Annotated in this window: 31 protein-coding genes, 1 tRNA gene, 1 pseudogene and 1 other annotated feature; of the genes and pseudogenes, 8 read left to right on the top strand and 25 right to left on the bottom strand. The window is 47.5% G+C overall.

Translation table 11 applies throughout. From position 1 onward, the window contains the following. Both QUB63_RS28330 and crtD read left to right on the top strand, forming a co-directional pair. Positions 1–462 (top strand): annotated as a pseudogene (locus QUB63_RS28330) (CopG family transcriptional regulator); the annotation flags it as partial. A 271-nt stretch (positions 463–733) separates the two neighbouring features. Continuing rightward, entirely contained in the window at positions 734–2,323 is a 1,590-nt protein-coding gene (gene crtD, locus QUB63_RS28325) for a C-3',4' desaturase CrtD (protein WP_332948703.1), read from the top strand. 292 nt (positions 2,324–2,615) lie between these two features. Here crtD and rplL read toward each other — a convergent pair whose 3' ends face one another. The 8 genes from rplL to rplS form a co-directional block, all read right to left on the bottom strand. After that, entirely contained in the window at positions 2,616–3,002 is a 387-nt protein-coding gene (gene rplL, locus QUB63_RS28320) for a 50S ribosomal protein L7/L12 (protein WP_332948702.1), read from the bottom strand. Between the two features lie 162 nt (positions 3,003–3,164). Continuing rightward, the gene (rplJ, locus tag QUB63_RS28315; RefSeq protein ID WP_332948701.1) at positions 3,165–3,734 is read right to left on the bottom strand and encodes a 50S ribosomal protein L10; all 570 of its coding nucleotides are present in this window, start codon (positions 3,732–3,734) and stop codon (positions 3,165–3,167) included. 29 nt (positions 3,735–3,763) lie between these two features. Continuing rightward, positions 3,764–3,935, bottom strand: a sequence feature (ribosomal protein L10 leader region). Positions 3,936–4,044: 109 nt separating this feature from the next. Beyond that, a complete protein-coding gene (gene rplA / locus QUB63_RS28310) occupies positions 4,045–4,758 on the bottom strand; it encodes a 50S ribosomal protein L1 (protein ID WP_332948700.1) in 714 nt (237 codons plus the stop codon). A gap of 378 nt (positions 4,759–5,136) precedes the next feature. Beyond that, the gene (gene rplK / locus QUB63_RS28305) at positions 5,137–5,565 is read right to left on the bottom strand and encodes a 50S ribosomal protein L11 (RefSeq protein WP_332948699.1); all 429 of its coding nucleotides are present in this window, start codon (positions 5,563–5,565) and stop codon (positions 5,137–5,139) included. Between the two features lie 3 nt (positions 5,566–5,568). After that, positions 5,569–6,207: a transcription termination/antitermination protein NusG gene (nusG, locus tag QUB63_RS28300; protein WP_332948698.1), complete on the bottom strand. Its 639-nt coding sequence runs from the start codon at positions 6,205–6,207 to the stop codon at positions 5,569–5,571. Then, positions 6,204–6,437, bottom strand: coding sequence for a preprotein translocase subunit SecE (gene secE / locus QUB63_RS28295; protein ID WP_293128199.1), 234 nt, complete (start codon positions 6,435–6,437; stop codon positions 6,204–6,206). Before secE ends, nusG begins: the two co-directional genes overlap by 4 nt. A 332-nt stretch (positions 6,438–6,769) precedes the next feature. Then, positions 6,770–6,842: transfer RNA gene (locus QUB63_RS28290), tRNA-Trp, on the bottom strand. 132 nt (positions 6,843–6,974) lie between these two features. Beyond that, positions 6,975–7,358 carry a 50S ribosomal protein L19 gene (rplS, locus tag QUB63_RS28285; RefSeq protein ID WP_332948697.1) on the bottom strand — a complete coding sequence of 128 codons (384 nt, stop codon included), beginning with the start codon at positions 7,356–7,358 and terminating at the stop codon, positions 6,975–6,977. 67 nt (positions 7,359–7,425) lie between these two features. Here rplS and QUB63_RS28280 point away from each other — a divergent pair, with 67 nt between their 5' ends. Further along, positions 7,426–8,820, top strand: a complete 1,395-nt coding sequence (locus QUB63_RS28280) for an inorganic phosphate transporter (RefSeq protein WP_332948696.1) — start codon at positions 7,426–7,428, stop codon at positions 8,818–8,820. Positions 8,821–8,890: 70 nt separating this feature from the next. On the opposite strand, the gene QUB63_RS28275 is transcribed toward QUB63_RS28280, so the two are convergent. The 3 genes from QUB63_RS28275 to QUB63_RS28265 all read right to left on the bottom strand — a co-directional run bounded on the left by QUB63_RS28275 (position 8,891) and on the right by QUB63_RS28265 (position 18,386). Next, on the bottom strand, positions 8,891–9,127 hold the full coding sequence (locus QUB63_RS28275; RefSeq protein WP_332948695.1) for a hypothetical protein: 237 nt from the start codon (positions 9,125–9,127) through the stop codon (positions 8,891–8,893). A gap of 149 nt (positions 9,128–9,276) precedes the next feature. Then, positions 9,277–13,371, bottom strand: coding sequence for a non-ribosomal peptide synthetase (locus QUB63_RS28270; RefSeq protein WP_332948694.1), 4,095 nt, complete (start codon positions 13,369–13,371; stop codon positions 9,277–9,279). A 5-nt stretch (positions 13,372–13,376) separates the two neighbouring features. Further along, complete coding sequence (locus QUB63_RS28265; RefSeq protein WP_332948693.1) at positions 13,377–18,386, bottom strand: amino acid adenylation domain-containing protein; 5,010 nt, start codon at positions 18,384–18,386, stop codon at positions 13,377–13,379. Positions 18,387–18,549: 163 nt separating this feature from the next. Here QUB63_RS28265 and QUB63_RS28260 point away from each other — a divergent pair, with 163 nt between their 5' ends. Then, positions 18,550–19,650: an alpha/beta fold hydrolase gene (locus tag QUB63_RS28260; protein ID WP_332948692.1), complete on the top strand. Its 1,101-nt coding sequence runs from the start codon at positions 18,550–18,552 to the stop codon at positions 19,648–19,650. Positions 19,651–19,799: 149 nt separating this feature from the next. Further along, positions 19,800–20,537: a 2-phosphosulfolactate phosphatase gene (locus tag QUB63_RS28255; RefSeq protein WP_332948691.1), complete on the top strand. Its 738-nt coding sequence runs from the start codon at positions 19,800–19,802 to the stop codon at positions 20,535–20,537. Here the strand turns inward: QUB63_RS28255 and QUB63_RS28250 are convergent. The 3 genes from QUB63_RS28250 to QUB63_RS28240 form a co-directional block, all read right to left on the bottom strand. Further along, complete coding sequence (locus tag QUB63_RS28250) at positions 20,521–20,607, bottom strand: IS1/IS1595 family N-terminal zinc-binding domain-containing protein (protein WP_332948743.1); 87 nt, start codon at positions 20,605–20,607, stop codon at positions 20,521–20,523. The two genes, QUB63_RS28255 and QUB63_RS28250, sit on opposite strands and share 17 nt — an antisense overlap. 380 nt (positions 20,608–20,987) lie before the next feature. After that, a complete protein-coding gene (locus QUB63_RS28245; protein WP_332948690.1) occupies positions 20,988–22,424 on the bottom strand; it encodes a PepSY-associated TM helix domain-containing protein in 1,437 nt (478 codons plus the stop codon). A 337-nt stretch (positions 22,425–22,761) separates the two neighbouring features. After that, positions 22,762–26,097, bottom strand: a complete 3,336-nt coding sequence (locus QUB63_RS28240) for a non-ribosomal peptide synthetase (protein WP_332948689.1) — start codon at positions 26,095–26,097, stop codon at positions 22,762–22,764. Between the two features lie 521 nt (positions 26,098–26,618). Between QUB63_RS28240 and QUB63_RS28235 the strand changes: the two genes are divergently transcribed. Continuing rightward, positions 26,619–28,394, top strand: coding sequence for an EamA family transporter (locus QUB63_RS28235; RefSeq protein ID WP_332948688.1), 1,776 nt, complete (start codon positions 26,619–26,621; stop codon positions 28,392–28,394). Between the two features lie 439 nt (positions 28,395–28,833). Here the strand turns inward: QUB63_RS28235 and QUB63_RS28230 are convergent, their stop codons facing one another. From QUB63_RS28230 to QUB63_RS28205, 6 genes are all read right to left on the bottom strand, one after another. Continuing rightward, positions 28,834–30,861 (bottom strand): bifunctional serine/threonine-protein kinase/formylglycine-generating enzyme family protein, encoded by a 2,028-nt coding sequence (locus tag QUB63_RS28230; RefSeq protein WP_332948687.1) that lies wholly within the window; start codon positions 30,859–30,861, stop codon positions 28,834–28,836. 241 nt (positions 30,862–31,102) lie between these two features. Beyond that, complete coding sequence (locus tag QUB63_RS28225) at positions 31,103–31,303, bottom strand: aldo/keto reductase (protein ID WP_332948686.1); 201 nt, start codon at positions 31,301–31,303, stop codon at positions 31,103–31,105. A 277-nt stretch (positions 31,304–31,580) separates the two neighbouring features. Further along, on the bottom strand, positions 31,581–33,167 hold the full coding sequence (locus tag QUB63_RS28220; protein ID WP_332948685.1) for an NAD(P)H-quinone oxidoreductase subunit 4: 1,587 nt from the start codon (positions 33,165–33,167) through the stop codon (positions 31,581–31,583). A 452-nt stretch (positions 33,168–33,619) separates the two neighbouring features. Then, positions 33,620–35,665 carry an NAD(P)H-quinone oxidoreductase subunit 5 gene (locus QUB63_RS28215; protein WP_332948742.1) on the bottom strand — a complete coding sequence of 682 codons (2,046 nt, stop codon included), beginning with the start codon at positions 35,663–35,665 and terminating at the stop codon, positions 33,620–33,622. A 446-nt stretch (positions 35,666–36,111) separates the two neighbouring features. Then, the gene (locus tag QUB63_RS28210; RefSeq protein WP_332948684.1) at positions 36,112–36,489 is read right to left on the bottom strand and encodes a thioredoxin family protein; all 378 of its coding nucleotides are present in this window, start codon (positions 36,487–36,489) and stop codon (positions 36,112–36,114) included. Between the two features lie 45 nt (positions 36,490–36,534). Beyond that, positions 36,535–37,248 carry an NnrU family protein gene (locus QUB63_RS28205; protein ID WP_332948683.1) on the bottom strand — a complete coding sequence of 238 codons (714 nt, stop codon included), beginning with the start codon at positions 37,246–37,248 and terminating at the stop codon, positions 36,535–36,537. A 277-nt stretch (positions 37,249–37,525) separates the two neighbouring features. Here QUB63_RS28205 and QUB63_RS28200 point away from each other — a divergent pair, with 277 nt between their 5' ends. Beyond that, positions 37,526–38,530, top strand: a complete 1,005-nt coding sequence (locus tag QUB63_RS28200; protein WP_332948682.1) for a LysR family transcriptional regulator — start codon at positions 37,526–37,528, stop codon at positions 38,528–38,530. A gap of 155 nt (positions 38,531–38,685) precedes the next feature. Beyond that, positions 38,686–40,143 carry a serine/threonine-protein kinase gene (locus tag QUB63_RS28195; protein WP_332948681.1) on the top strand — a complete coding sequence of 486 codons (1,458 nt, stop codon included), beginning with the start codon at positions 38,686–38,688 and terminating at the stop codon, positions 40,141–40,143. Positions 40,144–40,249: 106 nt separating this feature from the next. On the opposite strand, the gene QUB63_RS28190 is transcribed toward QUB63_RS28195, so the two are convergent. From QUB63_RS28190 to QUB63_RS28170, 5 genes are all read right to left on the bottom strand, one after another. Continuing rightward, positions 40,250–41,026, bottom strand: coding sequence for an ABC transporter permease (locus tag QUB63_RS28190; protein WP_332948680.1), 777 nt, complete (start codon positions 41,024–41,026; stop codon positions 40,250–40,252). Positions 41,027–41,238: 212 nt separating this feature from the next. Then, entirely contained in the window at positions 41,239–41,958 is a 720-nt protein-coding gene (locus QUB63_RS28185) for an HAD-IA family hydrolase (RefSeq protein WP_332948679.1), read from the bottom strand. 125 nt (positions 41,959–42,083) lie between these two features. After that, positions 42,084–44,000, bottom strand: a complete 1,917-nt coding sequence (locus QUB63_RS28180) for a S9 family peptidase (RefSeq protein WP_332948678.1) — start codon at positions 43,998–44,000, stop codon at positions 42,084–42,086. 192 nt (positions 44,001–44,192) lie between these two features. Next, entirely contained in the window at positions 44,193–45,386 is a 1,194-nt protein-coding gene (locus tag QUB63_RS28175) for an NAD(P)/FAD-dependent oxidoreductase (RefSeq protein ID WP_332948741.1), read from the bottom strand. A 139-nt stretch (positions 45,387–45,525) separates the two neighbouring features. Beyond that, complete coding sequence (locus tag QUB63_RS28170; RefSeq protein ID WP_332948740.1) at positions 45,526–46,635, bottom strand: group II intron reverse transcriptase; 1,110 nt, start codon at positions 46,633–46,635, stop codon at positions 45,526–45,528. Positions 46,636–46,740 lie beyond the last annotated feature (105 nt).

Below are 46,740 nucleotides of genomic sequence, written 5' to 3'. Positions count from 1 at the left end.
AGCGAGTTGGAATCTTTGCAGCATCAATTCGGCGAAAAAGAACATTGGGCCAACGAATTGCAGCAGCAACTAGCCTCTAAGTCGAGCGATTTGGAATCTTTGCAGCATCAATTCGGCGAAAAAGAAAGTTCGATCGCATCTTTACAGCAGCAATTAGCCGACAAGCAAAATCTCGAAAGCCAATTGCAGGAAACTGTATCGAAGTCGAGTTACGAAGCTTTGCAGCACCAGTTAGCAGAAACGTCAAGTACGATCGGCAACTTGCAAGTTCAACTGACCGAGTTCCACTCTCTAAAAGATCAATTGAGCCAGAGTGCTGCGAAACAGCGAAATTACGAGGCTTTGCAGCAACAGTCTCAAGAACAGCTAAGAACCATCAAAGCTTTACGGGAACAGCTAGCTCAAATGCAAGCTGTGGCTGGGATTGGCGAAGCTTATCTCAACAAGTGGCGCCGTCCCTGATTCTAATACCATTTCGTGAAAGTTTACCCGAAAGACCGCCAGGGACTTAAGTCCCTGGCTAATAGCAGAAGTCCTCTGAAGAGGACTCAGGAGTTCTTTAGTTGTATGCAAGAGTCGTCTTCCATACAACTAATCAGTTCTTCAGTCCTCTTCAGAGGACTTTCACTTTGAGGCAGGGACTTAAGTCCCTGCCGGAGTGTGGGTGTAACTGGAGAAGCTTTTTATTCCAAAATATGAGCATAATATTAAGAAATATTACAATAAATAAATTATGATGAGCGATCGCACTCCTCGGAGCAAATCCAGTCCAGCAGACACCAAGGGCCGCGTCACGGTAATTGGGGCCGGCATCGGCGGGCTGACAGCAGCAGCCCTGCTCGCCCGCAGAGGATACAAAGTGCTAGTCTTAGATCAGGCGATCGTCCCCGGAGGATGCGCTTCCACCTTCAAACGCAAAGGCTTTACCTTCGATGTCGGCGCCACGCAGGTTGCAGGATTGGAACCCGGAGGCATTCACCACCGAATTTTCTCAGAATTAGAAATAGAACTTCCCCCCGCCACACCCTGCGATCCCGCTTGTGCGGTATTTTTACCGGGAGAAACGACACCGATTAGCGTGTGGCGAGATCCGCAAAAGTGGCAGGAAGAAAGACAGCGGCAGTTTCCCGGAAGCGAACCTTTTTGGCAATTATTGTCTGCATTGTTCCAAGCTAGCTGGAAATTTCAAGGGCGCGATCCAGTTTTACCGCCGAGAAACTTCTGGGATTTCTGGCAATTAATTCAAGCAGTTCGCCCCGATACTTTAATTACTTTGCCTTTCACTTTTATGACGGTGGGAGATGCTTTGCGGCTGTGCGGGTTGGGCGACAATTTGCGCTTGAGAACTTTTCTGGATTTGCAGTTAAAATTGTATTCTCAAGTTGATACCGAAGAAACGGCGCTGCTTTACGCGGCGACGGCTTTAGGAGTTTCGCAAGAGCCGCAGGGATTGTATCATTTACAAGGAAGTATGCAGGTGTTGAGCGATCGACTCGTAAGCGCGATCGAGCTTTACGGCGGCAAAGTTTTGTTGCGGCATACCGTTGAAAGTATTGTCACCACAAACGGCCAAGCTACGGGTACAGTGATTCGCAATCAAAAAACAGGCGAAGTTTGGACAGAAACTGCCGATCGCATTGTTGCCAACGTGACAGCGCAAAATCTAGTAAAATTGATGTCAAGCGAGCCTGTTTTAGAAACTTTAACAGATAATTCCGAGACAACAAACCAACTGCCAAATCAAATGGCAGGCTACAAATATCGAGTTGATAAATTGCCGCCCGCATCCGGCGCATTTGTGATATATTTAGGAGTGCATGAAAGTGCAATTCCAGCAAATTGTCCGCCGCACCTTCAGTTTCTCTACGATTACGACGGCGAGATTGGGGAGAATAATTCATTATTTGTTTCTGTCAGCCATCGGGGCGACGGCCGAGCACCGCAGGGTATGGCGACAATAATCGCTTCGTCTTTTACTGATACTCGAATGTGGTGGAATTCCGCTGATTATGAAGGATTGAAGCAAAAATACGCTGAAGGGGCGATCGCCCGTTTGAGCGAATACTTCAATTTGACGCCCGAAAAAATTGTACACCAAGAATCAGCAACGCCTCGCACCTTTGCCCGCTACACAGCGCGCGATAGAGGCGTTGTAGGCGGCATCGGCCAGCGAATACCAACCTTCGGCCCCTTCGGATTTGCCAACCGCACGCCAATTAAAAACCTCTGGTTAGTCGGCGACTCCACCCATCCGGGAGAAGGAACTGCCGGTGTTTCCTATTCTGCTTTAACAGTCGTGCGGCAGATGGAGGCTGAGTTTTGATCGCAGATCCGACAGCGGTTGAAACCGCGTCTACACGAACGAAGATCCGACGGCGGTTGAAACCGCGTCTACACGAACAATGTCCGCCGGACGGCGACTGAAGAAAAAGACGGCGGTTTCAACCGCGCCCGTCTTGAACCCGCTCTTCTAGGGTTTCGTCTGTATCGACGCGGTTTCAACCGCGCCCGTCTTCTATATTTGTCGATCGCACCAACCCAAAAAAACCTCAGCCTGCACCAGCAAACTGAGGTCAGATAGCGACAGGTAGAAACCTGTCGGCTACAGTCTATGACTACTTGATAGCAATCTTTGCGCCCACAGCTTCAAGCTGCTTCTTCAGTTCTTCAGCAGCTTCCTTAGCAATAGCTTCCTTAACTGCCTTCGGTGCGGCTTCTACCAAGTCTTTCGCTTCCTTCAGACCCAAACCGGTAATCGCCCGGACTTCCTTCAGAATTGCGATTTTCTTGTCAGCAGGAACTTCTTCCAGAATCACGCTGAATTCAGTTTGTACTTCTTCTGGTTCAGCAGCAGCAGCCGGAGCGCCCATCATCATCATGCCGCCGCCTACAGCAGCAGCGCTGACGCCGAAAGCATCTTCAATTTGCTTGACCAATTCAGAAGCTTCGAGCAAAGTCAGAGTCTTCAGTTTTTCTAAGATTTCGTCAGTTGCAGTAGACATTTTTTGAACTCCTAGTTCGATTTTAGATTTTGGATTGTGGATTTGGGATTTGCGATCGTTAATTATTAGTCTGTTGTCTCCATTCGTCAGCGTGTCAATCAACACCAATGACTAAAGACTAATGACTAAAGACTAATGACTAATGACTAATGACTAAGCAGTTTATGCTTCTGCTTCTGCTGTTGCTTCTGCGGGTGCTTCTGCTGCATCGCCGTCTTTTTCAGCATAAGCTTTGAGACCGCGCGCGATCGAAGTTGGAACTTGATTGATACCCACAGCCAACTTGGTTGCGACACCGTTGATAGCGCCAGCAATTTGAGCCATGAGTTGTTCCTTCGACGGCAGATCCGCTAATGCTTTAACATCAGCTTCTTTCAGCACCCGTCCTTCCATCACGCCGCCGCGAAGTTCAGTCTTCTTAGAGACTTTTTGGAATTCTTGGTAAGCTTTAATCGCGCCGCCAATATCTTCTTGCACGAACATAAATGCCGACGTACCTGTCAGCAATTCCTGTATCGGCTGCCATGTTTCATTGCCTTCAACAGCAATCCGCATTAGCGTGTTTTTTGCCACTTGGCAACTGCTGCCTTTCGGACGCAAACGCCGCCGCAAATCTGTGATTTCAGCAACAGTTAAGCCTTTGTAGTCGATCGCGATTACCAGTTGAGATTCGCTCAAGGTTTGCTTGAGGTCTGCAATAATCTCATTTTTTACTGCTAAACTTTTGCCCATACTTATTTCACCTCCTTTTAGGATCTCAAACTGCCAATCAAAAACCCCAACCTTATAGCCGGGGCAGAGAATTAAAAATTAAGAATTAGGAATTAAAAGATAGAACTTTTTAATTTATTTTCTTGACTTTTTATTTCTTCAGCCTCGGCAGGAAATTAAGCACTCGGCACCTGCGGTCTTCAGCTTATTGATTTTTGATTAGGCTATCACCATCCGGCAGACATTAGCAAGGGTATGGAGCAAATCTCGCGAGAGATTTACACAGACAGCCGAAGCTGTCTTTTACCTTCTGCCGAATGCTCAATACTTTCTAAGCAGCATCAAGTTTGGTATCGCGCAGGGCACTGATATCGACTTCGATAGACGGGCCCATGGTTGCGGATACGTACAAACTGCGCCAGTAGCGACCTTTCGCGCCCGAAGGACGGTTGCGGTCAACAGTTTCTTGCAAAGCATGAAGGTTGACCAGCAAATCTTCCGCTGAGAAAGCTGCCTTGCCAAACATAACATGAACGATGCCTGTGCGATCGGCACGGAATTCTAGTTTACCACCTTTGAATTCGTTAATCGCCTGAGCAATGTCAGCCGTCACCGTGCCGCCTTTCGGAGAAGGCATCAAACCGCGCGGGCCCAACAACCGACCCAATTTTGCCACCAAAGGCATCACATCTGGGGTAGCAATCAGACAATCGAAGTCCATCATGCCCTTTTGAATTTCTTCGATCAACTCTTCAGAACCAGCAATATCCGCGCCGGCATTCAGAGCTTCTTTAACTTTTTCGCCCTTAGCAATCACCGCAATTCTGACTACTTGACCAGTGCCTTTTGGCAGCGATACAGTTGTCCGCAACTGTTGGTCAGTATATTTCGGGTCAATTCCCAAACGGATGTGAGCTTCAGCAGATTCGCCAAACTTGGCCGTTGCTGTTTCTTTCAAAAGTTGCAGAGCTTCCAGCGGTAGGTAAGGTCTCTCTTCAACTTTCTTTTGAAGTTCTTGCAGTCTTCTGGATACTTTCTTTGCCATTGTTATCTCTGGGGTCAGTCGATTTTAGATTTTAGATTTTAGATTTTAGATTGAACCGATCGGACAATCTTAAAATCTACAACTTTTCGATTCCTAGCGAAGTATTACTTCTCCCCCTGAACCGATTTTAGATTTTAGATTTTAGATTTTAGATTGAACCGTTGCGGTTTTTTCACAAATCTAAAACATTTGCGATTCCTAGCGAAGCTTTGCTTCTCCCCCTGAATCGACTTTCGATTTTGGATTTTCGATTTTGGATTTTAGATTGAACTTATCAGCCGATCGTTGCCAATCTAAAATTTTTCCGATTCTGACGATTGATTGCCGCCAACTGCCAACTGCTTTCGGAGTCAACTGTCAACTGTCAACTGTCAACTGTCAACTGTCCGCGATCGCCACGCCCATGTTTTTAGCTGTTCCCGCTACAATTTTCATAGCAGCTTCAACATCATTAGCGTTAAGGTCAGGCATCTTAGTTTCAGCGATTTCTCGCAACTGAGCCTGTGTGATTGTCCCTACTTGCTTGCGATTTGGTTCACCCGAACCCTTAGCAATGCCAGCAGCTTTTTGAATCAAAACCGAAGCCGGGGGGGTTTTGAGAATAAACGTAAAACTGCGGTCTTCAAAAACCGAAATTTCTACCGGAACCACGAGACCTGCTTGGTCTGCGGTTCTAGCATTGTACTCCTTGCAAAACATCATGATATTGACGCCGTGCTGACCCAGAGCCGGGCCGATCGGAGGAGCTGGGTTGGCTTTTCCCGCTGTAATCGCCAACTTAATTACTGCAACAACTTTCTTTGCCATTAGTTAGTTCTGTTTCTGAACCTGATTGAACTCTAATTCTACAGGCGTATCGCGCCCAAAAATCGAGAGTAAAACTTTGAGCTTGTTCCGTTCCGGGCTAACTTCAATCACATCACCTTCAAAATCCTTAAATGGCCCGGAAAGTACCACAACGTGGTCTCCAGCAGACATCGATACTTTGACAACCGGTTCTGATTCCTGAGCGTTTCTGAAGATCCGTTCTACTTCCGAATGACTCAGAGGTAGCGGTTTGACGTGACCCCTGCCGCGCCCGTAGCGGCGTTTCTGCTCGGCCCCGACAAAATTAATTACATTCGGGGTATTTTTGATCACCTGCCACGTATCCTCGTCCATAAACATACGGATGAGTACGTAGCCAGGGAAGATTTTCTCATCTGACTGCCGCCGGGAACCGTCTTTGCCGACTTTTATCGCCGGAGTTTGCGGAATTTCGACTTGAACGATGCGATCGGCAACATCCAAAGTTTGAATCCGCTGATCCAAGTTTGCCTTCACGCGCTTCTCGCAGCCTGAGGCCACCTGAACAGCATACCAGCGAGCATGAATCTCCGGCACATCTGGCGATGCTGCCTGTCCCGTCGCTTCTGTGGAATAATCAGATTCTTCTGATGCAAAAGTCATGGCCCAAACACCTTTCCTGCGCCCCAGTTAAAGAAGTTATCCACCAAATAGATCAGGCTGGCTGAGAGGATTACCATCAAAAGCACGGCCAAAGACTCGCTAATTAGCTGCTGGCGGCTCGGCCAGACCACTTTATCGAGTTCTTCTCTAGTTTCCTTAAAAAAACCCGCAGGATCGAACCCCGGCGCAGTCATTTCTTGAGTTTCTTGAGCTTCGTCTTTTTTCGCCACGATCGAATCCCCCTTGCGATTTCAGATTTTAGATTTTAGATTTTAGATTTTGTGAGTGGCGATCGGCTCTTTGATTTTTTGACACTAACCACTTACGCCCAAGTCCAAAATCTCAAATCGAAAGCCAGCACTTTTTTACAAGCTCAACCCATCTAACGGTGTATGTGCCGATCGCCCAAACAGACGATCGAGAAGCAACACCGAGCATTTGTTGATGGCCTTTGTTGCGAACCGCCCACAAAAATTAATTCTACCCGAAAGTCTGCGGTTTCGGCTGTTTCGGGCCAATTATCCGGGCGCTTTCGGGCAGAATTAAAATTTTGGTGATTCAGCGCGCCCTGGAGGACTTGAACCCCCGACATCAGGTTTTGGAGACCTGCGTTCTACCAACTGAACTAAGAGCGCACAGGTGAGGTTGCTGATTCGCTTAACCTCTAGATTTCTATTTTAACACAGTGCGCTCGGAAATGGGAAACTTTTTTTTAAATTTTTCAATTTCCCATTTTCTCTCTCACCAAGAGGAAGCTGGGTGCATTCCTACAGTCCGCGATCGAACCGCTGTTTGACGCGAGTAGCTTTGCCCACGCGATCGCGCAGGTAGTAAAGTTTAGCTCTGCGGACTTTACCGCGGCGCATGACTTGGACAGTTGCGATGCGGGGCGAGTGAATCAAAAACACCCGTTCCACGCCGACGCCCTGAAACACGCGGCGCACGGTGATTGTTTCATTAATGCCGCCGTTGCGCATAGCAATCACAGTCCCTTCGTAGGGCTGAACCCGTTCTTTGGAACCCTCTTTAATTCTCACGCCGACGCGCACGGTGTCGCCTACGTAAATTTCGGGGAGCTGTTTATTTAGTTCTACCTTGACTCTATTTATTTCTTCCGTCTCGATGGAACGGATTATTTCTGCGCCTTTCATGGGATTTTCCAAAACTCACAATCCCTTATCATATATCGAACTGCCAGATTTATGTCAAAAAACTTCTATGTTAAATACCTCCTTGGTCGTATTTCTGCAACTCGGGGCGATCGCAGCACTAGCCTTGTACGTCGCCGCCAACTTGGGGGCCAACGATGTCGCGAACTCCATGGGGACATCGGTAGGCTCGAAGGCGCTAACGCTGCGGCAAGCAATAATTGTTGCAGGGATACTGGAATTTTCCGGCGCAGTGCTGTTCGGGCAAGGAGTTTCCGAAACTCTAGCAACAGGAGTTGTGAATGCAGAAGTGTTCGCAGACAAACCGCAACTATTTTTAATCGGGATGGTGTCAGTGCTAGCAGCTTGCGGCTTGTGGCTGCAAATCGCTACCAGTCGAGGTTTGCCGGTTTCTTCATCTCATGCAGTGGTGGGCGCGATCGCAGGTTTTAGCTGGGTAGCCGCCGGAATTCATGCGGTTGATTGGCCGATTATCGGCAGGATTTCGTTAACTTGGGTGGCGACACCTTTTGCTAGCGGTGTTTTAGCTGCACTATTTTATAGTGGGGTGAAGCATTGGATTCTCGATCGCCCCGATCCTTTATTTCAACTGCGCGAGTGGATACCTTGGCTGAGTGCAGCGCTGCTGAGCGTATTTGGGATAATTGTACTGCCTTCTGTTGTGGATGTCGCTTTGGTGCAGACAGGGGCGATCGACTTCGCGCGCGATACATTTGGCTGGAATCTGCCAATTCACGATATTGTGATTGCTATCGGCAGTATTGGGGCGATCGGGCTTTCGCTCAATAGCTGGAAAAAATTAGAGAAGGAAGGTTCGGCAGCGGATTTTGTAACGGATGTAACGGATGTAACGGATAAACAAGAGGGAATATTTTCCCCCTCTCCCACTCCCCCCCTCTCCCCCTCTCCCACTCCCCCCCTCAGACATTCTTCGATCGAGCAACAAATGGCGAGATTTCAGGTGTTGAGTGCTTGTTTTGTGGCATTTGCGCACGGTTCAAACGATGTAGGGAATGCAGTTGCGCCTTTAGCTGCGATCGCCTACATCCAGCGCACAGGTTCCTTTCCCCTAGAGGATTTCAGTGTTCCTCTGTGGATTTTAGTCCTTGGAGGCGCAGGAATAGTCATCGGCTTAGCCATCTGGGGCAAAAAAGTCATCGCCACAGTCGGCGAAAACATCATCCAACTGCAACCCAGCGGCGGATTTTGCGCGGAATTAGCCACAGCTACCACAGTATTATTAGCATCCCGTTTGGGTTTGCCGGTTTCCACATCCCACGCTTTAGTCGGTGCAGTTGTTGGAGTCGGGCTGATTAAAGGTTGGAAAACAGTACGTTGGCAAACTTTGCAGTCAATTGCTTCGGCTTGGGTGGTGACAATCCCGATCGCCGCGGGTTTGGGTGCTAGCATTTTTAGCATCGCCCAATGGATTGCGCGATTTTAGATTGAAGCATTTCATAACAGTCAACAGTCAACAGTCAACAGTCAACTGACAACTGTCAACTGACAACATACTAATCTTTCTGATTGCCTCGATTGGGATAAACTCGCGAAGGCAGCAGTTTCCAAGCCGCAGCATCCGCACCCCAGTTGCGAAAAATCTTCACAGACGCGAAAATTTGAGCGAAACGCCAATTATAGCAACGCTTCCAGTCAGCGGGCCACTGGGCGGTTTCGTCGGCTGCTTGCAAAGCTCGGACTTCGGCTTCGAGTGCTTCAGCGTGACGCTGCAGTATGATTTCTAGTTGCACAAAGTGTTCTTCGGGCGATCGCAATTTTTTGACATCCTAACTACAAACGTGATAACGGTGATTTTACCGGACATCAGATTGCCCACTTCACTAATAGCAATGGAGAACATCAAACCCGGTTTCTGAGCACAAGCAAGCCCAACGGCCGCTCAATCACTTAATTTCTTCTCCAAACAATGCTTTAGCTGTCGAGCCAGCACCTCCACACAGGGCTTTCTCATCATAGTCAGGTGATTCCCCGGAACTCGAATCACCTCTACTTGTTCCGTCGTTAATTTGCTCCAGCCAAGAGTCGGATCTTGATGGCTCGTGCTCAGCTTTTCCCCCGATCTAAACAGAGTAATTCGGTGCGGATAAACTTTCGGTACATAGCTGAGAGTTGCTTGACTGTTAGCCTGAAATACAGTAAACATCGAGGGAATTGCCAGCTCGCGCCAGCTTTTTTCCTTTGACTCCTGAGATAAAATGCTAACCATAACCGCCTGTTTCCAATTCCAGCGCTGCCAAAAATTAGCTACCCAATTAAGCAGCTTATTTAATTTCGGAAACCGCGCCGCAATACCGCCAAATTGCACATTTTCCGCAGCAGCACCCAAGCGAAAATAATCGACTACAAAAGGCCAGATAGAGCGCGAAACAGTAGTCACAATAAACTTGCAACCGTCCCAAAAAGAAGGTTTGTTAGCAGCAACCGGCGCCAAAAGATCCAGCACAGCAAGCAAAGCCACTTCATCCCCCGCTGCGAGCAACTGTTGAGCCATCTCAAAAGCCACCAAACCGCCAAAAGACCAGCCTCCTAAAAAATAAGGCCCTTTTGGTTGAACTGTACGCAAGGCTGCGATGTAGTCAGCCGCCATGTCTTCAATGCGAGTTAGCGGAGAACTTTCGCCGTCAATCCCTTTAGGTTGCAGCCCGTAAAACGGTTGATTTTCTCCTAGCTGAAATGCTAGCTCGCAATAAGGAAATACGACGCCAAAAATGGGATGGACGCAGAAAAATGGCGGATTTTTTCCGCGCGGTTTAATTGCCACTAAAGGCGACCATTCCCGAGAATTTGTTCCTGAATCTAGCGAATCTGCTAAACCTTCAATTGTCGGATTTAGAAACAGAGACGACAGCGGCAACTCGCGCTCGAATTGCTGGTTAATCTCATTAATCAGGCGGATTGCTAGCAGGGAATCTCCACCCAAATCGAAGAAGTTGTCGCGAATACCAACGGGTTCGGTGTTGAGGATTTCTGACCAAATTTGGGCGAGGGTTGATTCGGTTGGCGTGCGAGGTGCAATGCAGCTTTTATCTGTTGAATTGCTAGTGAGATTTCCCAGTGTTCTTAGGCGCCGGCGATCGATTTTGCCGTTGGGAGTTAGGGGCAGAAATGCGATCGCCACAAACGCCTGAGGAATCATGTAAGCGGGCAGCTTTTTCCGGAGAAACAAGCGCAATTCCAAGGGATTGAGCGCCCGATCGCGATCGGGGACGACATAAGCAACTAAGCGCTTGTTTCCCGACAAGTCATCTTCAGCAACCGCCGCTGTTTCTTTGACTGCTGGATGCTGAATTAGCAGCGCTTCAATCTCTCCCAATTCTATGCGATAACCGCGAATTTTTACCTGTGCGTCAGTGCGTCCTAAAAACTCAATATTGCGATCGGGTAAATAGCGAGCTAAGTCACCTGTTTTGTAAATTCGTTCTCCTGCTTTCTGGCTAAACGGATTAGGAATAAAGCGCAGGGCGGTTAATTCGGGGCGCTTCAGGTAGCCTCGCGCCAAACCAGCACCGCCGATGTACAATTCACCGGGAATTCCCACGGGTACGGGCTGTAAATTTTCATCTAAAATATACAGTTGAGTGTTCGCAATTGGGCGGCCGATTGGCGGTTTTTTGCGTGAAGCGAAGCTATCCCGCAGGGAATCGCCAATTTCAGCAAAACTCGACCAAACAGTCGCCTCTGTAGGGCCGTAAGCGTTAAAAAATCTGCGCCCAGAAGCCCAGCGTTTTACCACATCCTGGGAACAGGATTCGCCAGCACAGATAATTGTTTGCAGTGCGGGAAGTTCGGCGCTTGGAAGCACAGCTAGCAGCGAAGGCGGGAAGGTAGCGTGGGTAATCGCATTGTCCTGCAAAAATTGGATTAATGTTGTTCCCGCCAACAAAGATTCTTTCTTGGCACAGTAAAGTGTTGCTCCGGTTCCCAAGGCCATGACAATCTCAAAAATTGAAGCATCAAAACTCTGGGAGGCGAATTGCAAAACGCGGTGATTTGAATTTAAGTTAAAAGCTTCTCTTTGAGCTAAGGCTAAATTGTAAAGTCCGCGATGTTCGATTAAAACGCCTTTGGGTGTTCCGGTTGAACCGGATGTATAAATTACGTATGCTAGGTTTTCTGGTAGGATATTTGTAGTTAAGTTAGCTGGGCTTTGTTGGGCGATAATTTCTGCGTCGGCGTCCAAACAAACTACTGAATATTCCCCCTGAGTTAAGTTTTTTGCTAAGTGCTGCTGAGTTACCAAAATCGACACGCCAGCATCTTCTAACATGAAGTTAACGCGCTCTTGAGGATAATTTGGATCTAAAGGCAGATACGCTGCGCCTGCTTTGATAATGCCTAAAATTCCGACGATCGCGTCTAAAGAACGTTCTACACAAAGACCAATTAAAACTTCGGATTTGGCTCCCAATTGCTGCAAGTAACGTGCGAGTTGGTTGGCTTTGCTGTTGAGTTGGCGGTAGGTTAACTGCTGGTTTTCAAAGACGGCGGCGACAGCATCGGGTTCACGCTCGACTCGCTCTGCAAATAGCTGATGGAAACATTGATTTTGCGGATAATCTCTCTGAGTGTCATTCCAATCAATTAATAATTGCTGGTATTCTGGCGCTGTCAGCAAAGCCAAGTCGCTGAGGCGCTGTTGGGGATTAGCAACAATCGCTGACAGCAGCGTTTGAAAATGTCCCGCCATCCGCGCAATTGTGGCGCTATCAAATAAGTCCGTACTGTAGATAAATTGCCCGTGAATGCTTCCTGCATCTTCCCACAAGTTGCACTCTAAATCCAGCTTGGCGGTTCCCGCGTCAAAGTCGATCGCCCTAAAAGCAATTCCCGGCAATTCCAGCGCTGCTACAGGGGTGTTTTGCAGGCTGAAACTAATTTGAAACAGGGGATTGCGGCTCAACTCGCGATCGGGGTGCAATTCCTCAACCAACTTCTCGAAAGGCAAATCTTGGTGCGCGTAGGCTGTCATGGCGACGTTTTTTACCCGATGCAATAGTTCCCGAAAAGTTGGGTTTCCCGATAAATCGGCGCGCAGCACTAAACTGTTGACAAAAAAACCGATTAATGCTTCTATTTCGCTCATGTTGCGATTGGCGATCGGCGTTCCTACTGCAATATCTGCTTGTCGTGTATAGCGGTACAGCAAAGTTTGAAAAGCGGCCAGCAGGGTGATAAATAAAGTCGCGCCTTCTTGCTGGCTCAACGACTTTAGTGCCTCGCTCAAAGCAGGTGATAGCGCGATCGATTGTTTAGCGCCCCGGTAGGATGGAACGGCAGGCCTTTGCTTGTCTGTCGGTAGATCGATCGCGGTAATTCCCTTTAACTGCTTGCGCCAATAAGCTAACTGGGTTTCTAATACATCGCCCTGCAAGTATTGGTGCTGCCATTCTGCAAAGTCGGCGTACTGCAAGGGCAGTTCTGGCAAAGGCGATCGCCCGTTTTTAACAAATGCCGTGTAGAGCGTTCCCAGCTCTCGAACTAGCACTCCAATCGACCAACCATCAGCCACAATATGATGTAAATTCAGCAACAAAATATGTTCCGTTTCACCCAGTTGTAACAGCGTTATTTTAAATAACGGCCCGGCGGCCAAATCGAAAGGACTTTGCGCGGCATCAGTTGCGAGTTGCAGCGCTGCGGTTTCCTGCTGAGTGGGCGAGAGATTTTGTAAGTCGATTGTGGGAAGGGATACTGTGAGAATTGGAGCAATAATTTGCACGAGTTCCCCTTCAAACATCCCAAAAGTAGTGCGCAAACTTTCGTGCCGCTGCACAATTTCATTAAAGGTTTGCTCTAACGCCATTAAGTTGAGAGAACCTGTCAAGCAAAGTGCGGTTGAAACATTGTAGAAAGGATTGCCCGGTGCTAATTGATTGAGGAACCAAAGCCGCTGCTGAGCAAACGATGCGGGGAAGACAAAAACTTCTGTTTCTTGCTGCATATTTATCGAAATTGCACCCTGTTCAACAGCCATCGTTTTTATTTACTTTCTCGATTAAAAGATGATAGCTTCCGCCGCCGACTATCGCGCGAAATCGGCACTAAAGCCGGAATTTCACTTTTAGCATTTTTGTCCTTTAAACTCTCAACAACCTCAGACAATTCTCCGATTGTGGGTGCTTCAAAAACGCTGCGCAAAGGTAACTCTATCCCGAAAGCATCTCGCACTCTCGAAACAAGCTGAGTCGCCAGCAGCGAATGGCCTCCCAATTCAAAGAAATTGTCCCGGATACCCGCTCGCTTTATCCCCAAAACCTCAGCCCAAATTTTTACTAAAGCTTCCTCAACAGAAGTCCGAGGCGCAACATAACCGCCAGCCCATTCTAACTTAACCGGCTCCGGTGCAGGCAAAGCGAGCCGATCGACCTTTCCGTTAGCCGTCACAGGTAGCGACTCCAGCACAACAAAAGCCGACGGAACCATATATTCCGGCAGTTTTTCTGCTAGATAAGCCTGCAACTGTGGCACTAATTTCCGCGCTGCTTTAGCTTGTAAGGGATTGTTAGCATAAGAGCGCCAAGGACGCAAGTTATCGCTTCTGGTTTCTCGCACAAAATCTCTGGTTTCGCCCCGTGCAAACACTACATCGTAGCGCCCTTCACTGTCGGAATTAGACCAAGCAATATTAACATTATACGGAACTTCCAAAGCATACCACGCTTCGGGATCTACTCCTAAATCATCGAGTTTTTCCAGGGCTTTTTGCAACTGACCGGCTGTTGCAAATTTATCGACAACTGACAGCAATTCTGCCGCCTTAACTGCTGCAGTTACCCGCGCATTAGGCACATTAGCAATTCTTAAAACATCGAGTTGATTTTGCAATAATATTTGTTGCACCTTGGTAACAGTCAGATTCTGATTTTCAGCCGACCAATCCAGCCGTTTCGCTCCCCCCTGCAGAGCTTGAAAAGGGCGGTTCTGAAACTCTATTTTGTCAGAAAAGTTAGAGAGACTTCTTAGCCCCCCTTCGTAAGGGGGGTTGGGGGGATCTTTCTCCGACGCAATATGCAGAATAGCATTGTACCGAAAATCAGTTAACTCATTGTGGTAACTACCGCGAATTAATTGAATCTCTACGCCGCCAATCTGCGGAAAGCGGTGCTGTAATGCGCTAAAAAAATCAGGTGCAATAACTAACTCTGTTTCTTGAAAAATTTGCATTTGTACTCGCTGCTGCAACTGTTCGCCAGCGAGAGAAGGTTCGGCTCGATACAGTTGTACCGAAGCGTGGAAAGCAGCCAGCAACGGCAAGCTGCGGACATCTCCGATGAATATAAAGCCGCCGGGAGCAGTTGCTTTCACCGCACCTTCTAGCACCTGGACGAGATAGTCGATATTCGGGAAATATTGCACGACAGAATTTAGAATTACCGCGTCAAAAGCTGCTGTCTCTATTCCTGCAAAATCAGCCGCCATTTTCTGCAACAGCGTTACATTAGCTAACTGTTGATTGGCCAAGTGCTGCTGAATGTAATTGAGCGAAATTGGTGAAAAGTCTGTGCCGCAATATTGAGTGCAGCGAGGCGCAATTTGGAACAGCATCAAGCCTGTGCCGCACCCAATTTCTAAGACTCGATCCGGCTGCAAAGCTAAAATTTGGGCGGCTTGATTGTTCGCCCAGTCGCGCATCTGTTCTACTGGGATTGGCTGATTCGTATAACTGCTATTCCAGCCGACAATATTGAATGTTGGATCTGAGTCGGTGGCTGGTTGATTGTAGGTTTCATTGTAGAGCATTTGCCACTGCAAAACCTGTTCTGATTGCAGTTGCACGATTTGGTTGGTTTCATTGGCAATGCTATATTCGGCCTTCAGGGCAATATAAGCTACTAAACGTTTATTTCCCTGTGCATCTTCCGAAGCTGTGGCTACAGTTTGCTGCACCGCCGGATGTTGAGTTAATACTGTCTCGATTTCTCCTAATTCGATGCGGAAACCGCGAATTTTTACTTGTTCGTCAATGCGTCCCACAAATTCAATATTGCCGTCGCTGCGGTAGCGCGCTAAGTCGCCTGTTTTGTAAATTCGCTCTCGTGAATTTGGTTGAAAAGGATTGGGAATAAAGCTTTGTGCGGTTAAATCTGGGCGGTTGAGGTAGCCGCGAGCGAGTCCGTTTCCGCCGATATACAATTCGCCAACAACGCCCATTGGTACGGGCTGCAAATATTTGTCTAATATGTAGATTTGAGTGTTAGCAATGGGGCGGCCAATTGTCGGGGCGATGTCTGTTTGCTCTGTTGCAGGAATATAACCGGAAGTTGTGACGACGGTGTTCTCGGTTGGGCCGTAATTATTTACTAGCTTAAATGGATGGGATTTTAAAGGATGTTGTTGCAGTTTTTCGCCGCCTGCGAGCAAGATTCGCAAAGCTGTATTTGGAGGCCAATCTAATAGCAAAACTTTCTCGGCTAAAGGTGTTGGCAAAAAGCTAATGGTGATGGCTTTTGATACTAACCAGTTTTGCAGTTTTTCAGGATCTCGCCTGATGTCATCTTCTGGAAAGTAGATGCTAGATCCGGCGGCGAGATAAGGCCAAATTTCCCACCCGCAAGCATCAAAGCCGATCGCTGCAATTTGCGTGGCTCGCTCGCCCGCTGACACCCCAAACTCTCTTTGATGCCAAAAAACGAGATTTAACAAGCTTCCGTGCTCAATTTCCACTCCTTTCGGCTTTCCCGTGGAACCGGAAGTGTAAATCGCGTAAACCAGATTTTCGGCTGTGGCTGCGCTGGTGGGATTGTCGGCGATTTCTTGGGAAATCATCTCCCAGTCTGTGTCTAGAAAAATAACCCTTGGAGGGTGAATTTTATCATCTGACTGTGTTTCTAAATTTTGCACTTCGCCATCATCCACCAGGGAATAAATTCCCTGGCTCATAGCTGAAGTCGGCTTCAGCCGACTGGAAACTTGTCCTCCTTCAGTCGTCTTTAGACGACTTTCGCTATTAGACAGGGAATTTATTCCCTGGCGGGTAAGCAATACTGACACTTGAGCATCTTCTATCATAAAGCTCGATCGCTCAGCAGGATAGCTCGGATCTAAAATTAAGTAAGCTCCTCCCGCTTTCAGGATACCCAACATCCCCACGATCAGATCGAGCGATCGCCCGCAGCAAAGCCCGACTAAAACTTCCGCCCCAACCCCCATTTTTTGCAAATAATGTGCTAGTTGGTTGCTGCGGAGATTTAGCTCTCGATAGGTGACTCGCTCCTCTCCAAATACCAGCGCCACCGCATCCGGTGTCCGATCGGCCTGCATTTCAAATAGCTGATGGATGCACAAATCTTGCGGATAATCCGCCTGAGTATTGTTGCATTCAACTAACAAATGATAGCCCTCTTGAGCGCTCAAATATTGCAAGTTTGCTATGCGCTGTTCGGGATTTGTCACAATGCTTTCTAACAAAGTTTGAAAATGCCCGATCAGACGGGTAATCGTAGCTTCCTCAAATAAATCGGCGCTGTAAATAACCATGCCGCTGATACCCTCCGAGCTATCAACCCACAGCTTATTGCTGGGCGATTGGTTGCTTCCCGAGCTGTTGGGCGATCGCTCCCACAAATGAAACTCCAAATCAAACCGCGCTGTACCTACATCTAACTGCTGCGGGCTCAGTGTTAATTCTGGCAATTCTAACCGATTCCCCGGCGCGTTTTGCAGCGCAAACGCCACCTGAAATAAGGGATTTTGGTTCAACGCGCGATCGGGGTGCAGTTCTTCTACTAACTTCTCAAACGGCAAATCTTGGTGAGCGTAAGCTCCTAATGCTACCTCTTTGACTCGGTTTAAAAGTTCCCGAAAAGTTGGATTTCCCGACAAATCTGTACGCAAAACCAAACTATTGACAAAAAAACCGATTAATGCTTCTATTTCACTGCGGTTGCGATTGGCGATCGGCGAACCTACAACAATATCTTCTTGCTGCGCGTAATGGTAAAGCAAAGTTTTAAAAGCTGCCAGCATTGTCATAAACAGCGTCACTCCTTCGCGCTGGCTCAACGTTTCTAAAGCCTCGCTCAGTTGTTTTGACAGTTGCAAAAATTGCCTTTTGCCTCGGTAACTTTGAATTGCTGGCCTGGGTCTATCCGCAGGCAAATTTAGCATAGAAATGCCGTTTAACTGCTGTCGCCAGTAAGCAAGCTGCGTTTCTAAAACTTCCCCTTGCAGCCATTCGCGCTGCCATTTTGCAAAATCAGCGTACTGGATCGACAAAGCCGGTAAAGGCGAAGGTTTTTCGCTAGCAAATGCCGTGTAAAGCGCGCCTAATTCCTGAATAAGCACTCCGATAGACCAACCATCGGAGACAATGTGGTGCATATTCAGCATTAGTAAATATTCGGCGTCATCTAACTGCAACAATGTGACTCGCAGCAACAAGTCATTGGACAAATTGAAAGAGCGTTGAGCTTCCTGGGCCGTGAGCCGGTTTGCTTCAGTTTGTCGAGATTCCTTTGGCAAGTTTCGCAAGTCCACTACATTAATCGGGACGTGAAAAGCAGCAGCTATTCTCTGAACGGGTTGCCCCGAAACTACTGCTAAAGTCGTGCGTAAAGCTTCGTGGCGGCGCACAATTTCATTGAAGGTTTGTTGCAGCGCCGAAAAATTGAGCGAACCTGTCAAACGCAATGCTGCGGGAACATTATAAAAAGGATTGTTCGGGACTAATTGGTCGAGAAACCACAAGCGCTGCTGTGCAAAGGAAAGCGGTATATTTCCGTCCCGCCCCATAGGAACAATCGGTGTAGGAGTGAAACTAGAAGTACGATTAGCTGCTTTTAAAAAGGAAACAATTTCGGCTTTTTTATGAGAAATTTCGGAGCGCAGTTCTGGTGTAATAATTCCTTCGGGAGCGTTGCAGCGCAGGATCTCGCCCTCAACAAAAATATTAATATCTAGACTGCGAAGGTAAGATAAAAACTCAACTAACTCCACCCTGACAAAATCTCTGGCATTTGGCGATGAACTCGATATTTTTGGCTCGGGCATTTTGAGTCATCCTGTCATTACTTGGGCAAATCAATCAAAGAAATTCCACCAGCGCACAAGTTAAGAGCTTAACTTACCGCTTGCCGACTGTGGCCTAACCTGAGTATGATTCTGTTTGAATCCGCAACCCAAATTCTACCCAAGGTTTCAGCTTATGCCGTTCATGCCCTTCAATTTCCTGTTCCTATGGCTGGTGGGACTGCTGTCCGTCGGCGTACTTGGCGGAGGTATATACATTCTCTATGAATGGTACATAGGCGAACTTGTAGGGATTTCCTACTTAGTCAGCGGAGTGTTGATGGTTCTTTGGTCTGTTGGTGGCCGCTTTATCAGTTTGCCGCTGTTCCGCCGCCCCGGTGCTGACGAACCGAAGCCGACGCGGACGGGTACGGTGCAGCGGGTAGAGAGGCCTGATGGCACTATTTTACAAGTAGAATTCTACGGCCCAGAGGACGGACAGCCGATTATCCTCTCACATGGTTGGGGGCCGAACAGTATGGTTTGGTATTACGCGAAACGGCAACTAAGCGATCGCTACCGAGTGATTGTTTGGGATCTTCCAGGTTTGGGAAAATCCACTCGACCAAAAAACAGCGACTACTCCCTAGAAAAATTTGCCCGCGATCTCGAAGCCGTCATTGCCATAGCAGGAAATAAACCTGTTATCCTACTCGGACACAGCATGGGCGGCATGATTTCTCTAACATTCAGTCGGCTTTTCCCAGAACTTCTCGGTAGTCGAGTAGCTGGTTTAATTCTGGTAGATACGACTTATACTAATCCCCTCAAAACTGCTATTTTTAGCGGTTTATTACGCGCTTTGCAGAAGCCGCTGCTCCAACCTCTGCTCTACCTCACCATAGCTCTTGAACCGATTATGTGGGGAATGACTTGGCTGAGCTATCTCAATGGTTCACTGTACATCAGTGTAGAAGTATCGGGATTTAAAGGCACTGAAACGCGCGGTCAATTAGATTTCTCAGCTTTCTTATCAGCCTTGGGTTCTCCCGGCGTTCTCGCTCGCGGCACACTGGGAATGCTCAAATTTGACGAAACAAAAACTTTGCCATCAATTGACATTCCTGTGTTGGTGATCTGCGGCGATTCAGATATTGCCACTACGCCCCCAGCTAGCCTGCGAATGAAAGCAGAATTACCTCAAGCAGAGCTAGTTACTATACAGAAAGGAGGACACATGGCATTAATCGAGCATAACCAGAAGTTTGCAGAAGCTGTCAGAGCATTCTGCACTGAAATTTCGTGACTAAAAATGTGACTTAAAATCCTGGGTAGTGGTGCACAAGTAAGGTTTTTCGTTTTCTCAATCCTTATGCAGGCAGGGTTATATCGACTTGCATCATTGCTTTTGCAGGACTACCCTCAGATGTTGGTCAATACAAGGGAAAATCAGCAATGTTTTATGAGCAATCAGAATTCGACGTTCGTTGTGAATGGGGAATGCAAGGAGTTGAAAAGCTTTCTCCAATCAGCGACGTTGTTATCATTATAGATGTGATGTCTTTTTCAACATGTGTAGACATAGCCGTACATAATGGTGCAATAATATTTCCTTATCGTTGGAAAGATGATACTGCTGTTGAATACGCGAGGTTGAAAAATGCTCAACTAGCTAGCTTCAAGCGCCGGTTCTCTGGTCAATTCTCCCTTTCTCCTTCCTCACTTGTTGGTATAGCTGCCAATACTAAGCTCGTTCTACCATCTCCCAATGGCTCAACATTAACGCTTGCAAGTATGGGCAAGCATACTCTGGCGGGGTGTCTGCGAAATTGTTTGGCTGTGGCTGAATATACTGCTCAACTCGGCGGTTCTGTTGCGGTGATTCCTGCAGGTGAAAGGTGGGAGGACGGAACTCTCCGCCCCGCTATTGAAGACTTAATAGGTGCTGGAGCAATTATAAGTTATCTAAAAGGAACTAAGTCTCCGGAAGCACGAGCTGCGCTATCAGTCTTTAAGGATGTTCAACATTGCCTTGATTCTGCGCTATTTAGCTGCTCTTCTGGTAAAGAACTTACCGAGCGTGGTTTTAGTGAGGATGTAAAACTTGTAGCTCAATTCAACTGTAGCAACGCTGTCCCGAAACTTCGAGACGGAGCTTATTTAAATCAAAGCATCATTAATCTCGACATTTAAAATTTTGTTTTCCGGAGTGAGTGCGACCATTTTTCAATATGTATTCAGAGTTGCACTTAGGACAATTCATAAGCTCAAATTTAAGGTAGTTGAAATAGTGAAATTATAACACATTTTCCTTGCTATGCAGGACTACCAAATCCTGTAGGTTCTGGCTGGGGATACCTTAAAATTCGGCGTTGCACAATTTGATATTGTTGAAATAGGATTGATTGAGCGTCTAGGGCGATCGGATTGCCTTCATTATGATATTAAGGCCGATCTGCGTTTGGGTTTGCTGGAGCGTGAGTGTAATCGGCGTACTAGGCGCACCATATTTCAATACGGTTCAGTTAAGGAAAATTGTAGCGAAAAGGTTGGGCGAAGTGAAACGGAGGGTTCCTTCCCTCGGCGCCCAACCTACGCACTGATTCGGTTTACTTCCTAGACCTCTTTGTTACCCTCCCACCTTTAACTGAAAATGCGCTTGACGGCAGGAATACGAGCCAACACGAAATAATCCAACAGCACAACGGTGACGAGTGAAAGTCCTACAAGCGGGAAGGCAATCCCTAAAACAGCAACGATTGCGAGTGGCACTTTCCATCCCTGAACATGAGTGGGCATTGCAGGCGCACCCAGCCAACCCGCCCCTTTCGGACGACGCTGCCACCACATCACCGTACCGCTGACTGAAAGCACAATCACAATTAACGCTGCAAACAACATCAGCAGTTGATTGCTCAATCCAAAATATTTCCCCATATGAATGGAAATTCCCATTTCTACGGCTTTGGGTATTAACCCGTAATCCTTCCACCGCACATCTGCTAACACTTTGCCACTGTATCTATCGATGTGCAGAGTGACTTCTTGCGCCGGATTATTGGGAAATGCCGAAACCGTGTACACACCCGTTTGGGATTCTGGAAAACTAACACTAAATCCAGGGGGTGCGCCTTTTGCTTGGGCTAAAGTTACAACAGAATCTAGATTTACGGACGTACCAGCAGGAGTTCCCCTGATAATTTCGTTGTGTCCTGAATGATGCTTTTCTCCAGGCTTACTAGATTTTGGAATTGGTAATTGCTCTACTGCCCAAGGCACAATTAGATTGCCCTGTTGATTGAGCGAGCCTGTGAGTGTTGTCGATTGAGGCACGTTATCCCACATTTGTGCAGGATAGTGACTCGACAAACGAGCGAAGGTATCTCCCCAAAAACCTGTCCAGGGTAGTCCACTAATGATGAGAAAGCCAATTAGCAATACGCCATAAAATCCCGAAACGGCGTGTAAGTCCCGCCAAAATACCCGCTTATTCTGGCTCCACACACGCGGAATTAATGTTCCTAAAAAATTTACTTTGCCGCGAGGCAACCATAAATATAATCCGGTAATTAGCAAAATCAGTCCCCAACAGGAAGCAAGCTCTACTAAATAATCTCCCAATTTTCCGATCATCAGTTCGCCGTGAATCTTGCGGGCGATCGCTTGGAGATTATTATTTTCATCGCGATCGCCTAAAATCTTAGCCGTATAAGGATTCACGAAAACGGCTAGTGTTCTTTCATCTTTAGTCGCGATCGTCACTTCAGCACTACGATTAGACGCAACGCTCGGCGTAAATTTTGTTACTTTGGCATCAGGATAAGTTCGTTGAACAACTGCCACCTGTTGAGTATAAGGCATCACCACATCCGCAGGCTGCACAAACATATTCTGGTGATACATCGCAGCATCTAATTGCGGTTTAAACAGGTAAATGATGCCTGTGATTGACAAAATCAGCATGAAAGGAATAACAAACAAGCCTGCATAGAAGTGCCATCGCCAAACGGTGCGATAAAAACGATTACTGGGAGGTTCAGCAACCAGTGAAGGGTTCAAAACGCTGTTCAATTTACTCATTGTGGTTTGCTAAAATATCGATAAAAAACCATTATGCTACACAAGTATGAACAATGTCAAAAGACAGGCTGTCAAACAGAGTTGCTGCTTCTGAAGTTTTTAGCCGCCAGTAATCTTGATGAAGATTTATTCAACAGGGAAAGTAACTAAAGACCAGTCTATTGCAATACCGTTCAGTTAAGGCTGCCTATCTTTTTTTAGCATAAGCGATGCTCAATCTTTACTCCATCAGGGTTTGAGGAGGGTTGTCATCCCCTCAGCGAAAAAGATTGAGATTGCTGCGACTAGGGCGTCATTCCACAAAACCATCAAAATCATCCCGCAATTATGTAAGCCCTTAAAATTCCACATCTTCTCGCTCATTTTCGTCAGTTCTGGGAGTATCCAAACCTTTCGCAGCCCAGCGCATTGTTTCAATGTATTTTGCCAGACTCGCCACAGTCGGAGCCTCAAACAAATTGCTGACCGATAACTCGACTTGCAAAGCGTCTCGGATGCGAGAAATCAACTGAGTTGCTAGCAGGGAATGCCCGCCTAGTTCAAAGAAATTATCGTAGATACTAACCTGCTGTTTTCCCAAAACTTTAGCCCAAATATTCCCGATCGCCTTTTCGAGATCGGTCCGAGGCGCTACATAATTTTCTGTTAGATCCTCGCTGTCTGCATCTATCTTAGGTAATGCGCGGCGATCGACTTTGCCGTTGGGCGTTAGCGGCATGGACTCCAACACTGCATAAGTTGCAGGAACCATATATCCTGGTAACTTTTCTTTCAAAAATTGGCGCAAGTCACTTGACTTAAGATTTGGAATTTCTAATTTTTCATTAATGCCGTCAGGAATAACATAAGCTACCAAATGTTTATCGTCGGGGATGTCTTCCCTGACAATTACTACTGCTTCGCGCACTTGTGGATGCTGGCACAAAGCCGCTTCAATTTCTCCCAACTCGATGCGGTAGCCGCGAATTTTTACTTGGTCGTCAACGCGGCCTAAAAACTCGATGTTGCCGTCAACCCGATAGCGACCTAAATCACCTGTTTTATAAAGGCTAGAACCAGATTTATTGCTAAAAGGATTGGGAATGAATGCAGCAGCAGTTAAATCAGGCTGGTTGAGGTAGCCTTTCGCCAGTCCGTCACCGCCGACGTACAATTGACCTGTAACACCGATCGCCACTGGCTGCAAATCCGCATCGAGGAGATAAATTTGCGTGTTGGCGATCGGGCGCCCGATCGGGAGAGATGTTGCGGTTTCCGGTACGTCTCGCACCTCGTAATAAGCCGAAAATGTGGTATTTTCTGTCGGGCCGTAAACGTGAATTAATTTAGTGCTTTCCACCTGTTTTAAAACTTTTCTCACGCATCTAATATCGACCGCTTCGCCGCCAAACAGCAAGCAGCGCAAGGAATTAAACGCTTGCGGTAAAGCTCGGGCAATTTGTTGGAACAAGGCGGTTGTTAAAAACAAGATTGTGATGTTTTGTTGCCGCAGTTCTAAGGCTAAATCGTGAGGCGACAGGGTAATGTTTGTGCTAATTATTGCGACTTGAGCGCCGTTGAGCAAGGCTCCCCAAATCTCGAAGGTGGCTGCATCGAATGAAGCGTTTGATGCTTGGGCAATTTTATCGGTAGGTTCTATTTTTATGTAGTTGGTGTTGAGTACCAGCCGATTTACTGCTTTGTGGGTGACAGCAACTCCTTTGGGTTTTCCGGTGGAGCCTGATGTGTAAATGACGTAAGCTAGGTTATCGGCGGTTGCGGTGTTGGGGAGATTTTCTGTACTTTCTCGGGCGATTTGTTCCCAGTCGCGATCGCACTTAATCACCGAATTCGAGAAGTCTCGGAAATTGTCCATCAATTTATCTTGAATTAACAAGACTTTAACTCCCGCATCTTCCAGCATCAAGTTTAGCCGATCGCGCGGATAGCTCGGATCTAACGGTAAATAAGCGCCTCCAGCCTTCAGTACAGCCAGCATCCCCACAATTAGGTCGATCGATCTTTCGGCGCAAAGCCCCACTAAAACCTCCGCCCCCACGCCCTGTTTTTGTAAATAGCGCGCCAGTTGGTTGGCTTTGCTGTTGAGTTCTCTGTAAGTCAGGTGCTGGCTGTCGAAAGTTAGGGCGACATCCTCCTGATGCTGCTCTACCCGCTCCTCAAATAACTGATGAATGCACTTATTTTGAGGATAATCTGTCCGAGTATCGTTCCATTCTATTAATAATTGATTCACTTCAGCCTCGCTCAATAAAGGTAAGTTAGCGATTCTTTGTTCTGGCTCGGCTACAATGCTTTCCAGCAGCGTGTTAAAATGTTTCAGCATTCGGGCGATCGTAATTTCATCAAATAAATCGGGATTGTACACAGCTACGCCTCTCAGGCCTTCCGAATGTTCCCACTGTTCGCCGTACCTGCTCCTAAACTTATCCGCAGCTTCCCACAAATGCAGCTCTAAATCAAAGCGCGTTGTTTGAGTCTCCAAATGGAAAGAACTCAACTTTAATTCTGGCAATTCTAGCTCGTCCACAGGCGCATTTTGCAAACCGAATACTACCTGAAACAGCGGGTGGCGGTTCAACTCGCGAGCGGGGTGCAATTCCTCGACGAGCTTCTCGAAAGGCAAATCTTGGTGAGCGTAAGCTCCCAGGGTTACTTCCCGCACCCGGCCCAAAAAATCTCGAAATGTCGGGTTTCCCGAGCAGTCTATTCGCAGCACTAAAGTATTGACAAAAAAACCGATTAATGCTTCTATTTCGCTCAGGTTGCGATTGGCGATCGGCGAACCGACAACAATATCTTCTTGCTGCGAGTAGCGGTAAAGCAAAGTTTGAAATGCGGCGAGCAATGTCATAAATAAAGTCGCTCCTTCTCGCTGGGAGAGCGCTAGGAGTGAGTCTGCGAGCTTTTTCGGCAGTTCTAAATATTGAGTTTTGCCGCGATAATTTGGCCGAGCTGGTGCTGGGCGATCGGTCGGCAAATTTAACGCCGAAATCCCGTGCAATTGCTGCCGCCAATAAGCTAGCTGAGTTTCTAATACTTCTCCTTGCAGCCATTCGCGCTGCCATTCGGCAAAGTCGGCATATTGCAGCGATAATTCTGGCAGGGGAGATGGTTGTTGATTTATCAAAGCTGTATAGATAGCTTGTATTTCGCGTATTAGCACGCCGATAGACCAATCATCGGAGGCGATGTGGTGCATATTTAGCAGCAGAATATGCTCGCTCTCTGTCAGCCGCAGGATGGTGAGTCGCATCAGCGGCCCGGTGGATAAATTGAAAGGGCGAAGAGATTCGGCGGCGGTGAGTTTCTTGGCTTCTGTTTGCCGCTGTTCTGGCGGTAAATGTTGCAGTTCTAATATTTGTAAATTTATCGGGCAAGCGGGAGAAATTATCTGCACTGGTTTGCCGGATACCGCTGCAAAAGTGGTTCGCAAAGTTTCGTGGCGCTGCACTATTTCGTTGAAGGTTTGCTCTAAGGCTCTCAAGTTGAGGGAACCGGTTAAGCGCAGTGCTGTTACTACATTGTAGAAAGGGTTGGACGGTGCGAATTGGTCGAGAAACCACAAGCGCTGCTGGGCAAATGATGCGGGAAAGACAAATACTTCGGTTTGGTCAGAAATATTCAGGTTTGGGCGATCGCTTGTAAAGGAATTGTCATAAATTTCGGATGCCATATCTGTTGCTCTTGGGGGATGGGATGTGTTAATTTTTTGATGGCGCGGGGTGGCTTTTTGAGGGTGCGATCGCCTCTTAAAATTTTGGCGAGCTTTCAGATCGGAAATTTTAACATCATAAATCTGGGTGCGGGAGTGCGTCCGAGACGCGGGGAAAAGAAACCGGGTTTCTGGCTGCGGGATCGAATTATCCCTTGAGGAGCCTTGAGTGTGGGCCCCACAATCAAATTTAGCTGTCGGGGAACGGGATCGGAGGCTTGTGATTCGGGTGCGATCGGCGATCGTTAGATGCGAGAATTACCAAGAGCAACCTGCACAGAGGTCAAGCTGTAGTATGATTTCTAATTGCACAAAGTGTTCTTGGGGCGGACGCAATTTTCTCACATTTCTAGCTTAGCGACTACTATTGATTAAACAGTGTCCGCAATCTTTTAGACCGACTCACTAGAACTTGCGACCTGATGCAGCCAAAATACTTAAGAACACTCTCACGTGCAGTTTAAATTAGAGGTTATAGGCTAATGGCGCAGCGGAACGTATACTCGTCAAAAGACGACCCAGGGGATGCACAATCAGCAGAAGAAGTCCTCCACTCAGTGATTCAGGAATTGGACGCTTTGCATCAAAATGTAAAAGGCCAGTTAAATCAGGACATTACTCGGCTGCAAAGTGAAAAAAATCACCTGATAGACGATATTGAAGACCTCCGGGAGCAATATCGCAAATTGCAGTCTCAGCAAATGGAATCTCTGTCTGGGCGATACATTCAGCAGCAGCAATTGTGGCTGAAGCAGTTGGCTCAAGTTTTGGCTCACAATTTGCAAGATTTGTTGGTGCAGCGGTTCAACGAACTCAGCGCTAACTCGGGACATTCTCTCAGCAGCCCAATTCCCAGCGGGGAGTTCCCGATACCCATGCCGCCGAGCAACTACGACGAGCGGGCCTCGGAGTTGCTGGCGGCTCTGGATGAGCGGATCGATCGCAGTTTCCAGATGCTGGAACAAGATTTGAGCAGCTACGAAAGCGAGCTCTCCGTGCGGCTCAACAACATGAAAACCCTAGAACTGCAAGGGGAAGAGCTGTTACAAAATCTAGTAAACCGCATCAGGCAAGAACTAGAAGAAGAAGAAGAATATCTTGACAATCCTTTTGATGCTCGAGATTCCTATCCCGAGGAATCAACTAATTCTGTTAATTCTGTCCGCCCGCAAGTTCTGCAGCCAGCACCTGCGGATGCGCCGCGGCAAGCCGTGCCGCAGCCCTCAGCAGCGCCGAGTGCGCCCGCAAAAGCAGGTTCTCAAGTGCAGGCTGGTTTGATTCTGGCTTTGTCTTCGGCGGTGGTATTGTCGCTGTTTAATGTTTGTTTGAGAATTCTAATTAAAAGCAGAAATCCTCGGATGATTTTTGGCTTGTTTGAACTTCCGGGAGTTGTGACTCCGGGTTTTGGAAATTCTTTGTTGATTTTGTTGATGCGGCTGATCGTGGTGATGGCTTTGATGCCGGTATTGGCGACTTTTCTGTATCCGAATGTCTGGAAAGATATTAGACGGTTGTTCCAGTCGGGCGATCGAGCTTTGTGGAGCAAGGTTTTAGGAAGCGCATTTTTTCTGTTTTTGTCTCAGGTTTTGATTTATTTGGCGATCGGCAATATTCCGGCGGGGATTGCGATTACGATTTTCTTTATTTACCCGATCGTCACCGTACTCGGTTCTTGGCTATTGTTTGGTGCTCGCCCCAGCACGATCGGCTTTTTGGCGATCGGCGGGATTACCCTCGGTCTGATTTTAGCTGGATCGCCGAGTTTTGCTGCGCCAGCTCCGGGCGGTGGCAATGTCGAGGTAGGAGTCACCGCAGCACTATTTTCTGGGATTACCTTTGCAGGTTACGTATTGCTGACGCAAATGGCCGCGGGCAAGCTGCACCCGATTCCTTTTAGTTTAGTTAATTTCGCGGCGATTTTTGTATTTTCCTCCCTGAGTTTGTGGGTGCCGCTGTCGGAAAACTTTGCTCCTAAAATCGACCAAAATGTTTGGCCGGGTTTGATTGTGGGAGGCGTTGTTTTAGGGGTGCTGACGCTGTTTAGCTATCTTTTGAACAATTTTGCCATCCGGTTCGCGGGGGCGGCCTTAGCGTCAGTAATTGGCACTTTGGGGCCAGCGATGACCGCACTCTTCGGGTTTCTAATTATCAATGAGAAGTTGCAGCCTGTGGCAATTCTCGGCATGGCTGTAGTGACGTTGAGCGTGGCTGCTATGAGTGTAGAACGCATGGTGGCTCCTCAGAAGAAGGCTACTTAAGTTCAGTTGACAGTTGACAGTTGACCTGTGACAGTTGACAGTTGACCTGTGACAGTTGATAGTTGACAGTTGACAGCTCGCCCGAAGAGCGAAGCCGAAGGGTTGACAGTTGACAGCTTGCGCTGAGCGAAGTCGAAGGGTTGACAGTTGACAAAGGAAGTCCGAGGATTGGAGTAATGAATCGTCTGATTTTAATTTCTCCCTACAAGGAAGAGGCTTTAAACCAATTCTTTCTGGTAAAAACTGCTGTTTGTAGTGAGGACTTTAGTCCTAGGATTTTGAGGAATAAATTCCTCACTACGAACTTGTTTTAGAAAGTGTTTGTAGTGGGGAATGCGAGTCCTCCCATTTTGATTACTAATTAAGCGTAAAATATGCCTCTGTAAAAAGCTTCCTTCTTCCTGATGACTACTGACTACTGACTACTGACTACTTCTTATCAAACAACAGAAACAACCACACGAAAACCCACAATACTAGCCTTGCAATCCGGCTGATACCTGAGGCGGCACCCGCTGCGACAATTCGGAGGATGATCGTTCCAAGAACCTCCCCGCAACAACCTCAGCGACAAGTCGCCGCCAGACTCCCAAACGCTGCCATCAACAGGCGCACCGTTGTAATTATTGTGCCAAGAATCCGCGCACCATTCCCAAACATTTCCGTGCAAATCGTACAATCCGAAAGCATTCGGTTTAAAACTGCCCACATCTGTAGTTTGAAAGCGATAAACTCCCTTCGGCGCGTCAGCGTAATTAGAATTTCCGTTGTAATTTGCTAACTCGCTGGTAATCGTTTCCCCAAAGTGAAACGGCGTCGTAGTTTCTCCCCGACAAGCATATTCCCATTGGGCCTCGCTAGGCAAGCGATAATTCTTACCAGTTTTCCGAGAAAGTCTAGCGCAAAACTCCACCGCTTCGTACCAAGATACATTCTCTATCGGTCGATTTGCCCCTTTAAAACGGGCAGCATCGGGATTGAGAAATATTTTAATTTCTGGGAGCGCTGCAACTGCTGTCCACTGTGCCTGAGTGACTGGAAATTTGCCAATATAAAAAGATGCTAAAGTTACTGTGTGCTGCGGTTTTTCGTCGCTGTCACCCCGATCTTTTGGGGTACCCATCAAGAAAGTACCGCCTGGAACAGATACCATTTCCATGACTGTACCGCGACCGAGATGTTCTTCAAAAAAACGCGCTTTGCCGCTCTTAACATTAGTTTGCTGCCCGCGATTATCTACTGTCACCACCTGAAATTCAAAACTGCTTTTAACAGCAGCAATCTTTGGCGCTCCCTGGTTATGAGGCGGATTTGTGTGAGATTTTACCCTCGGATTGACAGAGATATTGCTGTTGATTTGCCCGCTGTGATTGAGCGGGGTATTGATAGCAAGTTGTCCTCCTTCAGTCAGATAAGCATTTAGGGGCGGTGGGCCTCCCTTGGTGCGAGCAGAATTTAAAGCAAGTTGTCCCCCCTTGACAAAATGGGGTTGGGGAGGTAAAGAATAGAGATTTAAAGCTTTGATTACTTCATCAGCAGATTGATATCTATTTTTGAGATAATCTTGGATTAATTTATCTAAAATTTTTGCCAACTCGCTGCTGATTTTTGTGCCGGCGGGCAAGCGTTCTCTCCAAATCCAGCCGCCATTGATCGGGTCATAAAGGTCATCGGAACCGTCAACTTTTGGCAAACATTGAGTTAGCAGTCTCAGGCAAGTTATCCCCAAACTGTACAAATCGCTTCCCGGGAAAACTTGACCCCGCATTTGTTCCAGCGGGGAATATCCGGGCGTTCCTACGGTGGTACCTACTTGGCTCATCAGCGAGCCCGTCACTTGTTTGGAAACGCCGAAATCTATCAAAACTAACTCTCGGAGCCCTCCCCTCCTCCAAGCGGAATTGCGAAAATTTCCCGCCAATAGAGATGAGTTAGGGGAAGTGCGGCGGCGGATGATATTCTCAAGTTTGATGTCTCGGTGAATGACTTTGCGATCGTGCACAAATTTCAGAATCGGCAAAACATCTGCCAGCAACTGCCAAATTTTTTCTTCGCTAAAAACGCCCTGCTGAGTTAATTCAGCGAGTAAATTTTGCCCCTCAATCAACTCTTGTACTAAATAAAGTCGCTTGTCTTGTTCAAAATAAGCAATTAATCTAGGAATTTGGGGATGTTCGCCGAGTTCGTAAAGTCGTTTTGCTTCTTGCTTAAACAGTTCTGTAGCCTTTTGAAGTGCTGATGTTCCCTGAACTTGGGGTACAAACTGCTTGATGACGCAGGGATCGTCCATGCGATCGGTATCTACCGCTTCATAAGTTCTGCCAAATCCCCCCTCGCCCAACAGTCGAATCACGCGGTAGCGGTTTCTGAACAGAGGGCTGAGGTTTTGCGAGCCGCAACTCTGACAAAATTTAGAGTTGTCGGGGTTGAAAGGATGAGAGCACTTTGGATTAGAACAGTAGAACATATCCTTGGGGAAGAAATGATCCGGTTAAGGTTATGATATATCTTTTATGTCTATTTGCCTCCTGATGGATTTATAAAAATTGGTAATTGGGAAAAAGGTAATTGGTAATGGACTGTAGGGCGGGCATTACCCGCCTCCAAAGGTAGAAGCGGAATTTAAATCTGACTCAACCACAATAAATCGATTTCCTGGCAAAAGATAATAGCCCGATCGACAAATTATCGCAAACCCATTACCTGCGCTAGTAGCCGCCGCAGTCCCCGATCGACTCATACAAATCCCTAGATTTCTCAAAAATTGGGTTGAGCCGATCGACATCAGCAGCATCCAGCACCAAATTAAACACCCTAGCATTATCCGCCAAATGTTGGGAAACACCCAACCGCGCACCGACGATCGCACCCGCCACAGCAGGCTGGTCTAAAATATAGCGTACCGCCACATTAGGAATAGAAGACGCTCGCGGTTAAAATTACGCGATATTCTTTACACCGCTTGGAGCGGACTTCCTTTGTATAGAAGCTGTTTCAACCGCCATCTTATCTCTCTTTCTCTGCCTTCGCGCATGAAAGCGTCTTCGCGGTTCATTCGGTCTTATTCTATCTTAACTTCTCTAAAAAATAAGCCAAACAAAAACCCGGTTTGTTGGATAAACCGGGTTTCTAATCTGCCAATTTTAGCCGTAAGGTGCGCTGCGGCGCACCCTACAATAAATCAAATCACAACTTGCTCGGTTCGATCGCCGGAGCCCTCAAAGACACAGTTTTATCCCCAGCAGCCTTAGCCACCAGAGCAGGCACAGAATCCCGCAATTTGGCAGTCAACTGTATAGTAGTCGCATCGTAAACTTGAGTGAGCATCTTTGGATACAAGCCAATGCCAATAATCGGTACTAACAAAGCCGCAATAATAAACACTTCTCGCGGTTCCGCATCCACCAACTCTTCATGTTCGGATAATTCCTTATTTTCAGGCCCGTAGAAGATTTCCCGCAGCATCGACAGCAAATAAATCGGAGTCAAAATCACCCCGACAGCAGCCAGAAACACCACGCAAACCTTAAACACGGGATTGTAAGCGTCGCTAGTGGCAAAGCCTACAAATACCATCAATTCTGCGACAAAACCGCTCATTCCCGGCAATGCCAAAGAAGCCATAGAGCAAGCAGTCCACATCGCGAAAACCTTGCGCATTTTCTTGCCGACTCCGCCCATTTCGTCCAGCATGAGCGTGTGAGTGCGATCGTAAGTGCATCCTACCATAAAGAACAAACTCGCCCCGATCAAACCGTGGGAAACCATTTGCAGCATGGCGCCGCTAACTCCCAAATCGGTAAACGAAGCTATCCCAATCAGCACAAACCCCATGTGCGAAATTGAAGAATAAGCAATTTTTCGCTTCAAATTGCGCTGAGCAAAGGAAGTTAAGGCGGCGTAAACAATGTTAACTACACCCAAAATTACTAAGATGGGTGCGAAAATAGCGTGAGCATCGGGGAGCATTCCCGCATTCATCCGCAGCAAGGCGTAGCCGCCCATTTTCAGGAGAATTCCTGCTAGCAACATATGGGCTGGTGCGGTTGCTTCGCCGTGGGCGTCAGGGAGCCAAGTGTGCAGGGGAAAAATTGGCAGTTTGACGCCGTAAGCTATTAAGAAACCTGTGTACAGGAGCAATTCTACATTGGGGGCGAATTCTTTGGCTGCGATCGCCCGCATATCGAAAGTCACCGTATCGCCGTAAAACGCCATCGCCAGCGCGCCCACCAAAATAAAAAGCGAACCGCCAGCCGTGTACAAGATAAACTTAGTTGCTGCGTAGAGGCGCTTCTTGCCGCCCCAGATTGACAAAATCAGGTAAATCGGGACTAATTCCAGTTCCCAAACCAGGAAAAACAACAACATATCCTGTACGGCAAAAACTGCGATTTGGCCGCCGTACATTGTCAGCATCAAAAAGTAAAATAGCTTGGGTTTAAATGTGACAGGCCAAGCTGCTAAAGTAGCCAGCGTAGTAATAAAACCAGTCAGCAAAATCAGCGGCATCGACAAACCGTCAGCACCCACTGACCAATTTAAATCGAGTTGCTGAACCCAAGTATAACTTTCTACCAGTTGCAAGTCTGGATTGCTGAAGTCGTACTGAGTGCAAAAAGCGTAAACAAGCAGGGCAAAATCGAGCAAACCGACAATTAGTGCATACCACCGCACCGTCTTGCCATCCTTATCGGGAATCAAAGGAATTAGCAGGGACGCAGCAATGGGAAACAGAATTGTTGTTGTTAACCAGGGAAAATTAGCTGTATCCATTGCGTTTTAAAATGATCCATCAGTTATTAGGTTTAAACATATTTTGGCAATTTTGGTCTAAATTTTATACTTTCTTTAGACGGAATATTTTTTTTTGCAATGTTTGCGACGATTTGTGCGATCGCAAAAGTTGAGTTTCATGCAAGATTTATTTCTATTTGCTAATTGTCAATTCTGAGTTATTGAGCTAATACCATTTCTTCAAATATCTCCTGGTGGGGATAGGGCAATGGCCAGCGGTCTTAACTTAACCTGAAAGACCTTTGTATCTCTCGTCGATCGCTGAGGCCCGATCCCCCCTATGCCCCCTTAAAAAGGGGGGGACAAGAGTCTGCTCAAAGTGGGTCTTCGATCGGGGATGCGAGGGGGATCAGACCTCGGCAGTAAACGAGAAAGAAAAAAGGTTTCAGGCGATTGTTGAGACCAATAGGCGGTGGAGTTTTCCGAAAGATTTAGCTGACTCCAGAAACGATCGCAAAACCCAGAACTGCGACAAACACAATCAGGGCATAAAATTGAGCGCGACCGTTTTCAAAGTATTTCAAACCTTCGCCGCTAACCAGGGTGAGAAACCCTGTCAAGTTGACGACACCATCGACAACTCGCAAATCCACTTCCATGACTTGTCGCGCTAAACGGCGGCTGCCTTTGACGAAGAGAACTTCGTTGATATCGTCGAGATACCACTTGTTGAGGGAGAACTCGTAGAGCGGTTTGATTTTTTGGGCGATCGCCCCAGCATCAATTTTCCGGCTCAAATACATCAGAGAAGCCAAAGTAATGCCAAGCAAAGCAATACCTACAGAACTGCCGCCCATAATCAGAAATTCCGTCAAATCGAACTCCGCAGCGTGTTCCAAAACTTCTTCCAGAGACTCCCCTGGCGCGCGAACAAACTGCTCGAAATAATTGGCAAACGGCGTATTCACAAAACCGATAAACACAGAAGGTACTGCCAACAACACTAAAGGCAGAGCCATTGTCAGAGGAGATTCGTGAGGGAAATGGTCGTGTTCGCCGTGACTTTCGCCAGTTGATGCCAATTCCTTAACATTCATCGCTCCGGGCCCGAAAACCACACCCGGTTGCAGGAGTTGTTGCTTGATGGCGCTGTCATTGCCTCGGAATTCGCCCTCAAAGGTGCTGAAATACATCCGGAACATATAAAACGCGGTCATCCCCGCAGTCAGCCAGCTCACAGCCCACAGAGCGGGATTTGCTTGGAAAGCTTGGGCAAGAATTTCGTCTTTTGACCAAAAACCTGCAAACGGCGGAATGCCGCAGATTGCTAAATTGCCGATTAAAAAGCAAGTAGCGGTAATCGGCATATATTTGCGCAAGCCGCCCATGACTCTCATGTCTTGAGCGAGGGCGGGGTTGTGCCCGACGACATCTTCCATGCCGTGAATGACTGAACCAGAACACAGGAACAGCATTGCTTTGAAGTAAGCGTGGGTCATCAAGTGGAAGAGTCCGGCACTGTAGGCGCCGACTCCCATTGCCATTACCATGTAGCCCAATTGGGAGATGGTGGAGTAGGCGAGGCCTTTTTTGATGTCATTTTGGGTAATTGCGATCGAAGCCCCCAGAAATGCCGTAAAACAGCCGGTGCAGGCGATCAAATTCATGACTGCCGGCAAGCCTTCAAACACTGGGTACATCCGAGCGATCAGGAAGACGCCCGCGGCTACCATCGTGGCGGCGTGGATCAGAGCTGAAATTGGTGTCGGGCCTTCCATGGCGTCTGGGAGCCAGACGTGGAGGGGGAATTGAGCGGATTTGGCTGCTGGGCCCAAGAATATCAGGACTCCGAAGATTGTCGCTAGAGTTGCGCTCAAAGCACCGGATTCGACTAAAGAGTGCAGGCGATCGCCCATGACGCTGAATTCAAAGCTGCCGGTGGCCCAGTAAATGCCGAGGATGCCCAGCAGCAGGCCGAAGTCGCCGACGCGGTTGGTGACGAAGGCTTTTTGGCAGGCGTCTGCTGCTGGTTTGCGATCGTACCAAAATCCGACTAGCAGGTACGAACACATACCTACCAGTTCCCAGAAAATGTAAATCTGAACGATGTTGGGGCTGATTACTAGACCTAGCATTGAGGCGCTGAAGATGCTCAGGTAGGCGTAAAATCTCACGTACCCGTCATCGTGTGCCATGTAGCCGTCGGTGTAAATCATCACCAAAAAGGCGACCGTGGTGACGATCGCCAGCATTACCGACGTGAGGGGGTCGATGATATAGCCCATGTTCAGCGAGAAGTCGCCAGCAGAAGCCCACTGAAGGGTGCGGGTGTAGGGTGCGTGGCCCTGTAGTTGACTCCACAGCAATGCGAAAGAGAGTACCATTGACCCTCCGAGCGCGGATACGATTAATATCGCATTCGCTTGTCGGAGTTTGTTGGTGGCCTGGTTAAAGGTGATTAAGCCTAAACCTACTAGCATTGCGCCTGCCAGCGGCAGGACTGGAATCAGCCAAGCGTATTGATAAAGCAGTTCCATGACTGATAGGTAGTTTAAAGTTTCTACTAGATATTGCCAAAACTGTAAACAATTGTGACACACGCCGGCGCGACTGGGCAGAAATACTCGCTGCAATTCTTAAGTATTGCCGATCGACAATACTTAAGAATTGCTGCTTAGGTTGGCGATCTAGTTCGCTTTAAATCTATGCCAAAAGATAGATATACAAATCTCGCATCCTTGTGATTCCAAGACTGCGAGATTTATTTTAGTTTTGACTAAGGTCAAAAAAAAGCAAAGAAACCGAGTTTCTTGACAAAAACCTAGGCTTTGAGCGTCATTCTCTGACAAGAAACCCGGTTTCTCACAGCCAGTGCGTCCAGGAATGTGAGTGTCGGAGGGTCGATCGACAAAGGGGAAATTTCTTCAGGCTTCTACGTAAAAGCCGAATACCTGCGACACAAGAGCCGAATGCCTTTGAGCCGTTACCTGTTGGCTGCTGGCTGGGGTTGCAACAGTTGAGAGTTGGAAGATTTTTGAGCAGCGAGCATCCAGGAATCCAGAGTCCGCCGCAGTTCCTCGCGTCCTTGATACTGTTCAAATCTAAATAGAACTCGATCGCCCTCAAACAAAATCAGCGTCGGCAGACTTGTCAGCCGATAAGTGTTGGCCAACTTCAAACTTTGATCGGCATTCACCCCTAGGAGCTTGACTTTTCCTGCCCACTGTGCCTCAAAAGTCGCAAGCGTGGGGTCGATCGCGCGGCACAAACCGCACCAAGGCGCCCAAAAGTGAACTAAAACGGGGGTAGAGGCTTGAAACACCTCTTGTGCAAAAGTGCGTTCGCTAACCGACAACACCATGAGCCCTCAAAATTTAATAATTTTTTTTCTATCCTAGGGATCATGCTACCAGTATATGTTGCCCGTGACACGTATCAAAAAAGGATGAATTTTCCACAGCAGGCCCGTAAAAATGGCTACACCTACGTAGGAAGGGCGCAGAAATTCAAGCAAATCAAGGGTTTGACGCTTTTGCAGGATTGCCAAAAATGGAATAATTGAGGTTTGAGATTTGATGGTTTCAAAGGATTCGCCAAAACGAGCCCGCAGCCGGCTGTCGCCGTGCCACACTCCGAACAGGTGGTGAAGTACCAAACCGATGGAAGTGACGAGGGTAAAGCTAGTGCCGATCCACAGGGTGTGGGCCACGCACCAAATCACCTGTCCCACCATTTGCGGGTGACGGGTGATGCGGATGATGCCGGCTTGGTAGAGGTGAACTTCCGGCTTTTGGATGGCGGCAATTTCTAGGAGGTTGAAGGTTGCTGGGTACAGAAACAGAAAGGAAATTGCCGAAAGTATCCAAACCACTGGTTTAACTCCGGGTACTCCCTGTACTTGCCAAAGCTGCACGCCGTCGTAGCGGTGGTTGAAAAAGTAGACAACCAAAATCACCGCCAGCGGCAAACTGACAAGGGCAAACAAAACGCGGTAAAGTCTCGGCCCGATCAGCTTTTCACCTTTCGGGCGCAGGGCTGCTAAACCGCTGTGGGCGATCGCAAAACCGAATAAAAGTCCGAGAATAACTAAGTGGGAGTCAAGCGCTAAGTCGATCGTCATTGCAAATATTAAGAAAAGTTATTGATTCGCGGCCAAATTGTGTCACAAAGTATCTATAGGAGCATTCAGCGGTTATCAGTCAGTTAACTGTTGTCAGTTGACTGTTGACTGTTGACTGTTCGCTGTTGACTGTTCGCTGTTCGCTGTTGGCTGTTCGCTGTTGACTGTTCGCTGTTTGCTGTTCGCTGTTTGCCGATGGCAGTCAACCGTCAACCGTCAACCGTCAACCGTCAACCGTCAACAGTTAACTGACAACTGACAATTGACAATTAGATATATGTCTGACCTTCCTTTCACTTTAGACCAGTTACGCATTCTCAAGGCGATCGCCTCTGAAGGAAGCTTCAAACGCGCCGCCGACAGCCTCTACGTATCCCAGCCAGCAGTTAGCTTGCAGGTGCAAAACTTAGAGAGACAGTTGGACGTGCCGCTGTTTGACCGGGGGGGGCGGCGGGCTCAACTGACCGAAGCCGGACACCTGCTGCTGAGTTACGGCGAGAAAATTTTATCGCTTTGTCAAGAAACTTGTCGAGCTCTCGAAGACTTGCAAAATCTCCAAGGCGGTACTTTGATCGTCGGCGCTTCTCAAACAACGGGGACGTATTTGCTGCCCCGGATGATCGGGATGTTTCGCCAAAAGTACCCGGATGTAGCGGTACAGCTTCACGTGCATTCGACCCGCCGCACGGCGTGGAGTGTGGCCAACGGGCAAATTGACTTGGCAATTGTTGGCGGAGAAATCCCTACCGAACTTGTAGAAGCTTTAGAAATTGTTCCTTACGCTGAGGACGAACTGGCTCTGATTCTCCCTCCGTCTCACCCGATGGTACAACAAGAAACTATCCAAAAAGAAGACCTTTACAAATTGCAGTTTATATCCCTGGATTCGCAGTCTACTATCCGCAAAGTCATCGATCAGGTGCTGACTCGCTGCGGCATTGACACGCGCCGCCTGAAAATCGAGATGGAACTAAATTCGATCGAAGCCATTAAAAATGCCGTTCAGTCGGGGCTGGGCGCTGCTTTTGTCTCGGTTTCGGCGATCGAAAAAGAGTTGCTCATGGGCGTCTTGCACAAATCTCAAATGGACGAAGTTTTAGTAACTCGGATTTTGTCGCTGATTTACAACCCCAACCGCTACCGTTCTAAAGCTGCTGAGGCTTTCAGCAATGAAATTTTGCCAACATTTGCTACTTATTCCACTACCCAGGAGAAGAAAGAACCTCCGGCGATCGATGTGGGACTCATAGAAATAGCAACTCCCAACTCAGGGGTAAGTTAATTTCTTAGGTCGCTGGCAGGCGCGCCGTTCGCGGTTAGTTGAGAGATTAAAATCTGGTTTGATAACCCCTGGAAAAATTGGCTTTCTTACCAATTCCCAATTCCCTATTACCCATTCCCTATTACCAATTACCAATTCCCAATTAGCAAACCAAAATGGAAGTTTACTGCACCCGCCCGGGCTGCCCGCGCCCTCAAAACAATTTTTCCGATCTCGATGACAGTTCGATGCTGAAAACGGTGCAGCAAAAGTTTTGCACGACTTGCGGAATGCCCCTGATTTTGAGCGGCCGCTATTTGCCCGTGAGGTTGTTGGGTCAAGGGGGTTTTGGGGCGGCATTTTTGGCCAGAGACCGCTATACTCCGGCGATGCGGCAGTGCGTTGCTAAACTTTTGCAGCCGTCGGTAAATCTGACTCCGGCACAGCTAAAAATTGCTCAAACTCTGTTTGAACGGGAAGCGGCGGTGCTGGAAGAACTGGGAAACGAACATTCGCAAATTCCGAGTTTGCTGGCGTTTTTTGAGCTGACTGTTCCGAGTTTGCAGCCGGGGAAAAACGATCAGTTTTTCTATCTGGTTCAAGAATTTATTGACGGTGAAAATTTGGAGGAGGAACTTGCTGTTAAAGGCAAGTTTTCGGAAGCGGAAACGATGGAGGTGCTGCGGGAAATTTTGAAGGTTCTCGATTTTGTGCACTCTCGCGGTTCGATTCACCGGGATATTAAACCTGCTAATATTATGCGGGCTAAAAATGGTCGGCTTTATTTATTAGATTTTGGGGCTGTTAAACAGGTGACGCAAACTGCGGGCACTTCTAAAGCTTCGACTGGTATTTATTCTTTGGGTTACGCTCCGCCAGAACAGATGAATGGACAAGAGGTTTATCCAGCAACGGATTTTTATGCTTTGGCTGTGACTTGCATTACTTTGCTCAGCGGTTTGCAGCCGACGGAGTTGTTTGATAGTTATCAAAATGAGTGGAATTGGCGATCGCGCGTGCAGGTAAGCTCGCGTTTGGCTCAAGTTCTCGATCGAATGTTGTTGCCGGCTCCCAGTCAGCGCTTTCAATCTGCGGCGGAGGTGGAAGCGGCTCTGAAATACAATTCTCAACAGCCTACCATCGTCGTGCAGCCCCCGGCAGTACGGACTCCGACTCCCCTACAGAGTCAGCCGCCGCCCCCGACTCAGCAGGCTCCTGTGCCTGTTCCCGCGACTCCTCCGGGAAATCTGCAACCTGGGCAGAGACGGGCTTTTTCGATTTGGGATATTTTGGGAGGGGCTGCGTTTACGGGTTTTGAGGGGGGGTTGCTGGCGATCGCCCTGACGAGTTTGCTGCCATCTCCAGGCCTTAGCATCGGATTGTTGGGGATGATGGTGGGGGGTCTGATTTACGGCCAGTACCGCAGGGCGATCGAGCAAACTGAGATGCTGATTATTAGCGCAGGTACTCTGGCTGTGCTGTGGTTTTTCCCGGCTTTGCGCGCGGCAGTTACGATTTATCCGAATTCTCCTTTCACAGGCGTGTTGTTTGTGGGATGGTTGGCGGCTTTGGGGGCGATCGCTACAACAGCTATTTTTCGCTTGATTTATAATTTACTTTCTAATATTTTTTAAGCCTTATTTGAGGTTCGAGAGGCCGGGTTTGATCCTTCGGACTTTAGTCCTTCTTTCCGAGGACTAAAGTCCGAACGATCAAACTATTTCATTACAGGTTTGTAATTCAGTCTTGCTGGGTAGAAAACTGGCGGGCGCCGATCGCAGAAAAGGCGATCGCAGCCACTAACAAAACAGGTATGCTGTACCAAGGAAATTTTGCCATATCGTAAGCAGCGGCTCTCAATCCAATGCTGGCATAAGTCAGCGGCAAGAGATAAACTATTCCTTTCAGGGCTACCGGCAGCGACGCTGGGTCGAAAAATGTCGCTCCTAAAAATGACATCGGAGTTATCAGAAAATTGTTGTACAAGCCGACTGATTCGAGAGATTTTACGGTTAATCCCACTATCACTCCCATCCCGGAAAATACAGCGCAGTTGAGAACGAGCGTTAACAAAAATAGCGGATTCAGAAATACCAGTTTTTGAGTAAACAAAACTGCTACTAAAATCACGGAAACTGAAGTTAGCATTCCCCGCAGTATTCCTGCTAGCATTTTGCCCGCGTGCAAAGCTAACGGGTGTACTGGCAGCAGCAGCAATTCCTCAAATGTTTTACTATAAAGGCGTTCGCCGCAAATTGAAAATACTGTGCCGGTAAAACTTACTGTCATCGATGAAAGTGCAACCATTCCCGGCAGCATGAATTCTAGATAATTGCCGCCGATTGCAGGTTTAGGCATGGAACTGCCCAACCCGAAACCAAAAGCTAGAATGTAAATTAATGGGGATGTTAAACCAGCAGCGGCAATGGGCAGGATTCGGACTCGCAAATCTAGCCATTCTCCCCAAAACACGGTGATTGTGTCTGTTAGTATAGTTTGAATTGAGGTTTTTTTCATGGTTGGGCGAGGTAATTTGCATAATTGATATCAAGTCCTGTCAATTAACGGGACTAAATATTATATCATGTCCGATCGAATGACCGTACTAAGATTGGTTTGATCCTTCGGACTTTAGTCCGCATTTCTGAGGACTAAAGTCCGAACGATCGACACCTTTTGTATTGCGGGTAATTGACCGGACATGATATTACATCTTGCTCATTATCAAGTTAAATTGCCAAATAATCAAGGCTGCTGCACTGTTCTAATTTCGTTTCAGCTAAAGGCAATTTGCCGGATTTTACTTTTTCCTGTTCTCGGTTCAACCAAATTGCTTTTAAGCCTGCGGCTTTGGCACCGCAATAATCTGCTTTGAAGCTGTCGCCGATATGCAACACGTTCTCGGCTGTGCAGTTGTGCTTTTGCAAAGCTGCGGTGAAAATTTCCGGCTGAGGTTTGGCTGCACCTACTTCGGTGGAAATGGTCACTGATGTGAAATATTCTGCTAAGTTGAGTGCTTTTAATACTGGATAAAGTCGCGAATCGAAATTTGAGACTACTGCTAATTCAATTCCTTGTTGCTGCCACTTATTTAAGGCTGGGAATACGTCAGGATAGACGAACCAAGGTTCGGCGGTGGCAAAATGAGCGTAGAGTTCGGCAAAGAATTTTGGAAAGTCTGAAAATTGGTGGAAAATGCCTGCTATTTGGAATGCTTTTGCGGCAACTGTTTGCCACCACTCAAATTCTAGCTGGGGAATTTTTGCTGCTTCTATCCCTGGAAATGTCATCGGACTTGCTGAGGCGAAGCTTTGGTAAAATGCTGCATTTAATTCTTGACTCTTAACTGTTACTCCGAAATTTTTGGCTAGTTGTGCGTAGACTTCGCCGACGCTGCCGCGCACGTCAAAGAGTGTTCCGGCGGCATCTAAAAAAATAATTTTTGTCATTTGAGAAGGAAGAAGGAAGAAGGAAGAAGGAAGAAGGAAGAAGGAAAATACAATCAATTGTTAAAGGTAAAGTGCGCTCGATGTTAGATAATCTACTTCTTTAATAAGTAGGGTTTCTGATGTTGTCAGTTGTGAGTTGTTTGGGGATTCACCACACCAGAATGATTGGCAATGTTGCCCGCAGGTTCAAATCGACCGCCTAAATATTTGGCGAGGAATTCTTCGGCGATCGCGTAAAAGTGCAGGCGATTTTCCGGGCGCGCAAATCCGTGTCCTTCGTCTGTATAAAGTACGTATTCTACAGGTTTGCCAGCTTGCTTCATAGCATTGACAATTTGCTCGCTTTCTGCTACTTTTACTCGCGGGTCGTTGGCACCTTGACCGATTAGCAAAGGTTTCTGAATGCGATCGACAAAAAATAAGGGCGAGATCGATTTCAAAAACTCTGGTTCTGTTTCCAAATTGCCGACGCGGTGATACAGACTTGCTTTTCTCGGTTCCCAGTAAGGGGGAATAGTTTGCAGCAGCGTAATCAAATTGCTTGGTCCGACAATATCGACGGCGCAGGCAAAAACATCGGGACTAAAAGTCACTCCTACTAATGCGGCATAACCGCCGTAGGAACCGCCCATAATCGCAATTTTATCCTGTTGGGCAATTCCTGTTTCTACCAGCCAATTCACGCCATCCAGCAAGTCGTCGTGCATTTTACCTGCCCATTCGCGATTGCCGGCATTGAGAAAGGCTTTGCCGTAGCCGGTGGAACCGCGAAAATTGATTTGCAAAACGGCGTAACCTCTGTTTGACAGCCATTGGGCTTGTGGGTTGTAACCCCAGGTATTGCGTCCCCAGGGACCGCCGTGAACTAGCAAGACTGTAGGTACGGGTGTTGAGGCACCAACCGGTTTTGTCAGGTAGCCGTGAATGGTTAAACCATCTCTTGCGGTGTAAGCTATCGGTGCCATTGACGACAGCGGCAAGCCTTCGAGTTTTGGTTGGTTGCTGAAGACGAAGGTGAAGGTTTTGGAGGCGCGATCGAACGAATAATAATAAACTGGGCCGTCGTCTGTCATGTAAGCGACTAGCCAAGTGGTATCGGCGAGGTTGCGGCTGGTGATGGAGAATTCGCCGGGACGGAATTTGCCGAGATCCTCAAAATCCTCTGCTATACTTTGGTCTAAAATCTGCCACTCTTGCTTGTCCTTGTAGAAGGAAACCGCCTGAATCTCTCGGTTGGTGGGGTGTACGACAATACCGCCAAGATCGTATTCTGGGTCAGAGGCGATCTCCGTTTCTTGTTTGGTTTCCAAGTCGAATGCGATCGAACGTTTGGCGTTAGCATCGTGATTGCCGATGATGTAAAGAATTTTGCCGTTTTCTGAGAACATGAGGGCATCGCCTTCGTCATCGGGCCCCCAGCTTCGCAGGCTTTCCCAAGACTTGTCGGGAGTTTCCCGAAACACCAATTCTGAGCCGCCATCGGCAGTTGTGGCTGTGGCCGCCCGCACTTGGAATTGGGCGTCAGCAATCCAACGGACGATGTTACCTGGGTTGTCGGTGTCAAATTCAACTGCACCATTTTTGAGGTTGATGCGGTAAACGTCGTGTTTGCTGCGATCGCGGATGTTCATTCCCACTAAGATTTCATTGGGGAAGTTGCGGTCAATGGCGATCGGCTGAGCTTGAATGCCTTGAAATGGTGTCAAGTCGCGAACCAGATTTGACTGGATATTGACTGAGTAGAAATGCCAGTTTTCGTCACCGTCGGCATCTTGGAGATAAATGAGTTCTTCGCCGCTGTAAGTCCAGAAAAAGATGCGGATGCCGCGTTTTTTATCGGCTGTTAATTGGCGATCGTCTTCTTGGCCGACTGTACGCAGTTGCACTTGCAAGACGTTGTTTTCGTCGGGTGCAATGTAGGCGAGATATTTGCCGTCGGGTGAAAGTTTGGGGCTAGTTTTTTCGGGGTTGCCGAATAAAATTTCCCGCTTTATCAACGGTGGAAATTCGGTTTTTTGCTGTTGAATTGTGGAGGTTTGCATTTTGTATTTTTCCTAAGATTTTACACTCTACATTCGCGCAAGCATTTTTTGATGAAGTTGTATAGAATCCGATCCCCCCTAGCCCCCCTTAAAAAGGGGGGGACAAGAGTATTTAAAGTCCCCCTTTTTAAGGGGGATTTAGGGGGATCGAGATATATGCAATGACCCATAAATTGGTATAACAGTCAACAATTAGCTTTTTAACAAATCCTGAATTGGTTTGCTAATCCAGTTGAAACCCACTTTTAGTTGGTGGTCAAATGTTGGCATTCGATAGAGATAGGCTAGGCGGCGTGCAATGTGTGCTAGTTGTCCGTCGAGTTTTATTCCCAAACCTGTGAGGGTAGCTTCGTCTATTCCTAATGTCATCATTTCTCCTAGCGGCTGATACCGGAAAGGTAGTAATGGACGGCCTGTGAGGGATGCCCATATGTTCCAGGCGGTGTAGTCAGCTTGCTGGAAGGCTGTTTGGGCTGTTCCGGGGACTTTTTGACCTGTTGCGTCGTGACATTCGGCTAAGTCTCCTAAGGCAAATATGTCTGGATGGTCGATAATTTGCATCTGGGAATTAACTATTAATTGACCGCGGCGGTTTTGTTTGAGGGGGAGCGATCGCACTGCTTGACTAACTTGGGTTCCTACTGTCCACAATACTATGTCTACGGGGAGAACGTCTAGTTGTCCTTTGTAGAGTAAGGATATGGTGTCGGATTCGATCGCCTCTACTGATGTTTCTAAGTCGATCCAGACTTTGCGTTTTTCTAATGCTTTGTTGGCGGCTTCGCGGTTGAACTCGGGTGATGTCCGCAAAATCGTGTCGCCTTGCTCGACTAATCGGACGCGACCTTTGTCTCCGAGCCGATCGGCTAATTTACAAGCTAATTCTACTCCCGAATAACCGGCGCCGACGATCGCAATCCGAATTTTATCGGTGTTGCTGGCTTCGAGAAACCGCAGTCTTTCTTCTAAGCGGTAGCCGTCGTCGAGGGTGCGGAACGAGTAAGCGTATTCAACGGCTCCTTTGACCATATCTAGGGGAGTTTCGCCGCCTAAAGCTAAAACGAGGCGATCGCACGGAATTTCTGGCCCGTCGTGTAACTGCACTCGTTTTTCCTCCACGTCGATGCCGGAGACAGTGCCTTGACAAAAGCGCACGCCTGTGTTTTTCAAGAGTTCGGCAAAGGGCGGGGCGATTTCCCAGGTTTGGAGTTCGCCAGTCAGGAGTTCGTACAGCAGGGGAACGAACAAAAATCGATCGCGCCGATCGACTAGGACTATTTCGGGTTTTTCGGTTTTGGAGAAGGGTAACTGACTCAAGCGCAGGGCTGTGTGGAGTCCGCCGAAGCCTCCGCCGAGAATGCAAATCCGGGGTTGTTGTTGAGCCATGGTGTTTTGTTTGAGGGCGATCGGTAGCAAGGTTAGAGTCGATAGGGGCATTTCTACCCCTACCTCTCCTTCAGAACGGAACGTGAAACTTTCGCCTCATTCCGCTCCTTGATAACTCCATCCTTTTTAAGGATACAACTCAAAACGGATTGATATAATAGTTTCTGTCTAGGGAACCATCATTTTCCGTTTTTGTGTCGTGACAATGTTTATGCAAGAGTTGGAGGTTTTTATACTCATCCTTACCGCCTAGAGAGCGGGGTTGGATATGGTCAACTTCTACAATGTCTGTAAATGTAAAGTACAGACCACAGCGAGTACATTTACCTTTTTGTGTCTTAAGCAGTGTTGCCACTCTTGTTGGTGTTTCAGGGTATTCTCCACGTCTTTTGCTCCAATAAATCCAGTCACCGTCATAGGGTGTTGATTTACCTTTTACCTTGACGTGCCTTATAATAGGCGTTGCTTGGTGTTGAGTTAACTCTGAACCTTCTTTTGTGCTGAAACACCAATTTCTGTCTCCTACTGTTCGCCAGTATTTGTTTTTATTGATGCTACCTTTTCCCCGTCTTCTAGCCCATGCTCTTAACTTGTCGTAGGTAAGATGATCGACCTTCTTAAAGGTTTCCTTACTTACTACTGTTGAGTAATAGTTTGACCATCCCCTAATTATTGGATTCAGCCGACTAATTAGAGCAGCTTGGGGGGCGGTGTTATGGGTGTCTATTACTTCTGCAATTTTCGCAAGATGAGCTTTAATTTTGGGCTTGGACGGAGTGATTAATGTTTTAAAACCAAGTGGTGTTCCGTGTGTATTTTTGGCACTTCGGTAGTTGCCTACCTTATGTTGTTGTATGTGGAATCCCAAGAAATCAAACCCAACATTTCCATTGTATTTATTGAGAGTGTGGGTTAATTTTGTTTTACTTGGCTTTAATTCTAGATCAAAATCACTTAACCATTCTGCAATTATCTTCTGACAGGCTATTATTACTTCAATGTCTTTGTGAATAATCACAAAATCATCGGCGTATCGGATTAAACTGATTTCTCTTCGTTGGTAAATGGAATTTCCTGCGAATTGTTTAACCCGTTCTTCCATTCCGTGAAGGGCTATGTTAGCCAGTAATGGGGAAATAACCCCTCCTTGTGGCGTACCTTCAATGGTTGGGAAGATTTCACCTTGGTCTAATATCCCACTTTTAAGCCACGACTTAATTTGTCTTTGGAGTCGCGGATAGGTATTGATTTTGTCAAGTAATGCTTTGTGATTAATGCGGTCAAAAGTGGGTAGCTAGCCAGCGAGGTTTCCAGAAGGTTCCTTTTCCGACTAGCCCCCTCCGAACCGTGCTTG

Origin of the sequence: Microcoleus sp. ARI1-B5, from assembly GCF_036705795.1 — a bacterium.
Taxonomy (GTDB): Bacteria; Cyanobacteriota; Cyanobacteriia; order Cyanobacteriales; family Microcoleaceae; genus Microcoleus.
This window is presented reverse-complemented; position numbering and strand designations above follow the sequence as displayed.

Excerpts from the sequence above, each read along its gene's own strand:
- crtD (WP_332948703.1), top strand. The coding sequence starts at position 734 with ATGATGAGCGATCGCACTCCTCGGAGCAAATCCAGTCCAGCAGACACC.
- rplL (WP_332948702.1), bottom strand. The coding sequence starts at position 3,002 with ATGTCTACTGCAACTGACGAAATCTTAGAAAAACTGAAGACTCTGACT.
- rplJ (WP_332948701.1), bottom strand. The coding sequence starts at position 3,734 with ATGGGCAAAAGTTTAGCAGTAAAAAATGAGATTATTGCAGACCTCAAG.
- rplA (WP_332948700.1), bottom strand. The coding sequence starts at position 4,758 with ATGGCAAAGAAAGTATCCAGAAGACTGCAAGAACTTCAAAAGAAAGTT.
- rplK (WP_332948699.1), bottom strand. The coding sequence starts at position 5,565 with ATGGCAAAGAAAGTTGTTGCAGTAATTAAGTTGGCGATTACAGCGGGA.
- nusG (WP_332948698.1), bottom strand. The coding sequence starts at position 6,207 with ATGACTTTTGCATCAGAAGAATCTGATTATTCCACAGAAGCGACGGGA.
- rplS (WP_332948697.1), bottom strand. The coding sequence starts at position 7,358 with ATGAAAGGCGCAGAAATAATCCGTTCCATCGAGACGGAAGAAATAAAT.
- QUB63_RS28280 (WP_332948696.1), top strand. The coding sequence starts at position 7,426 with ATGTTAAATACCTCCTTGGTCGTATTTCTGCAACTCGGGGCGATCGCA.
- QUB63_RS28270 (WP_332948694.1), bottom strand. The coding sequence starts at position 13,371 with ATGGCTGTTGAACAGGGTGCAATTTCGATAAATATGCAGCAAGAAACA.
- QUB63_RS28265 (WP_332948693.1), bottom strand. The coding sequence starts at position 18,386 with ATGCCCGAGCCAAAAATATCGAGTTCATCGCCAAATGCCAGAGATTTT.
- QUB63_RS28260 (WP_332948692.1), top strand. The coding sequence starts at position 18,550 with ATGCCCTTCAATTTCCTGTTCCTATGGCTGGTGGGACTGCTGTCCGTC.
- QUB63_RS28255 (WP_332948691.1), top strand. The coding sequence starts at position 19,800 with ATGTTTTATGAGCAATCAGAATTCGACGTTCGTTGTGAATGGGGAATG.
- QUB63_RS28250 (WP_332948743.1), bottom strand. The coding sequence starts at position 20,607 with ATGAATTGTCCTAAGTGCAACTCTGAATACATATTGAAAAATGGTCGC.
- QUB63_RS28245 (WP_332948690.1), bottom strand. The coding sequence starts at position 22,424 with ATGAGTAAATTGAACAGCGTTTTGAACCCTTCACTGGTTGCTGAACCT.
- QUB63_RS28240 (WP_332948689.1), bottom strand. The coding sequence starts at position 26,097 with ATGGCATCCGAAATTTATGACAATTCCTTTACAAGCGATCGCCCAAAC.
- QUB63_RS28235 (WP_332948688.1), top strand. The coding sequence starts at position 26,619 with ATGGCGCAGCGGAACGTATACTCGTCAAAAGACGACCCAGGGGATGCA.
- QUB63_RS28230 (WP_332948687.1), bottom strand. The coding sequence starts at position 30,861 with ATGTTCTACTGTTCTAATCCAAAGTGCTCTCATCCTTTCAACCCCGAC.
- QUB63_RS28220 (WP_332948685.1), bottom strand. The coding sequence starts at position 33,167 with ATGGATACAGCTAATTTTCCCTGGTTAACAACAACAATTCTGTTTCCC.
- QUB63_RS28215 (WP_332948742.1), bottom strand. The coding sequence starts at position 35,665 with ATGGAACTGCTTTATCAATACGCTTGGCTGATTCCAGTCCTGCCGCTG.
- QUB63_RS28210 (WP_332948684.1), bottom strand. The coding sequence starts at position 36,489 with ATGGTGTTGTCGGTTAGCGAACGCACTTTTGCACAAGAGGTGTTTCAA.
- QUB63_RS28205 (WP_332948683.1), bottom strand. The coding sequence starts at position 37,248 with ATGACGATCGACTTAGCGCTTGACTCCCACTTAGTTATTCTCGGACTT.
- QUB63_RS28200 (WP_332948682.1), top strand. The coding sequence starts at position 37,526 with ATGTCTGACCTTCCTTTCACTTTAGACCAGTTACGCATTCTCAAGGCG.
- QUB63_RS28195 (WP_332948681.1), top strand. The coding sequence starts at position 38,686 with ATGGAAGTTTACTGCACCCGCCCGGGCTGCCCGCGCCCTCAAAACAAT.
- QUB63_RS28190 (WP_332948680.1), bottom strand. The coding sequence starts at position 41,026 with ATGAAAAAAACCTCAATTCAAACTATACTAACAGACACAATCACCGTG.
- QUB63_RS28185 (WP_332948679.1), bottom strand. The coding sequence starts at position 41,958 with ATGACAAAAATTATTTTTTTAGATGCCGCCGGAACACTCTTTGACGTG.
- QUB63_RS28180 (WP_332948678.1), bottom strand. The coding sequence starts at position 44,000 with ATGCAAACCTCCACAATTCAACAGCAAAAAACCGAATTTCCACCGTTG.
- QUB63_RS28175 (WP_332948741.1), bottom strand. The coding sequence starts at position 45,386 with ATGGCTCAACAACAACCCCGGATTTGCATTCTCGGCGGAGGCTTCGGC.